This is a genomic window from Mycobacterium sp. MAC_080597_8934 (assembly GCF_000523975.1).
Classification (GTDB): Bacteria; Actinomycetota; Actinomycetes; order Mycobacteriales; family Mycobacteriaceae; genus Mycobacterium; species Mycobacterium avium.
Window position 1 is genome coordinate 1 of sequence record NZ_JAOS01000013.1, and the last position, 56,276, is coordinate 56,276.

58 protein-coding genes, 1 tRNA gene and 1 other RNA gene (1 of these 60 running past the window's edge) are annotated in these 56,276 nt (G+C 69.3%); 31 read left to right on the forward strand and 29 right to left on the reverse strand.

Annotated features, from left to right (window positions below; genetic code table 11):
• From NF20_RS26075 to NF20_RS06520, 8 genes are all read left to right on the forward strand, one after another.
• Positions 1 to 1,785: KAP family P-loop NTPase fold protein (locus NF20_RS26075; RefSeq protein WP_155947433.1), on the forward strand; the 1,785-nt coding region annotated here is incomplete at its 5' end.
• Positions 1,786 to 1,978: 193 nt separating this feature from the next.
• Entirely contained in the window at positions 1,979 to 2,194 is a 216-nt protein-coding gene (locus NF20_RS28040) for a hypothetical protein (protein WP_224142653.1), read from the forward strand.
• 89 nt (positions 2,195 to 2,283) lie between these two features.
• Positions 2,284 to 2,631: a hypothetical protein gene (locus NF20_RS28045; protein ID WP_019732359.1), complete on the forward strand. Its 348-nt coding sequence runs from the start codon at positions 2,284 to 2,286 to the stop codon at positions 2,629 to 2,631.
• Positions 2,632 to 2,633: 2 nt separating this feature from the next.
• Entirely contained in the window at positions 2,634 to 3,929 is a 1,296-nt protein-coding gene (locus tag NF20_RS26080; protein WP_075362276.1) for a 7-cyano-7-deazaguanine synthase, read from the forward strand.
• Positions 3,926 to 4,690 carry a TatD family hydrolase gene (locus tag NF20_RS26085; protein ID WP_033713270.1) on the forward strand — a complete coding sequence of 255 codons (765 nt, stop codon included), beginning with the start codon at positions 3,926 to 3,928 and terminating at the stop codon, positions 4,688 to 4,690. Before NF20_RS26080 ends, NF20_RS26085 begins: the two co-directional genes overlap by 4 nt.
• 294 nt (positions 4,691 to 4,984) lie before the next feature.
• Complete coding sequence (locus NF20_RS06510) at positions 4,985 to 5,506, forward strand: carboxymuconolactone decarboxylase family protein (protein ID WP_023898829.1); 522 nt, start codon at positions 4,985 to 4,987, stop codon at positions 5,504 to 5,506.
• On the forward strand, positions 5,503 to 6,048 hold the full coding sequence (locus NF20_RS06515; RefSeq protein WP_023865715.1) for a carboxymuconolactone decarboxylase family protein: 546 nt from the start codon (positions 5,503 to 5,505) through the stop codon (positions 6,046 to 6,048). Before NF20_RS06510 ends, NF20_RS06515 begins: the two co-directional genes overlap by 4 nt.
• 120 nt (positions 6,049 to 6,168) lie before the next feature.
• The gene (locus NF20_RS06520) at positions 6,169 to 6,699 is read left to right on the forward strand and encodes a TetR/AcrR family transcriptional regulator (RefSeq protein WP_019734505.1); all 531 of its coding nucleotides are present in this window, start codon (positions 6,169 to 6,171) and stop codon (positions 6,697 to 6,699) included.
• On the opposite strand, the gene NF20_RS06525 is transcribed toward NF20_RS06520, so the two are convergent.
• Complete coding sequence (locus NF20_RS06525) at positions 6,688 to 7,857, reverse strand: acyl-CoA dehydrogenase (RefSeq protein ID WP_033713364.1); 1,170 nt, start codon at positions 7,855 to 7,857, stop codon at positions 6,688 to 6,690. The two genes, NF20_RS06520 and NF20_RS06525, sit on opposite strands and share 12 nt — an antisense overlap.
• Before the next feature lie 58 nt (positions 7,858 to 7,915).
• Between NF20_RS06525 and NF20_RS06530 the strand changes: the two genes are divergently transcribed.
• Positions 7,916 to 8,692, forward strand: coding sequence for an Rv3717 family N-acetylmuramoyl-L-alanine amidase (locus tag NF20_RS06530; RefSeq protein WP_033713273.1), 777 nt, complete (start codon positions 7,916 to 7,918; stop codon positions 8,690 to 8,692).
• 12 nt (positions 8,693 to 8,704) lie between these two features.
• On the opposite strand, the gene NF20_RS06535 is transcribed toward NF20_RS06530, so the two are convergent.
• Positions 8,705 to 9,463, reverse strand: coding sequence for a cutinase family protein (locus NF20_RS06535; RefSeq protein ID WP_003872393.1), 759 nt, complete (start codon positions 9,461 to 9,463; stop codon positions 8,705 to 8,707).
• 236 nt (positions 9,464 to 9,699) lie between these two features.
• On the opposite strand from NF20_RS06535, the gene NF20_RS06540 reads away from it, so the two are divergent.
• Positions 9,700 to 9,942: a hypothetical protein gene (locus tag NF20_RS06540; protein ID WP_003878208.1), complete on the forward strand. Its 243-nt coding sequence runs from the start codon at positions 9,700 to 9,702 to the stop codon at positions 9,940 to 9,942.
• A 264-nt stretch (positions 9,943 to 10,206) separates the two neighbouring features.
• Positions 10,207 to 11,694, forward strand: a complete 1,488-nt coding sequence (locus NF20_RS06545; RefSeq protein WP_033713275.1) for a flavin-containing monooxygenase — start codon at positions 10,207 to 10,209, stop codon at positions 11,692 to 11,694.
• Here the strand turns inward: NF20_RS06545 and NF20_RS06550 are convergent.
• The 4 genes from NF20_RS06550 to NF20_RS06565 form a co-directional block, all read right to left on the reverse strand.
• On the reverse strand, positions 11,691 to 12,167 hold the full coding sequence (locus NF20_RS06550) for a hypothetical protein (RefSeq protein WP_033713277.1): 477 nt from the start codon (positions 12,165 to 12,167) through the stop codon (positions 11,691 to 11,693). The genes NF20_RS06545 and NF20_RS06550 overlap by 4 nt on opposite strands.
• A 35-nt stretch (positions 12,168 to 12,202) precedes the next feature.
• Entirely contained in the window at positions 12,203 to 12,745 is a 543-nt protein-coding gene (locus NF20_RS06555) for an ester cyclase (RefSeq protein WP_033713365.1), read from the reverse strand.
• A 148-nt stretch (positions 12,746 to 12,893) separates the two neighbouring features.
• Positions 12,894 to 14,201: a cytochrome P450 gene (locus NF20_RS06560; protein ID WP_033713278.1), complete on the reverse strand. Its 1,308-nt coding sequence runs from the start codon at positions 14,199 to 14,201 to the stop codon at positions 12,894 to 12,896.
• Between the two features lie 31 nt (positions 14,202 to 14,232).
• Positions 14,233 to 14,580 (reverse strand): MmpS family transport accessory protein, encoded by a 348-nt coding sequence (locus NF20_RS06565; RefSeq protein ID WP_019733162.1) that lies wholly within the window; start codon positions 14,578 to 14,580, stop codon positions 14,233 to 14,235.
• Positions 14,581 to 14,668: 88 nt separating this feature from the next.
• On the opposite strand from NF20_RS06565, the gene NF20_RS06570 reads away from it, so the two are divergent.
• Entirely contained in the window at positions 14,669 to 15,754 is a 1,086-nt protein-coding gene (locus NF20_RS06570; protein ID WP_003872386.1) for a dihydrodipicolinate reductase, read from the forward strand.
• A 109-nt stretch (positions 15,755 to 15,863) separates the two neighbouring features.
• Positions 15,864 to 17,531 carry an Hsp70 family protein gene (locus tag NF20_RS06575; RefSeq protein ID WP_033713280.1) on the forward strand — a complete coding sequence of 556 codons (1,668 nt, stop codon included), beginning with the start codon at positions 15,864 to 15,866 and terminating at the stop codon, positions 17,529 to 17,531.
• A 12-nt stretch (positions 17,532 to 17,543) separates the two neighbouring features.
• Here the strand turns inward: NF20_RS06575 and NF20_RS06580 are convergent, their stop codons facing one another.
• From NF20_RS06580 to NF20_RS06595, 4 genes are all read right to left on the reverse strand, one after another.
• Positions 17,544 to 17,891 carry a hypothetical protein gene (locus tag NF20_RS06580; RefSeq protein WP_003872384.1) on the reverse strand — a complete coding sequence of 116 codons (348 nt, stop codon included), beginning with the start codon at positions 17,889 to 17,891 and terminating at the stop codon, positions 17,544 to 17,546.
• Positions 17,892 to 17,966: 75 nt separating this feature from the next.
• Entirely contained in the window at positions 17,967 to 19,034 is a 1,068-nt protein-coding gene (locus NF20_RS06585; protein ID WP_023861462.1) for an SAM dependent carboxyl methyltransferase, read from the reverse strand.
• Between the two features lie 91 nt (positions 19,035 to 19,125).
• Positions 19,126 to 19,749 (reverse strand): MBL fold metallo-hydrolase, encoded by a 624-nt coding sequence (locus NF20_RS06590; RefSeq protein WP_033713281.1) that lies wholly within the window; start codon positions 19,747 to 19,749, stop codon positions 19,126 to 19,128.
• A complete protein-coding gene (locus NF20_RS06595) occupies positions 19,749 to 20,834 on the reverse strand; it encodes an S-(hydroxymethyl)mycothiol dehydrogenase (RefSeq protein WP_033713366.1) in 1,086 nt (361 codons plus the stop codon). Before NF20_RS06595 ends, NF20_RS06590 begins: the two co-directional genes overlap by 1 nt.
• A gap of 78 nt (positions 20,835 to 20,912) precedes the next feature.
• Here NF20_RS06595 and NF20_RS06600 point away from each other — a divergent pair, with 78 nt between their 5' ends.
• From NF20_RS06600 to NF20_RS06610, 3 genes are all read left to right on the forward strand, one after another.
• Entirely contained in the window at positions 20,913 to 21,977 is a 1,065-nt protein-coding gene (locus NF20_RS06600) for a class I SAM-dependent methyltransferase (protein WP_033713282.1), read from the forward strand.
• On the forward strand, positions 21,977 to 22,795 hold the full coding sequence (locus tag NF20_RS06605) for a serine hydrolase domain-containing protein (RefSeq protein ID WP_033713283.1): 819 nt from the start codon (positions 21,977 to 21,979) through the stop codon (positions 22,793 to 22,795). The genes NF20_RS06600 and NF20_RS06605 overlap by 1 nt, the downstream gene beginning before the upstream one ends.
• 151 nt (positions 22,796 to 22,946) lie before the next feature.
• A complete protein-coding gene (locus NF20_RS06610) occupies positions 22,947 to 23,459 on the forward strand; it encodes a DUF3145 domain-containing protein (protein WP_003872378.1) in 513 nt (170 codons plus the stop codon).
• On the opposite strand, the gene NF20_RS06615 is transcribed toward NF20_RS06610, so the two are convergent.
• Together NF20_RS06615 and NF20_RS06620 are read right to left on the reverse strand one after the other, a co-directional pair.
• Complete coding sequence (locus tag NF20_RS06615; protein WP_033713285.1) at positions 23,456 to 24,388, reverse strand: diacylglycerol kinase; 933 nt, start codon at positions 24,386 to 24,388, stop codon at positions 23,456 to 23,458. The genes NF20_RS06610 and NF20_RS06615 overlap by 4 nt on opposite strands.
• On the reverse strand, positions 24,385 to 25,965 hold the full coding sequence (locus tag NF20_RS06620; RefSeq protein WP_095764059.1) for an FAD-binding oxidoreductase: 1,581 nt from the start codon (positions 25,963 to 25,965) through the stop codon (positions 24,385 to 24,387). Before NF20_RS06620 ends, NF20_RS06615 begins: the two co-directional genes overlap by 4 nt.
• A gap of 47 nt (positions 25,966 to 26,012) precedes the next feature.
• On the opposite strand from NF20_RS06620, the gene NF20_RS06625 reads away from it, so the two are divergent.
• The 3 genes from NF20_RS06625 (at position 26,013) to NF20_RS06635 (ending at position 29,746) form a co-directional block, all read left to right on the forward strand.
• Positions 26,013 to 26,594, forward strand: coding sequence for a TetR/AcrR family transcriptional regulator (locus NF20_RS06625; protein ID WP_033713288.1), 582 nt, complete (start codon positions 26,013 to 26,015; stop codon positions 26,592 to 26,594).
• Positions 26,591 to 28,132 carry a glycerol-3-phosphate dehydrogenase/oxidase gene (locus NF20_RS06630; RefSeq protein ID WP_033713289.1) on the forward strand — a complete coding sequence of 514 codons (1,542 nt, stop codon included), beginning with the start codon at positions 26,591 to 26,593 and terminating at the stop codon, positions 28,130 to 28,132. The genes NF20_RS06625 and NF20_RS06630 overlap by 4 nt, the downstream gene beginning before the upstream one ends.
• Positions 28,133 to 28,225: 93 nt before the next feature.
• The gene (locus tag NF20_RS06635) at positions 28,226 to 29,746 is read left to right on the forward strand and encodes an FAD-dependent monooxygenase (protein ID WP_033713291.1); all 1,521 of its coding nucleotides are present in this window, start codon (positions 28,226 to 28,228) and stop codon (positions 29,744 to 29,746) included.
• A 78-nt stretch (positions 29,747 to 29,824) separates the two neighbouring features.
• On the opposite strand, the gene NF20_RS06640 is transcribed toward NF20_RS06635, so the two are convergent.
• From NF20_RS06640 to aceE, 7 genes are all read right to left on the reverse strand, one after another.
• The gene (locus NF20_RS06640; RefSeq protein ID WP_033713292.1) at positions 29,825 to 31,246 is read right to left on the reverse strand and encodes an acyl-CoA carboxylase subunit beta; all 1,422 of its coding nucleotides are present in this window, start codon (positions 31,244 to 31,246) and stop codon (positions 29,825 to 29,827) included.
• A gap of 41 nt (positions 31,247 to 31,287) precedes the next feature.
• Entirely contained in the window at positions 31,288 to 32,547 is a 1,260-nt protein-coding gene (gene kasB, locus NF20_RS06645) for a 3-oxoacyl-ACP synthase KasB (protein WP_033713294.1), read from the reverse strand.
• Between the two features lie 81 nt (positions 32,548 to 32,628).
• On the reverse strand, positions 32,629 to 33,879 hold the full coding sequence (kasA, locus tag NF20_RS06650) for a 3-oxoacyl-ACP synthase KasA (RefSeq protein WP_011724652.1): 1,251 nt from the start codon (positions 33,877 to 33,879) through the stop codon (positions 32,629 to 32,631).
• Entirely contained in the window at positions 33,876 to 34,223 is a 348-nt protein-coding gene (gene acpM / locus NF20_RS06655; protein ID WP_003872368.1) for a meromycolate extension acyl carrier protein AcpM, read from the reverse strand. Before acpM ends, kasA begins: the two co-directional genes overlap by 4 nt.
• A gap of 76 nt (positions 34,224 to 34,299) precedes the next feature.
• On the reverse strand, positions 34,300 to 35,208 hold the full coding sequence (locus NF20_RS06660; RefSeq protein WP_033713297.1) for an ACP S-malonyltransferase: 909 nt from the start codon (positions 35,206 to 35,208) through the stop codon (positions 34,300 to 34,302).
• 140 nt (positions 35,209 to 35,348) lie between these two features.
• Positions 35,349 to 36,674, reverse strand: coding sequence for a PucR family transcriptional regulator (locus tag NF20_RS06665; RefSeq protein ID WP_003878191.1), 1,326 nt, complete (start codon positions 36,672 to 36,674; stop codon positions 35,349 to 35,351).
• 277 nt (positions 36,675 to 36,951) lie between these two features.
• On the reverse strand, positions 36,952 to 39,741 hold the full coding sequence (gene aceE / locus NF20_RS06670; RefSeq protein ID WP_023865736.1) for a pyruvate dehydrogenase (acetyl-transferring), homodimeric type: 2,790 nt from the start codon (positions 39,739 to 39,741) through the stop codon (positions 36,952 to 36,954).
• A gap of 172 nt (positions 39,742 to 39,913) precedes the next feature.
• Between aceE and NF20_RS06675 the strand changes: the two genes are divergently transcribed.
• The 4 genes from NF20_RS06675 to NF20_RS06690 all read left to right on the forward strand — a co-directional run bounded on the left by NF20_RS06675 (position 39,914) and on the right by NF20_RS06690 (position 41,600).
• Positions 39,914 to 40,501 (forward strand): hypothetical protein, encoded by a 588-nt coding sequence (locus NF20_RS06675; protein WP_033713300.1) that lies wholly within the window; start codon positions 39,914 to 39,916, stop codon positions 40,499 to 40,501.
• 96 nt (positions 40,502 to 40,597) lie between these two features.
• Complete coding sequence (locus NF20_RS06680; protein ID WP_003872363.1) at positions 40,598 to 41,020, forward strand: DUF3052 domain-containing protein; 423 nt, start codon at positions 40,598 to 40,600, stop codon at positions 41,018 to 41,020.
• The gene (locus NF20_RS06685) at positions 41,020 to 41,481 is read left to right on the forward strand and encodes a peroxiredoxin (RefSeq protein ID WP_009976451.1); all 462 of its coding nucleotides are present in this window, start codon (positions 41,020 to 41,022) and stop codon (positions 41,479 to 41,481) included. Before NF20_RS06680 ends, NF20_RS06685 begins: the two co-directional genes overlap by 1 nt.
• Positions 41,482 to 41,528: 47 nt before the next feature.
• Positions 41,529 to 41,600 (forward strand) — tRNA-Val (locus NF20_RS06690).
• On the opposite strand, the gene NF20_RS26090 is transcribed toward NF20_RS06690, so the two are convergent.
• A complete protein-coding gene (locus tag NF20_RS26090) occupies positions 41,560 to 42,360 on the reverse strand; it encodes an adenosylcobinamide amidohydrolase (protein WP_075362390.1) in 801 nt (266 codons plus the stop codon). The genes NF20_RS06690 and NF20_RS26090 overlap by 41 nt on opposite strands.
• Before the next feature lie 89 nt (positions 42,361 to 42,449).
• Between NF20_RS26090 and NF20_RS06700 the strand changes: the two genes are divergently transcribed.
• Entirely contained in the window at positions 42,450 to 43,568 is a 1,119-nt protein-coding gene (locus tag NF20_RS06700; protein WP_023861472.1) for an epoxide hydrolase family protein, read from the forward strand.
• A 6-nt stretch (positions 43,569 to 43,574) separates the two neighbouring features.
• Here NF20_RS06700 and NF20_RS06705 read toward each other — a convergent pair whose 3' ends face one another.
• Entirely contained in the window at positions 43,575 to 44,390 is an 816-nt protein-coding gene (locus tag NF20_RS06705) for an oxygenase MpaB family protein (RefSeq protein WP_023861473.1), read from the reverse strand.
• A gap of 52 nt (positions 44,391 to 44,442) precedes the next feature.
• On the opposite strand from NF20_RS06705, the gene NF20_RS06710 reads away from it, so the two are divergent.
• Positions 44,443 to 45,387, forward strand: a complete 945-nt coding sequence (locus NF20_RS06710; protein WP_023861474.1) for a cobalamin biosynthesis protein — start codon at positions 44,443 to 44,445, stop codon at positions 45,385 to 45,387.
• Here the strand turns inward: NF20_RS06710 and NF20_RS06715 are convergent.
• From NF20_RS06715 to NF20_RS06725, 3 genes are read right to left on the reverse strand one after another with little or no spacing between them, the layout of a single operon-like run.
• On the reverse strand, positions 45,369 to 46,199 hold the full coding sequence (locus NF20_RS06715) for an SURF1 family protein (protein ID WP_011724657.1): 831 nt from the start codon (positions 46,197 to 46,199) through the stop codon (positions 45,369 to 45,371). The genes NF20_RS06710 and NF20_RS06715 overlap by 19 nt on opposite strands.
• A complete protein-coding gene (locus NF20_RS06720) occupies positions 46,199 to 46,690 on the reverse strand; it encodes a low molecular weight protein-tyrosine-phosphatase (RefSeq protein WP_003878184.1) in 492 nt (163 codons plus the stop codon). The genes NF20_RS06715 and NF20_RS06720 overlap by 1 nt, the downstream gene beginning before the upstream one ends.
• Positions 46,683 to 47,351, reverse strand: a complete 669-nt coding sequence (locus NF20_RS06725; RefSeq protein WP_170924204.1) for an HAD-IA family hydrolase — start codon at positions 47,349 to 47,351, stop codon at positions 46,683 to 46,685. Before NF20_RS06725 ends, NF20_RS06720 begins: the two co-directional genes overlap by 8 nt.
• A gap of 90 nt (positions 47,352 to 47,441) precedes the next feature.
• On the opposite strand from NF20_RS06725, the gene cobC reads away from it, so the two are divergent.
• Genes cobC through NF20_RS06745 form a run of 4 tightly spaced genes read left to right on the forward strand, consistent with a single transcriptional unit; the run spans position 47,442 to position 51,485 of the window.
• The gene (cobC, locus tag NF20_RS06730) at positions 47,442 to 48,470 is read left to right on the forward strand and encodes an Rv2231c family pyridoxal phosphate-dependent protein CobC (RefSeq protein WP_031347883.1); all 1,029 of its coding nucleotides are present in this window, start codon (positions 47,442 to 47,444) and stop codon (positions 48,468 to 48,470) included.
• Entirely contained in the window at positions 48,467 to 49,603 is a 1,137-nt protein-coding gene (locus NF20_RS06735; protein WP_023861477.1) for a Nif3-like dinuclear metal center hexameric protein, read from the forward strand. The genes cobC and NF20_RS06735 overlap by 4 nt, the downstream gene beginning before the upstream one ends.
• Positions 49,600 to 50,337, forward strand: coding sequence for a zinc ribbon domain-containing protein (locus NF20_RS06740; protein ID WP_019734317.1), 738 nt, complete (start codon positions 49,600 to 49,602; stop codon positions 50,335 to 50,337). Before NF20_RS06735 ends, NF20_RS06740 begins: the two co-directional genes overlap by 4 nt.
• The gene (locus NF20_RS06745) at positions 50,334 to 51,485 is read left to right on the forward strand and encodes a bifunctional RNase H/acid phosphatase (RefSeq protein ID WP_011724658.1); all 1,152 of its coding nucleotides are present in this window, start codon (positions 50,334 to 50,336) and stop codon (positions 51,483 to 51,485) included. Before NF20_RS06740 ends, NF20_RS06745 begins: the two co-directional genes overlap by 4 nt.
• 25 nt (positions 51,486 to 51,510) lie before the next feature.
• On the opposite strand, the gene NF20_RS06750 is transcribed toward NF20_RS06745, so the two are convergent.
• Genes NF20_RS06750 through NF20_RS06760 form a run of 3 tightly spaced genes read right to left on the reverse strand, consistent with a single transcriptional unit; the run spans position 51,511 to position 53,514 of the window.
• Positions 51,511 to 51,720 (reverse strand): ferredoxin, encoded by a 210-nt coding sequence (locus tag NF20_RS06750; protein WP_019734319.1) that lies wholly within the window; start codon positions 51,718 to 51,720, stop codon positions 51,511 to 51,513.
• Between the two features lie 7 nt (positions 51,721 to 51,727).
• Positions 51,728 to 52,897 (reverse strand): cytochrome P450, encoded by a 1,170-nt coding sequence (locus NF20_RS06755; RefSeq protein ID WP_033713305.1) that lies wholly within the window; start codon positions 52,895 to 52,897, stop codon positions 51,728 to 51,730.
• A gap of 47 nt (positions 52,898 to 52,944) precedes the next feature.
• Complete coding sequence (locus NF20_RS06760) at positions 52,945 to 53,514, reverse strand: helix-turn-helix domain-containing protein (RefSeq protein ID WP_003872347.1); 570 nt, start codon at positions 53,512 to 53,514, stop codon at positions 52,945 to 52,947.
• Between the two features lie 46 nt (positions 53,515 to 53,560).
• Between NF20_RS06760 and NF20_RS06765 the strand changes: the two genes are divergently transcribed.
• Positions 53,561 to 54,211, forward strand: coding sequence for a class I SAM-dependent methyltransferase (locus tag NF20_RS06765; protein WP_023861478.1), 651 nt, complete (start codon positions 53,561 to 53,563; stop codon positions 54,209 to 54,211).
• Here the strand turns inward: NF20_RS06765 and NF20_RS06770 are convergent.
• Positions 54,196 to 54,906 (reverse strand): 2OG-Fe(II) oxygenase, encoded by a 711-nt coding sequence (locus tag NF20_RS06770; protein ID WP_024637506.1) that lies wholly within the window; start codon positions 54,904 to 54,906, stop codon positions 54,196 to 54,198. The two genes, NF20_RS06765 and NF20_RS06770, sit on opposite strands and share 16 nt — an antisense overlap.
• Before the next feature lie 85 nt (positions 54,907 to 54,991).
• On the opposite strand from NF20_RS06770, the gene rnpB reads away from it, so the two are divergent.
• Positions 54,992 to 55,385: RNase P RNA component class A (gene rnpB, locus NF20_RS25660), an RNA gene on the forward strand.
• A 28-nt stretch (positions 55,386 to 55,413) separates the two neighbouring features.
• Here the strand turns inward: rnpB and NF20_RS06775 are convergent.
• A protein-coding gene (locus NF20_RS06775) for a CYTH and CHAD domain-containing protein (RefSeq protein WP_033713306.1) crosses the window boundary here: on the reverse strand, positions 55,414 to 56,276 show its 3' portion. It continues 778 nt past the right edge of the window; only the last 863 of its 1,641 coding nucleotides appear in the window; its start codon lies beyond the right edge, outside the window; it ends in the stop codon at positions 55,414 to 55,416.

The following is a 56,276-nucleotide window of genomic DNA, read 5'->3' on the forward strand; positions in this document are numbered from 1 at the left end:
GCGCTTGGTGTTTCCGGTCCGTGGGGCAGCGGCAAGAGTACGGTGCTCCGGCTCATCGATAGCGACCTGCAACAGCGCAGCACTACCCAAGAGAACGAGCAGATTCTCGTCGTCCAGAGCGATCCGTGGCGCTACGACCCCTCAGTCGGGGCCAAGGCGACGCTCATAAGCGAGGTGCTGACCGCTCTACAGGAGGAACTGAAGCGTAGAGGTGGAGCGTCGGAGGAGGCACAGAATCTCCTCAAGAAGCTCGCCAAACGCGTCAACTGGGTCAAAGCACTGAAAGTTGCAGCGAGATCGTCAATCACGCTGCAGTTGCCGACCATCGATGACCTGAGCGGCCTTATCAACGAAGAGCCCGCCGATGGCGAGGAGGTTGAAAGCAAGACACTGGACGAGTTCAGAACCGAATTCGCCGACCTTCTCAGTGACGACGCACTTGCCCACGTCAAGCGCGTAGTCGTATTGGTCGACGATCTCGACCGCTGCCTACCGGAAACGGTTGTCGAGACGCTGGAAACCATGCGCCTATTCCTGTCCGTTCGCAAGATGTCGTTCGTCATAGCCGCAGACGAGGACCGGGTGGCCGACGCTTTACGTGATCGCTATCCGAAGGCCGAGCCGAGCGACCCGGAAGAAGAGCCGGCGCGGCTGTACCTGCACAAGATCGTCCAGACGACCCTGAAGCTCCCGGCGCTGAGTCGGTTCGACACCGAGGCGTATCTGCTGCTGTTGCAGCTGCAGAACCGCCCACAGACTGAGCTGAATCCCGAGACTTTCGCCGACATCCTGGCCGGCTGCACCGAACTGCGGACCAAGGCGGGCTCGCTTGATGACCTAACAGTCCCGGCTGGCCTTGACATCACCGGTGAGCGGCAGTTCGCGGCTCGCCTGACACCGATGCTCTACGAGAAGCTGCGTGGTAGCCCGCGTCGGGTCAAGCGCTTCCTCAACGACCTTAACGTCCGAGCGTCAATTGCCCGCCGCCGTGGCATCGAGCTCGACATCGCCGTGGTGGCGAAACTCATGGTGTTGGAACTGCTTTTGCCGGACGAGTTCAATAAGGTCCTGGACTGGCTGGCCCGCGGCGAGCTGCGCGACAAGCTGGCCGAGCTTGAGCGTCTGGCTGGGCGGGTGGATAGCGGGCCCTCGACCGAGGAGGAAGCTGTTGCGGCTGAGTCGAAAGACGATGGTGAAGCATCAAAGGCAAGCAAGAAGACAGCGGCCAGCAAGAAACCCCAGGAAGCATCCAAGGAGAAGGCCGAGGAGTTCTCGGACAACTTCGTTCGCTGGGCGAAGCTGCCACCGCCACTGGCCAAAATCGACCTCAGTCCTTACCTCCACCTCGCGGCATCGTTTGGCAGTACACCTCTTATCGACGTTGGCTTGCCGGAACGGCTGCGTGATATTGCGACTAACCTCCTCTCTTCCTCGCGCATCGAGCAGAAGGCAGTGACCGATGACGACCTGCGGGCGCTCGGCGTCACCGATGCTGTCACCCTGGTCGAGCATCTGGGTCGGATAGCCCGCGACCGACCGACTGAGATGAGCCGTGCGGTCGGGGGAATCCTGCGCATCACCAACGTCGTGCCTGCCACAGTGAACGACGCCGAGAGGGCGTTGAAGGCCTTGCCCGTTGCGGACATTCGCCCGCCCGTCATCCTGCTGTTTAGTGGCAAGCCTGCAACCCAGTTCGCTGCGGTGCTAAGTGACTGGTCGAACCGCACGTCCGATCAGCCGCTCAAGAACGCCATAGCTGGATTGGCGACACAGGGAGCTAGGTAGATGGGCACTAGCGGTGCCTACGGCGGCGCGGGGGGTAAAGCGGGTCGTGATGTGGCGGCTGGCGCCGACGCATGGATCGATAGCCTCACCGGCGGGGATGCTAGTGGGGGCGCCGGTGTCGTTAGTGATGGAAGTACTACTAGTGGCGGTAATAGCAGCGAGGTAATCGAGCTACCTCCCCAGTTGGTGTCTGGTGCCTTGGCGCAGCTGCGTCCACGAGTCCCTAGCGGTGGCGGGGGTGGTGGCGGTGGGATGTCTGGCGCCGGCGGCCGTGTGCGGGAATCGGGCGCAAGTGGTGGCGGTCGCCGAAGTGGTGGACTTCGACGTTCGACAACCCGTGCTGCCGGTGCAGCCGGACGAGCTGGTGCAGCGGCATACGCTTACGCCACCGGCGATCGAGCCGGCCTAGCCGCGCTCGGACTCGACTTCGACAGTCTGCGGACGCTCGGCGACCCGATCGCGGTAACGACCCGCATTGTTGAGGCCGCCTGCGGACCGTTGGGCAACGGCACTCTAGAAGATCACGAAGAGCGTTACGTCGCTGCCAGTGTCGCCGAGTGGGTGCTCGAACAAGCCGAGAGCGGCAGCCCGCCCGCGCCTGAGGAGATTGCCCGGCACTCGATTGCTGCCGTCGTGGCTGAGGTTCTCGCCACAGAAATCACCGAAGCGCTAAACCAGCGGCCGGAAGAAGTCGCCGCCGTGGCCGAGGAGGAGTTGTTCGAGGCGGCCGAAGTACTGGCCAGCAAGGTCGATCTATCCGTGAATGGCGTCACCGAAGCCGAACTGTCGAAGGCTATCGAGGAAGGCATTGACACGCTGAAGCAGATTTACGGAGTGAGCAGCTAGCCATGCCTGACTTCACACTCCGCTTGTCTGTACCCGAGGCGCCCAAGCCAGCCGAATTGCGGGAGAACTTCTACTGGACGGCAGAAGGGCCATCGTCGTTCGAGGCGCCGTACGGACCCCGCCTGGGCAAGCTCGGACCAGTTCGCCCGGAGAACGTCGACTTCGTTCGCCTGGCACTGCTCGTGTTTGCAGCCGACCGGACGACCCTTCGGTCGGGCGGTGGCTCGAACTGGTCACAGCGCGAATTTCGACTGCGAGTTCCTGTGGGGAAGCCGGAGCCGTGGCTCGCTGCCAAGGCCGAGCTTGAGCGTCTGCTGGATTTTCTGACAGGCGACGCATGGACGTTGGAGTTCTACCGTGCCCGGCCGCCGAAGGAGCCGGTGGCTAAGCAGCTGCCATTGGTCGCTCCCAAGCGAGTTGTTCTCCTGAGCGGCGGTGCGGACTCCGCCGTTGGAGCGTTGCTGTCGAGGTCTCAGTTGGCCGGTGATGAAGGACACCTCTTGTTGTCACATGTCGGCGCCAAGAACCTTGCGCCGATACAGCGTGATGTGGCCACGACAGCCGAGAAGTTGATACCGGGCCCAGCGCAAGTGCACGTGCAGATTGGTTTGCGCCGCAGCAGTAAACAGATCGACGGCTCGCCGTTTGCGAACGAGCCGTCCAGCCGCTCGCGATCGTTGCTACTTCTGAGCCTCGGCCTGGCGGCAGCATCCGTAGACGGAGTGCCGCTGTGGATTCCCGAGAACGGCTTCGCATCACTCAACCCTCCACTCGACCCCAACCGTCGCGGCAGCCTATCGACACGCACAACGCACCCGGCGTTTCTGGACGGCCTGGCACAAATCTTGTCCGGTGTTGGGGCACATGGAGAAATTCAGAACCCATTCACCGCGATGACCAAAGGTGAGATGTTTACCAAGGCAGCCGAACTGGTCGGCGGCGATAAGTCGGCAGTGTGTCTGAGCGCGACGCACTCGTGCGGTCTGACCGGTCAGCGAGCGTTTGGGCTGCCGGTAACCAAACAATGTGGCGTTTGCTTCGGATGCGTCGTGCGACGAGCTTCATTCAAGGCTGCGGGGCTCCAAGACACCACTGACTACATCGATCCCAACACCAGCACTCGGGTCAAGGACTGGCTGATAAGGAATTCGGTTGAGCGCTCCATGAAAGGCTTCTTGCGACGCAGCGTGCGCACCCGTGACCTCGCGACCATGAGCCTGCCACCGAACTACCCGATTTCGGCCGCAGCCGAGTTGTGTCGGCGGGCATGTATTGAGCTGGAGAATTACTTCGCATGAGGACGCTGCCGGCGCTCGACCTACACGCCCACATCGAGCCAGCCATTGCGGCGCATGAGCTCACCGCACTCGGTGCCGCCGTCTTCGCAGTTACCCGGTCGCTAGGCGAGGCGGAGGCGGCGCTGCGCCGTAACGATCCGACGACAGTTTGGGGTGTCGGATGCCACCCGGGATTGCTTAGTGCGCAACGGGATTTCTCGCCTAATCAGTTTGCTGGTCTGCTGGATGCTACCGCGTTCGCGGGGGAAGTAGGACTCGACGGGAAGTCACGGGTTCCGATGACAACGCAGCTTATGACGTTCTGGTCGGTCCTTGAGGCCCTGCGCGACAAGCCTCGTATCGCTACCATCCACAGTTATTTAGCGACGAGCAAGGTGTTGGATCTGCTTGCCGCGGCCGGGCTGGCGGGCATTGTCTTGCACTGGTGGCTGGGCTCGCCGACAGAGACAGCTCGTGCAGTCGAGCTCGGGTGCTACTTCTCGATCAACGCGGCGATGCTGAGGCGTGACGACATTCTCAGATCGATCCCCATCGACCGGGTGTTTACTGAGACTGACCATCCGTTTGGAGATCGAACATCCCGTTCGATACGTCAGCCAGGTGCGGTCAGTGATGTCGAGATGGCTCTGGCGACTATGCACGGTCTGTCGAAAGAGATGATTCGTATCCAGCTTTGGAGAAATTTGCGCACAGCGGTGTCCGAGCTGGGGGTGGGCGCAATGTTGCCGAAGGAACTCCGCAGCCATTTGGCAGCCGTCTAAACGACACGGGCGCCTAAGCTGGCCGACCACGTCAGCTGATTTCGATAGACATCAGATCGGTTAAGCGAACATCCAATGGAAGCACATGAGTTAGCACTTTTCGCAACGCTCTACATCTTTCGACGCAGGGCGCTTCAGCATCTACCGCCGTCCCAAGGTGCCAGCAGTGCCGCCGCCGAGGTCTGCAACAGCCCCGAGCCCAGGCTCGCGCGTTGCGGCACGCACCATCACGGCGCGGGACTCCCGCAGGCTGGCAACTTAAGGTCGAGGAGCCCACCGCGAAAGGACCACCCCGTGACGCGAATGCCCCTCGCGAACGCCGACGAGCAACCCGACCACATCCGCCAACTCTTGGAGCGCCCCGACACTCTCAACGTCCTACGCCTGATCGCCAACGCGCCCAACATCTTCGAATCCTGGTCGCAGATGGCCAGCCAACTCTTCGAAACCGAAACCTTCACCCCGCGGCTGCGCGAAGTGATCATCCTGCGCGTCGCGCATCTGCAGGATTCGCCCTACGAGCTCGCCCAACACGTCGTCTTCGGCCGCGCGGCCGGCCTGACCGATCACGAGATCGACGCCCTGCAAGACAAGGCGGACCTCGACGCGGCAGGGTTCACCGACGACGAACGCACCGTCATCGACACCGTCACCGAGCTGTGCACCACCCACCGCCTGGACGACGCCTCCTTCGCCAAAGCGCACACACTGCTCGGCGACGAGGCCCTCACCGAGATGCTGATGATCGTCGCGACCTACTACGGCCTGGCATTAGTCCTTAACGCAACGGACCTCGACATCGACGCAGCGACATGACCCGCATCCCGTACCGCCGGCCCGAAGAGATGCCCGCCAGAGCCCGCGAATTGACCGCGCGCCGCGGCAATCTCAACGTCTACCGCGCCCTGGCCAACGCCGAAAAGGTCTTCACCAGCTGGATGGTCGCCGGCGATGCCGCGCTGAGCAGCCCGGTGCTGCCCCGACGGCTGCGCGAACTCATCGTCCTGCGCACCGCATCGGCGATGGACTGCCCCTACGAGCTCGGCCAACACCGGGACGTGGCACGAACCGTCGGCATCGACCCCGACACCATCGACGCCGTCATCTCCGAAACCGGCTGGCAGACTGACGATCTCACCCCCACCGAGCTGGCGGTGCTGCACCTGACCACCGAGCTGGTCACCACCCGCCGGGTCGCCGCGCCACTCTTCGATCGCGTCCACCGCGCCCTCGGCACCGAGGCCACCGTGGAGGCACTGATGGTGATCAACCGCTACGCGGGACTGGCGTTGATGCTCAATGCGCTCGAGGTGGACCTCGACGAGACCGCCCGGCTGCCCATACCGCCGACGAGCTGAGCCCAACAAGGCGGCACCGAGATCGCCAATCTCCTCAGGGGAGAGGGCGCCTCCCGTAATCTGCATGATGTGGCACCCAAGCCCAAGTCAACCCGTCTGTCAGTCGAGGACTGGCTCGAGGTGGGCTACACCGTGCTCGCCGAAGAGGGCGTGCGGGCGCTGAAGGTCGAACGCCTCTGCCAGCAGGCGGGTGTCACCCGCGGCAGCTTCTACTGGCACTTCGAGGACATCGACAACTACCGGGCCGCCCTGGTCGAATCGTGGAATAAGTTCCTCGAACGCGACCGCCAGGCGCTCTCAGAGCTCGACTCGCTGCCACCCCGGGAGCGCCTCTCAGCCATGATGGGCACCCTGGTCAGCCCGCAGTACTGGATGCTGGAGCGGGCGATGCGCGAATGGGCGCGCCTGGACCCGGTCGCCGCCGAGAACATCCGGGCCGCCGACCGGCACCTGCTGCGCACCGTCACCAAGGCCTACCGCGACTACGGCTTTTCCCCGGAGGACGCCAAGCTGCGCGCGGAGCTGACCTTCGCCGCGGGCATCGGACTGCTGCACCTCACCGGCTCGGCCGAGCAGGCTCAATCGCTGGCCCAACGCGAACGATTCCTCGACCTGATGCTGACCGAGGCGGGCGTGGCCTCAGATCATTGAGATCGGGGAGATCTTCGCCCCAATCGCCAACGCCCCGGCCAACTCTCGGCTCGTGTCGTAGTCGAACACCACATGCCCCGCGGCGATGTCCACGTCGCGCTTGGCGCGCTGCATCGGGCTGGACAGGAAATGAGCGCTCGCGCCGGACGCCTCCATCACGTCGGCGATGATCGCCCGGCTTTCGTGCACCGTGCGCGCGGCCGCCAGCCGGGCCTCGGCCCGCACCGAGCGGCTCACCCGGTCGCCGTCGGCGACGATCGCCTCGATCCGGTCGGCGGTCTGTGCGACCAACGCCCGCAGCGCGTCCAGCCGCACCCGGGCCTCGCCCAGCCTGATCTGCGCGGCGGGCTGATCCTTTTGCGCCACTGCGCTATACGCCAGCACCCGCTCGCCGAGCCGGTCGGCGAACAGCTGCACCACCCGCTCCGCCGCCCCCAGCACGGGCATCGCCGCCGTCAGCGCCAGCGCGGGCACCATCGGCCAGCGATAGGTGGCGGCGGCGTGCTCGCGCGCGCCGGGCGCGGTCCCGCCGTAGATGTCGGCCACCGCCACCAGCCGATGCTCGGGAACGAAGACGTCGGTGATCACCACGTCATGCGAACCCGTGCCGCGCATGCCGGCGGTGTGCCAGGTGTCGACGACCTCGACCTGCCCGGCGGGCACCACGACCAACGCCGGATCGATGCGGTCGGTGCGCTCGATCAACGCGCCGACGATCAGCCAATCGGCGTCCATCGCCCCCGTCGCCCAGGACCACCTGCCGGTCAGCCGCACACCAACGTCGGCCGGTGTGCCGCGGCCGGTGGGCGCCAGGGGAGCCGGCGCCAGCACCGGCCCGGACGCGAAGACCTCCCGCTGCGCCCGCGGATCGAACAACGACAGCATCCAGTTGTGCAGCGCATAGAAACCCAGCGTCCAAGCGCTCGACGCGCAGCCGTGCGCCATTCGCCGAATCGGTTGCAGCAGTTCGGGAAACGAGGCTTCCAGGCCACCGAACCGGGCCGGCAACAGCAGGCGGAACAGCTCGGTCTGCCGGAACTCGTCGACCGTCGCCGCCGGCAGCCGGCGCAGCCGCTCGGCCTCCTCGGCGCGCTCGCCCAACCGCGCCACGAATTCGTCGGTGATGCCATGCAGGGCGTGATGTTCGACCACGGACATGCGCACGACCATAACATACTTTTTAGTATGTAGAGCCCGCGGTTGTTACCATCGCGCGGTGAGTGATCGCCGAGGGCCGCGGTCCGTGGCCCGCCGCGACGTCCTGCGCCTCGCCGGCGCCATGCCGGTGATCCTGGCCGCCGGTGCGGTACTGCCCGGCCCGCGCGCGGCGGCCGGTGTGGCCGGCATGTCGGTCTTCCTCGACCCGGGACACAACGCCGTCAACGACGCGTCGATCAATCGGCCGGTGCCCAACGGTCGCGGCGGCAGCAAGCCGTGCCAAACCTCGGGGGCGGCGGCCGACGACGGCTATCCCGAGCACGCGTTCACCTGGGCGGTGGTCGGCCTGATCAACGCGTCGCTGAACCAGATGGGCGTGCACACCCAGCTGTCCCGGGCCGACGACAGCGGCGTCGGTCCGTGCATCGACCAGCGCGCCGACGCGGCCAACGCGATGCGACCGGACGCGATCGTGAGCATCCACGCCGACGGCGGGCCCGCGTCCGGCAGCGGATTCCACGTCAACTACTCCAGCCCGCCGCTGAACGACGTCCAGGCCGGCCCCGCCGTGCAGCTCGCCCATGCGATGCGAGATGCCTTGGCGCAGGCTGGTTTTCAGCCCGCCACCTACATCGGCTCGGACGGCCTGTACGGCCGCGACGACCTGGCCGGGCTGAACCTGGCTCAGTACCCGGCGGTGCTGGTCGAACTCGGCAACATGAAAAACGCCGGTGACGCCGCGCGAATGGAAAGCCCCGATGGCCGGGCGGCATACGCCGCCGCGGTCACCACGGGAATCGTCGCCTTCCTGAACGCGAAAGCCGCGTCGGGCTAGCCGAGCGGCTGCTCAGCTGCCGAAGCCGCCGCCGCTCGGCGCCGCCACCGTCGCCGGCCCGCCCAGGCCGAGGTGGCTGGAGGCGAACGCGACGCCCTTGTCGATCATTTCGTTGTCGTTGGCGTAGGTGTTGTGCGCGGCGAAGTTCATCCCGTCCGAGCACACCGGATCCTCGGTGGCGCACACCTTCAGCGTCTTGTCCTGGTAGGCCGGGCCGATGACCACCGGCGGCTCGTTCAGGAAATTCATCGCGCGCACGTTGGGCATGCCGAACAGCACCACCGAGGAGACGTGGTTGGCGACCTCGGGATCCAGCGGCTTGGGCACGGTGTTGGGGTCGACGCCGTCGGGCACCGAGGCCGAGGTGACGAAGCCCATCACGGCCGCGCCCTGCGAGTAGCCGCCGAGCACCATCTTGGTGTTGGGGCAGTCGTGCGCCATCGAATTCACATGTGCGCCCGCATCTCTGATGCCCTCGATGCCGGTGTCCCACTGGTCACTCGCGGGGTAGTTGACCGGGTAGACGTCGAAGGACCGCCCGCCCACCCGCTGGTGCAGGGCGTCGACGAACGCTTGCCCGGTGGGGCCGACGCCGGGGGCTTCACCGGTGCCCCGCGCGAACACCACCTGGATGTCCGGACATTGGGCCGCGGCGGTGGGGATGACCGAACCGGACACCGCCGAGGCGGCCACACCCGAGGCCGCCATGACCAGTGCTGAACCGAGAGAACGAACGATGTGACGTGCGAACATGCCGTCGAAAATGCCCATGCAAGCCCCTCCCAAACCTGTCAAGTTTCCGACCGTTTAATGAAATTTTCCTGTATGCCCGGGCGCGGCGACGAACGGTGGACAGGGGCGGCGTCGCCTCCATCGGACCGACGCCGCAATTGCGCAGTCGCGTCGTTGTACCAAGACAGTCTAAGCGTCGTTTGGGGTATCCACGGGCGGGTAGCCGGAGACCGCGAGCACATAATCCACTACTCACGGTCTGACGAGGTGACGACATGGCAACGGGTGAAACGGGTTTCGACGACGTGACCTACGACCTGATCTCCGTCCAGTACCACTCGCTGAAGGCGGGCCACGACTACGGCCAGTACGTGCGCGACGCGAAGAACGCCGGCATGGAGGAGATCGCCTCCTTCTTCAGCGAGGTGATGGCCCAGGACTCCGAGCGGGCGCGGCGCTGCCACGAGTTCCTCGGCCAACTGCAGGGGACGCCCGCCGCCGGCCCGGCCACAAGATAAGAATCACCGCGAGCCGCCGCGCCCGCCTGCCGAGCTAATACCCGAACCGGGTCAGCCCGAGCGGGGCCCGGACCGGCGTTTGCGCTGACAAGGACGGGGTAATCGCGCGCAATGACCCCTCACCGCATTACCGCGCGGGTGTCAGCATGGTCACATACTGGCAAAGCTCGGATGCGCCTGTCGGCGAGGCCTATTAGAGTTGCGTATCTTAGGGAAAGCTTAGGTATTCGTTAAGTATGGGTTAGGTAGCTACGGAGCAAGGCTGTGGTCACAGACCGTTTCGACGCGATCATCGTGGGTGCGGGTTTCGGCGGCATCGGCGCCGCCATCCAGCTCAAGCGCCTGGGCTTTGACAACATCGTCATCCTCGACCGCGAGGACGACCTGGGCGGAACCTGGCACGTCAACCACTACCCGGGCATCGCCGTCGACATCCCGTCCACCACCTACTCGTACTGGTTCGAGCCCAACCCCGGCTGGTCACGGCTGTTCGCCCCGGGCGGCGAGGTGAAGCAGTACGCCGCCGACGTCGCCGACAAATACGACGTGCGCCGGCACATGCGGTTCAACACCACCGTCGAGGGCGCGCAGTGGGACGAGGACGCCGAGGTGTGGCGGGTCGCGCTGGCCGGCGGCGAGAGCCTGACCACCCGCTTCCTGATCACCGCGACCGGCTTCCTGTCGCAGCCGCACACGCCCGACATCCCGGGCATCGGCAGCTTCGGGGGAAAGGTCGTGCACACCACGGCGTGGGACCACGACTACCGCTACCAGGGCCGGCGCATCGCGGTCATCGGCACCGGGGCGTCCGCCGTGCAGGTCGTCCCGGAGCTGGCCAAGGAGGCCGGGGAGCTGACCGTCTACCAGCGCACCGCCACCCACGTGCTGCCCAAGGTGGATTTCGAGTTCGACCCCGCGGTGCGGCGCCTGTTCGCGCGGGTGCCGGCGGCGCAGCGCGCGCTGCGCTGGGTGACCGACGTGCTGCTCGAGATCATCATGATCGTCGGCGCGTTGCACTTCAAGGAATCCCGCGGCCGGGGCAACATCTCCGCCTCAGATCTGGCCAAGATCAACCGATTTCGGTGGATCCGGGACAAGGAACTGCGCGCCAAGCTGACGCCGGACTACGACTGCGGCTGCAAGCGGCCCACCTTCTCCAACAGCTTCTACCGCGTCCTCACCCAGCCGAACGTGCACCTGCAGACCAACCCGATCGAACGGATCGAGCCGGACGGCATCGTCACCGCCGACGGACGCAAGACCGTCATCGACACCCTGGTGCTGGCAACGGGTTTCGACCTGTGGGAGGCCAACTTCCCTGCCATCGAGGTGATCGGCCGCAAGGGCCGCAACCTGGGCAAGTGGTGGCGCGAGACCCGGTTCCAGGCCTACCAGGGCGTGTCCATGCCGTACTTCCCCAATTACCTGAGCCTGGCCAGCCCGTTCGCCTTCTCCGGCTTGTCCTTCTTCCACACCATCGAATACCAGATGCGGCACATGGACCGGCTGCTCGGCGAGGTCAAGCGCCGCGGCGCGACCACCTTCGAGGTCACCGAGGAGGCCAACGACCGGTTCATGGAGCGGATGACCAAACTGCTGGACAACTCGGTGTTCTATGCCGGCAACTGCGCCACATCGCGGTCGTACTACTTCAGTCCCAGCGGCGAGGCCTCGCTGCTGCGGCCCACGTCGACGCTGAACTCGATCCGCGAAGCCAGCAGCTTCCCGCTCAGCGACTACGTCATCGCCTAGCCCGCCCGGCGGTGCGCCGACCCGGTCAGCGGCTGCCCGTCGGACGACTGCAGCAGGCAGATCACCGTGCTCGGGGTGGGGTTGGCGCCGGTGCGATCCTGATTCGAATCGATCAGATAGGTGATCGAAAACCGACCGCCGTCGCCACCGGTGTAGCCGGGCAGCCCGGCCGCGCAATCCCGATTCGCCACGCTGGCGATGGCGGCGTCCACGGCCATCGGCGCCCGCAGATACACCTCGGCCAAATGCGCTGTGGCGCAGTCGACCACGGTGACGTCGACCCGGCTGCCGTCGGCCGGCGGCAGGTCGGCCACGCACTGACCGGGCTGCAGGTCGATCCACTTCTCGGTGTGCGAGCCCGGCGGTGGCGGGGCGGCGGTGACGGTGGGGGTGGCGAGGCTGGCGTTGGCCCAGCAGCCCACCGCCGCGACCGCGGCCAGGCCGCACCGGGTGCGCAGCCGCCGAACCCGCATCGGAAGCCTCCCTGGATCCCTTGCCTGGATGGAGTTTACGGCGCGCCGGTCAGCGCCGGATCCGGTTTTTCCGACGACATCGCCAAGAACCCCCGCACGCAGCGCGCAGCCAGCAGCCAGTTGCCCGGCCTCTTCATGTCCAGCCCACCCAGCAGCTGTTTGATCATGGTCAGCGTGTCGAAGTAAATGCGTTCGCAGACAAGGGTTTCGGTGTCGTCGAACAGGAAGTAGGCGGTCATGCGGACGCGGAACCGGCTGCCGGTTGGCGGCACCTTGCCCAGGTAACCGCGATGCGTGCCCATCAGCCAGAATTCGACGATCACCGCGTCGGCGCTGTGCCGCAGCGCGATGATCTCGTGGTCCTGGTCGGGGAACGCGGTCCGCGTGTAGGCGTAGTAGTCGCGCACCGCCGCTTCGCCGTCGTGCACGATCAGTTGCGGGATCAGCTCGTAACGCGGATGCGGGAAGGTCGACAACACGTCGCCCCAGGCGTGGCGGACCTCGTCGTGGAAGTGGTCGAGCACCAGCTTCTGGCGGGCGACCAGCATGTCGGGAGCGGGAAACGCGGGGATGGTCACCGGCTCAGCGTAATCCGGCGGCCCGGCCCGGCGGGTGGTGTTCGCGCCGCGAATCCGATAGCGGATGTGGTAGTGGATCTGGCACGCACACATGCCTTGGGAGACAGGCGAACTCGGGGCTAGCGCGGCGGAGTCCGGGCCACCGGGCCTAGCGCGGGGGAGTCCAGGCGACCGGCAGGCGCTTGATGCCGTGGATGAATTGCGACAGCAGCCGCGCGGGCTCGTCGGTGGCGACGATGTCGGGGATCTCGTGGCGCAACTCGTCGAACACCACCCGGATCTCGCGGCGCGCCAGGTTGGCGCCCAGGCAGAAGTGCGCGCCCCCGCCGCCGAAACCCAGGTGCGGGTTGGGAGTGCGCGACACGTCGAACAGCCAGGGATTGTCGAACGTCGACTCGTCCCGGTTGGCCGAGTTGTACCAGAGCGCGACCTTGTCGCCGGCCTTCATCTTGGTGCCGCGCAGCTTGACGTCGCGGGTCAGGGTGCGCCGCATGTACACCACCGGCGAGGCCCACCGCACGACCTCCTCCACCGCGGTCGGCGTCAACCGGTCGAAGTCCGAGAACCACTTGTCGCGCTCGTCGGGGTAGCGGGACAGGGCCAGCACCCCGTGGCTGATCGCGTTGCGCGTCGTCTCGTTGCCGGCCACCACCAGCAGGATGAAGAACGACGCGATCTCCGACGACGTCAACCGTTCCCCGTCCACCTCGGCCTCCACCAGGCTGGTGGTCAGGTCGTCGTGATGGTTGACCCGCCGATCCTCGGCCAGCGCGGTGGCGTAGGCGCCGATGTCCATCGACACCTGAAGGAACTCCTCGAAATCGGTGGCCAGGTCCGGGTCGCCGAACCCGAGAATCACGTTGGTCCAATGGAATACCCGCTGATGGTCCTCCTCGGGGATGCCCATCATGTCGCAGATGACCTGCAGCGGCAGCGGCCCGGCCAGCTCGCTGACCAGCTCGGCCTCCCCGTTGGGGTGATTGGCGACCAGCGACGACACCAGCCGGCGGGCCCGCTCGCGCACCGACGCCTCGATGCGCGCCACCACCTTCGGGGTGAACGCGCGGCTGACGATCGAGCGCAGCCGCTGGTGGCGCGGATCGTCGAGCACGATCATCGAGCCGAAATACTCTGCCAGCTCCGGTGTTTGGTCGTTGATGGTGATGTTCGGGACGGAGCTGAAGATCTCCGGATGCCGGCTGGCGAAGTGGACGTCCTCGTGCTTGGTCAGCGCCCAATAACCGTTGCCCGCCACGAACCCGTCCATCTCGATCGCGGGCCAGAACGAGATCGGCGCCTCGCGGCGCAACGTGGCGAAGGCGCCGTCGCGGAAGTCGTCGTCGTATCCCCAAAAGTCAAGCGACTCAAGGTGAATGTCGGCCAGCGGGATGCGGGGCGGCGGCGTCCCGTTGTTCCGTGTGGCCAAGCCCTTTTTCGGTCTCGTCTTGAGGCTCACCGGGACCTCCTCTGTGCTCGGGACTGCTCGGTCAGTGGGTGCACACGGTCCGGGCGGGCGTGCCGACCGAAGCCGTCGCCGCGCTCACCACGTTGCCGTCGACCAGGATCTTGCAGGAGATGGGACCCGGTCCCTGCGCGCTGACGGTGAACACCTCCCCGCCGAACCCGGTGAACTGCGTCGACCAGGGCAGCGGCGCGTTCACCTGATGCAGCTGACCGGTGTCGGTTTGGTAGTAGATGAATTCGGCGACCGCGGGCCCGTTGACCTCGTAGCGGACCTGCGGCATCTGGGGCAGCGCGTGGGCCACACCGCAGGCGTTCGCGAAACCGAAACCGACGGCCACCAACAGCGACGACCCGGCGAGGTGCTTGCTCATAAATGCATCGTGTCACCACGGGCGACGGTAGGGAAGCTTATGGTGAAGCCCGACGCGGGGATTGGTGAACCGAAAGGTGGCGGCAAGGATGTCCGAACACGGCTCGAAGCGTGTGGTCGTTTGGGGTACGGGTTTCGTCGGCAAGATGGTGATCGCCGAGATCGTCAAGCATCCGCTGTTCGAGTTGGTGGGGGTGGGCGTCAGCAACCCGGCCAAGGTCGGCCGCGACGTCGCCGACATCTGCGGGCTGCCCGAGCCGACGGGCGTCATCGCCACCGACGACGTGGACGCCCTGATCGCGCTGAAACCCGACGCGCTGGTGCACTACGGCCCGACGGCCATGCACGCCAAGGAGAACATCGCGCTGATCACCCGGTTCCTGCGGGCCGGCATCGACGTGTGCTCGACCGCGATGACGCCGTGGGTGTGGCCGACCATGCACCTCAACCCGCCCAACTGGATCGCGCCCATCACCGAGGCCTGCGAGCTGGGGGAGTCGTCCTGCTTCACCACCGGCATCGACCCCGGCTTCGCCAACGACCTGTTCCCGATGACCCTGATGGGCCTGTGCTCGGAGGTGCGCCGCGTCCGGGCCTCCGAGCTGCTCGACTACACCAACTACGAGGGCGACTACGAGGTCGAGATGGGCATCGGCCGCGAGCCCGAATACAGCCCGATGCTGGAAAACCGCGACGTGCTGATCTTCGCCTGGGGCGCCACCGTCCCGATGATCGCGCACGCGGCCGGCATCATGCTCGACGAGATCACCACCACCTGGGACAAGTGGGTGACACCCACCGAACGCACCACCGCCAAGGGCGTCATCAAACCCGGGCACGTCGCCGCCGTCCGGTTCACCATCAACGGCGTCTACCGGGGCGAGACCCGCATCCAGCTCGAGCACGTCAACCGGATCGGGCTGGACGCCGCCCCGGACTGGCCGTCCGGCCACGACAACGACGTCTACCGGGTGGACATCGAGGGCACCCCGAGCATCTTCCAGGAGACCGCGTTCCGCTTCACCGACGGCTCCGGGCGGGACGCCGCCGCGGCCGGATGCCTGGCCACCGGGCTGCGGGCGCTGAACGCCGTGCCGGCGGTCAACGAGCTGCGGCCCGGCTGGGTCACTCCGCTCGACCTGCCGCTCATCCCCGGCGCCGGCACCATCCGCTGAGGCGCGCACAGCGTGCGCATAGCCGAAGCTGACCCGAGATACAGGTTCGGACGGCACAATGACGGCTAGCCGAATGCGAGTCGGTGCGCTGCGAACACGGGGATCACACATGGCCAACGGAGCTGGGACCGCACTGGGCTTGTCGATCGGCGCCACCAACCTGGCGGCCGTCACCTCCGATCACGCCGTCACCCGCAAGCCCGTCCTGACGCGGTATCCGGACCGGCCCGCCGAGGTCGGCGTGCCCGCCGAGAATCCCCGGCTGCAGGGGCCCGGCGTGGTGATCACCGGCTTCGTCAACCGGGTCGGCGACCCGCGGCCCGTCGTCGCGTCCGACGGCTCGGTGCACCGCAGCGAGATACTGCTGGCCGACGCGCTGCGGGCGCTGGCCTACGCCGCCACCGGCGGGCGCGCCCTGCCCGACGACATCGCCGTCACCTACCCGGCGCACTGGGAGTCGGCGGCGGTGGAGGCCCTGGGCGCCGCGCTCGGCGAGATCCCCGAATGGTCGCGACGCGCCCGGCCCATCGTGCTGATCCCCGACGCCGCCGCGGCCCTGCTGGCGGTGCGGACCAGCCCGGGCCTGCCGGCGCGCGGAACCGTGGCCGTCTGCGATTTCGGCGGCAGCGGCACCAGCATCACGCTGATGGACGCCGACGGCGACTACCGGGCGCTGGCCCCGACCGTGCGGCACCGGGATTTCTCCGGTGACGTGATCGACCAGGCGCTGCTGGGCGTCGTGGTCGCCAATATGCCGACCACCGGCGCATTCCCCACCGGCACCGCGGCCATCGGCTCGCTGAGCCGGCTGCGCGGCGGGTGCCGGGTGGCCAAGGAGCAGCTGTCCGCCAACACCACGACCACCCTGACCGACGGACTGACCGGGGTGCGCGGCGAAATCCGGCTCACCCGAGCCGAACTCGACGACGCGATCGCCCCCGCGCTGGGTGGCTTCGTCACCGTGCTTCGGGAAACGTTGTCGCGCAACGGGATCCGTGATCTCGCCGCGGTGGTGTCGACGGGCGGCGGGGCGAATCTGCCCGCCGTCACCACCACGCTGGCGCGGCTTTTCCGCGTTCCGGTCGCCACCACGCCGCACCCGCAGCTCACCGCGGCGGTCGGGGCCGCGTTGCGGGTGGCGCACGCGGATGCCGGCGCGACGTTCACCGCACCGGCCGCACCCGCCACCGCCACGGCCCGCGCGGCGGCCCGGCCGGAGCCGCGCGCGGACGCGACCGCGACCGCCGCGGTGCCGCCGGCGAATCCCGCACCGATCGCGGTGCAGGCCTGGTCGGACACCGGGACCGACGCCGCGGCCCCGCCGTCCCGGCGCAAGCGGCTGTTCACCCGGTCGCGGCTGTTCCCCGCGGCGGCGGTCGTCATCGCCGCCGCGGCGCTGCTGCTGGTGGGCACCGCGCTGATGATCGGACTGACCGCGCAGAACAAATCGGACAAATCGGTGACCACCCCGGCGCCCACTCTGAGCACCACCCCGGCGCCGCCCCCACCCAGCGTCACCGCCGAGCCCGCGCCGCCACCCGCGGACATCCCGGTGCCGTCGACGTCGGACACCAATCCGCCCGCCGAGACCGAGACGCCGATGACCACCACGCCGCGGGCCACCCCGCAGGCGGCTCCGCCCGCGCATCCGCTGCCCCCGCGCAGGGTCGCGGCCCCGGCGATCCCGCCCATTCCCGGGCTCAACGAACCCATCCCCGGGCTGGACCGGGTCAACCAGATCATTCAGGAAATCGAAGGCAACCTGGGCGTCGGGTAGTTCCCTTTCGGCTCAGCCCTTTTCGCCCTTGTTCGGAGCGGCGGCGGCTTCCCGGAGCACCTCGTTGAGGGCCTTGTCCTTCTCGATCTGATCCCGCAAGGCCTGCTCGTCGCGGCCCTCGTCGGCGTGATCGGTGCCCTCGGCGACTTCGTGCTTGGGATTGCCGTCCTCGTCCAGCCACTCGTTGACCGCCGTCCCGGACACGCTGCCGCCGGTGCCGGGCAGCACAATGGTGGCCTTGTCCTCGTAGGCCTCCATCATCTCGGCGGCCTTCTTCTTGTCGTCCTCGTCGGGTTCCGGCTTCTCGGTCAACCGCTGATCATCGTCTCGGCCAGAGGCTTGATCGTCTCGCGCGCTCATGCATCTACCCCCTCGCAGTCGCAGATTCGACGATTCCGTGGGGTTACCCGCTGCGCTGTTGTGCCGAAACTCTCATCACTGCGCCGCCTCGCGCTTGACCAGCACCACCAACGCTTGCGGGATCCGCATCGGCTCGGGCGCGCTTGACAGGCGCTGGGCGATCGCGCTCTGCAACTGCTCGACGAACCGCGGGGCCCGCGGGTCGCGGATCCCGTCGTCGAGTCCGGCCACCAGCGCGGGGAACAGCGCGGACCGCGCGAAGGCCGCCCACTGCGCGCCGAACGCCTCGGCGTCGTGGTCGGCCTGGAAGCGAGCCCAGAACCGGTCCGCGGCGTTGAAGATCTCCAGCTGCTCGACCATCAACCCCTCGAACCGACCCTTCGGTGCGAACGGTGCGCGGAAATCCTTCTCGTTGCGGGCGAAGGTGGGAATCGTCATGCGCTGCAACTCATCCGGGCGCAGTAGGCCGTCGCGCCGCTGATCCTCGAGCGCCTCGACGATGGCGTCGAGCAGCGCGGCGAAACCCGCCGAGCAGCGCCCGTCCTCCTCGTCGGCGGCCAGGGTCAACGCCACCAGCCGGCCCTCGGGGGCCAGCTCGCGGCCGCGGAAGGCGACGAAGTTGTGCCAGTCCAGCGCGGCCTGGTCGGCGTAGGCCGCCAGCACCGCGTCGTCCCTGCTGCACGACACGTGCACATGATCGGGCACCGCACCCGGGGTGCGGCTGAGCCACTGCGTGGCCCACGACGTCCAGCCCAGGTTGACCGTCCGCGACGGCACGATCTGGTTGTAGAACGACCGGCCGATCGCCGAGGTGAACGTCGCCGCATCCGCGTGCAGGTAGCTCTCCGGGTCGTCGGCCACCGTGTCGAACAGCGCCGAGAAGTCATTGCCCGGTAAATCGGTGTGCGCCACCAGGATTGCGTGATCGGGCCGGGTGCGCCGGCGCAGCACCGAAACGGCCGCCGACAACGGCTTGAGCGAATTGTGGCCGTTGGCGGCGCCGTAGTCGGCGACGACGATCGGCTGCGGGGCCTTGGGCAGCGCCACCTGCTCGGCGGCCCGCTCGAACTGCGCGATCGCCTTCGCCAAACCGGCGGCGCGCAGCCGCGAGGCCTCGGTGTAGGTGGGTTCCGGCCGGACCACGATGCTTGATTGGAGGCCCGATTCGGGCGTCCCAGGTTCAGGCATGGATCAACGATAGTGGTTGAGTTGCCGTCAGTTCGGCTTGCCGGGATCAGTGGCCGCGCGCCACCCACTCCTCGTAGTGCACGATCTCGTCGCCGATGGTGGTGCTGTCGCCGTGGCCGGTGTGCACGACGGTTTCGCCGGGCAGGGTGCCGAGCCGGCCGGAGATCGACTGCAGGATGGTCGGGAAGTCCGAATAGGAGCGTCCCGTCGCGCCGGGACCGCCGGAGAACAGCGTGTCGCCGCTGAACACCACGCCGAGTTCCGGCGCATACCAGCACACCGAGCCGGGGGAGTGGCCGGGCGTGTGCAGCGCCAGCAGCTCGGTGCCGGCCACATCGATGGTGTCGCCGTCGGCGATGGTGCGGAAGTCCTTGTCCGGGTGGGTCATTCGCCACAGCACGTCGTCGCCCGGGTGCAGCAGCACCGGGGCGTCCAGCGCGGCGCCCAGCTCGGGGGCCACCGTGACGTGGTCGTTATGGCCGTGCGTGCACACCACCGCCACCACGTTGCGGTTGCCGACGGCCGCCACGATCGGCTCGGCGGTGTGCGCGGCGTCGAACACCACCACGTCGGAGTCGTCGCCGACGATCCAGATGTTGTTGTCGACTTCCCAACTGCCGCCGTCGAGTTTGAAGGTGCCGTGGGTGACGATTTTGTCGATGCCGGCCATCACAGCATCACCACCGAGCGCAGCACCTTGCCGCCGTGCATGTTGTGGAAGGCGGCTTCGACGTCGCCGAGCCCGATGCGCTCGGAGACGAACTTTTCGAGGGGAAGCCGGCCCTGCAGATACAGCTCGATCAGCGTGGGGAAGTCGCGTTCGGGCAGGCAGTCGCCGTACCACGACGACTTCAACGACCCGCCGTGGCTGAAGAAGTCCACCAGCGGCATCTCCAGCGTCATGTCGGGAGTCGGAACACCCACCAGCACAACGGTTCCCGCCAGGTCGCGGGCGTAGAAGGCCTGCTTCCAGGTTTCCGGGCGGCCCACCGCGTCGATCACCACGTTGGCGCCGAACCCGTCGGTGAGGTCCTGAATCGCGGCCACCACGTCGGCCTGGCGGGCGTTGACGGTGTGGGTGGCGCCGAAGCCGCGGGCCCAGTCCAGTTTGGTGTCGTCGGTGTCGACGGCGATGATGCGCCGGGCGCCCACCAGCGCCGCGCCCGCGATCGCGGCATCGCCCACGCCGCCGCAGCCGATCACCGCGACGGTGTCATCGCGGGTGACGGCACCGGTGTTGATCGCCGCCCCCAGCCCGGCCATCACCCCGCAACCCAGCAGCCCGGCGACGGCGGGATCGGCGGCGGGGTCGACCTTGGTGCACTGGCCGGCGGCCACCAGCGTCTTGTCGGCGAACGCCCCGATGCCCAGCGCCGGTGTCAGCTCGGTGCCGTCGGTCAGCGTCATCTTCTGGGTGGCATTGAAGGTGTCGAAGCACAGGTGCGGGCGGCCGCGCTTGCAAGCCCGGCACTGCCCGCACACCGCGCGCCAGTTCAGCACCACGAAGTCGCCCGGCTGCACCGCGGTCACGTCGGGGCCGACGGCCTCGACCCGGCCGGCGGCCTCGTGGCCGAGCAGAAACGGGTACTCGTCGTTGATGCCGCCCTCGCGGTAGGTCAGGTCGGTGTGGCACACCCCGCAGGCGACGACGTCGATCAGCGCCTCACCCGGCCCGGGATCGGGAACGACGATGTCGACCAACTCAACGGGTTCGCCCTTCTTGCGTGAAATCACGCCGCGCACTGTCTGACTCATGGGCTCCAACCTACTGTCGTCCGCCATACATCTCGCGGCGGGCCGTCCACCCATCGACCCGGTGTAGCGTCCCTGGGCGTGACGGCTTTGGAGACGACCGACGAATTCACCGACCGGATCACCGCGGCCATCGACGGCGCCAGCCTGGCGCTGCTGCTGAGCATCGGACATCAGACCGGTCTGCTGGACACGATGGCCGGACTCCCGCCGGCCACCAGCGATCGGATCGCCGAGGCCGCCGGGCTCAACGAACGCTACGTCCGGGAGTGGCTGGCCGGCATGACCACCGGACGCGTCGTCGACTACCACCCCGCCACCGCCGAGTACTCGCTGCCCGCGCACCGCGCCAAGGTGCTGACCCGCGCGGCCGGGCCGGACAACCTGGCCCTGGTCGCCCTGTTCTTCCCGCTGCTGGCCGAGGTCGAGCAGAAGATCATCGGCTGCTTCCGCACCGGCGGCGGCCTGCCCTACACCGAGTTCCCGCGCTTCCACGCGTTGATGGCCGAGCAGAGCGGCGTGGTGTTCGACACCGCGCTGGTCGACGTGGTGCTGCCGTTGGTCGACGGGCTGGTGCCGCGGCTGCGGCGCGGAGCCGACGTCGCCGATTTCGGCTGCGGCAGCGGGCACGCGATCAACGTGATGGCACAAGCGTTTCCGGCCAGCCGATTCACCGGCATCGACTTCTCCGAGCACGCCATCGCCGCCGGGATCGCCGAAGCCGCCGAACGCGGCCTGGCGAACGCGTCCTTCGAAAGTCACAATCTCGCCGATCTCGACAGGGCCGATGCCTACGACCTCATCACGGTGTTCGACGCCATCCACGACCAGGCGCAGCCCGCCCGGGTGCTGGCCAACATCCACCGCGCGCTGCGGCCCGGCGGCGTGCTGCTGATGGCCGACATCAAGGCGTCGAGCCGGCTCGAGGACAACATCGGCGTCCCGATGAGCACCTACCTGTACACCACCTCGCTGATGCACTGCATGACGGTGTCGCTGGCCGCCGACGGCGCCGGGCTGGGCACCGCGTGGGGCACGCAGCTGGCCGTCGCGATGCTGGGCGAGGCCGGCTTCGCCGACGTGCGGGTGGCCGAGATCGAGTCCGACCCGATCAACAACTACTACTACATCGCCCGCAAGAGCTGATGGCGGCGCTCGACGCTCTGGACGAATGGCCCGTCGGGGCCGTCGCCGCCGCGGTGATCGGACCCACCGGCGTGCTGGCCGGCCACGGCGACGCCGAGCGGGTGTTCGCGCTGGCCTCGGTGACCAAGCCGCTGGCGGCGCGCGCCGTGCACGTCGCCGTCGAAGAGGGCGCCGTCGAGCTGGACGCGGCCGCCGGTCCGCCCGGCGCCACCATCCGCCACCTGCTGGCGCACACCTCGGGGCTCTCGATGCACTCCGATCAGGTGCTGGCCCCACCCGGCACCCGCCGCATCTACTCCAACCAGGGCTTCACCGTGCTGGGCCAAACCCTGGAAGAAGAGACCGGCATCGAATTCGCCCGCTACCTGCACGAGGCGGTGTGCCAACCCCTGGGCATGACCGCCACCCGGCTGGACGGGGGCGCGGTGGCGGCCGGATTCGGGGCGACGTCGACCGTGGCGGACCTGGCGGCATTCGCCGGCGACCTGCTGCGGCCGACGACGGTCTCAGCGCGGTTGCACGCCGAGGCGACGACGGTGCAGTTCCCCGGGCTGGACGGCGTGCTGCCCGGCTACGGGGTGCAGCGGCCCAACGATTGGGGGCTCGGTTTCGAGCTGCGCGACGGCAAGGCGCCGCACTGGACCGGCGCGGCCAACTCGGCGCGAACGTACGGTCATTTCGGCCAGGCGGGCGGCTTCATCTGGGCCGACCCCGACATCGAGCGGGCGCTGGTGGTGCTCACCGACCGCGATTTCGGGGAGTGGGCGCTGGACCGGTGGCCGGCGATTTCGGACGCCGTGATATCCGAATACAGCTAAATCGGATCGCACACTAGCGCAACATGGGTATCACAGGGCACAATAGACACGCGCGACACAGCAAAAATCGAAGATTTGCGCAAGCTGCCCTGCTTGCCGGGTCCACAGGTCGTTGGGGAAGACGTCCCTCGTGGAACCGAAGGAGCAGGAAATGCGAGCGTCGAACCAATTCGCCGACGTGACGACTGGCGTGGTGTACGTGCACGCCTCGCCGGCGGCGGTGTGCCCGCATGTCGAGTGGGCGTTGTCGTCGACCCTGGGGGCCAAGGCCAACCTGACCTGGACGCCCCAGCCGGCGATGCCCGGACAGCTGCGCGCGGTCACCAACTGGGTCGGTCCGGTGGGCACCGGCGCCAAGCTGGCCAACGCGTTGCGCTCCTGGTCCGTGCTGCGGTTCGAGGTCACCGAGGACCCCAGCCCCGGAGTCGACGGCCACCGCTTCAGCCACACCCCGCAACTGGGTCTGTGGAGCGGGGCCATGAGCGCCAACGGCGACATCATGGTCGGGGAGATGCGGCTGCGCGCGATGATGGCCCAGGGCGCCGACACGCTGGCCGCCGAGCTGGATTCCGTGCTGGGGACGGCCTGGGACGAGGCGCTCGAGGCATTCCGCGACGGCGGCGACGCCGGCGAGGTGACCTGGCTGAGCCGGGGCGTGGGTTAGGGCCCGGCCCGCAGGATCCGCAGCGCGCCCGGAACGGCGGAGATCTCCGCCGGCAGCGGGCAGGCGAAGTCGCCGTCGGCGTAGACGTTGATCCCCGGACACTCGACGTGGATGGATTTGGCCCGCGCCGTGCTCACCTGCTCGAGTTCGACGTGCGTGCCCTTCATCACGGTGGGGAACAGGCGGACCAGCTTGGCGCGCGATGCCTCGTGCACCATGGTGATGTCGAGCAGGCCGTCGGCGTGGTCGGCGGCCGGGCAGATCCGCATTCCGCCGCCGTAGCTGCGGGTGTTGCCGAAGGCGGCCAGCGTGATGTCGGCGTCGATCTCGCGGGCGCCGTCGAGCACCAGGCGAAAAGGTAAGAGCCGCAACTGGGACAGCTCGGCGAGCATGGCCACGTAATAGCGCAGCCGGCCGTGCGGCCAGCGCATCCGGTTGGCGCGATCGGTGACCAGCGAGTCGAAGCCGGTGGCCGCCACGGTGCCGAACCATTTGTCGAATCCGTTGTCGGCCCGAATCCGGCCCAGGTCAACGGTTTCGGCCCAGCCGTCGACGATGATGTCGGCGGCCGACTCGGGATCCTTGGTGGGGATCCCGAATTCACGGGCGTGGTCGTTGCCGGTGCCGGCCGGGACGATGCCGGCGGGAATGTCGGTGCCCGCCAACACTTGTAGCGCGTTGGAGAACACCCCGTCGCCCCCGGTCACGATGACCGCGTCGGCGCCCTTGTCCAGTGCCGCGCCGACCAGGTGCCGGGCGTCTTGCGGGTCGTCGCCGATGATTTCGACGACCTCCACCCCGCGCCGGTGCAGCCGGGCGATCGCCCGCTGCGCGGCGGCCACCGCGGCGCCGTGCCCGGAGGCCGGGTTGGTCAGCGCGATCACCTTGCCGATCTCGTACCGGCGTAGCCGTGCAGCCGGGGACGTCACGGAATCAGCTTGCCGGGGTTGAGGATTCCGGCCGGGTCCAGGGTGTCCTTGACCGCGCGTAACACCTGCACTCCCAACTCGCCGATCTCCTCGCGCATCCACGGCCGGTGGTCGGTGCCGACGGCGTGGTGGTGGGTGATGGTCCCGCCGGTGGCCATGATCGCATCCGAGGCGGCCTTCTTGGCGGTTTTCCACTGCTCGATCGGATCGCCGCGTTGCCCGGCGACCACGGTGAAGTACAACGACGCGCCCGTGGGGTAGACGTGCGAAATGTGGCACATCACCAGCGCCGGGGTGCCGGTCTGCGCCAGCGCGGTGGTGAGTGCTTGCGTGACAGCGGCTTTCAGCGCCGAGATGTTGGACCAGTCGGTGGCCGTCTCGAGTGTTTCGCACAGCGCCCCGGCCGCCAGCAGTGAGTCGCGCAGGTAGGGCGCACCGAACCGGCCGCGCTCCCAGGCCCGGGCCGGGCCGTCCCCCAGCGACGTTCCGCCCTGGGCCGCCAGCAGCGCGCTGGTTTCGGCGTGCCGGCTGTCGACATGTTGTTTGGTGCCCTCGAACATGGTGATGCACAGGCAGCCGCCGGTGATCCGGGACTCGCCGATCGCCTCCGTGGTGGCCAGGTTGACCCCGGTCTCGGCCTCGTCGGAGAGGCGAATCACGGTGGGGCCGGTGCCATTCTGGGTGACCGCGCGCAGGGCGGCCGCTCCGGTTTCGAAGTCGGGGAACGACCATGCCTCGTAGCGAACGGCCTGCGGAATGCGGTGCACCCGCAGCCGCACCCGGGTGATGACGCCCAGGGTGCCCTCCGAGCCGATCAGCAGCTGACGCAGGTCCGGGCCGGCGGCCGACTCCGGTCCGCGCCCCAGGTCCATGGTGCCCACCGGGGTGACCACCCGCAGCCCGCGCACCATGTCGTTGAACCGGCCGTAGCCCGCCGAGTCCTGCCCGGAGGACCGGGTTGCGGCGAAGCCACCGACGGTGGCGTATTCGAAACTCTGCGGAAAATGGCCAAGCGAAAAGCCATGTGCACCAAGCAGTTTCTCAGCATCCGGGCCGGTGACCCCGGCCCCGAGAACCGCCAGGCCGGACACCGGGTCCAACGAGATCAGCTGATCGAAACGGCGCAGATCCACCGCGACGGCGGCGCCGAACCCGGCGCGCTCGGGGGCGAGTCCGCCGACCACGCTGGTGCCCCCGCCGAACGGTACGACCGCGATCCGATGCTGGGAGCAGTAGCGCAGAATCGCGGCGACGGACTCGTCGTCGCCGGGCAGCAACACGGCGTCGGGCGCATCCTGCGGGCCCGGGCTGTTGCGGCTGAGCAGGTCGATGGTGGACTTGCCGCCCGCGTGCAGCAACCGATCGGAATCGGCGGTGCGGCAGTACTCGGGGCCGACGATGGCGGTCAGCGCCTCCCGGTCCGCCGGCGATAGCGTGGACGGACGCAACCGCACCTGCTCGGGTCGCGGCTCGGCCGCGCGGGACCCCTCGATCCCCACGGCCTGCTGCAGCAATGACCGGATGCCCTCGGAGAGCGGTTTGGCCGCGGCGGGATCCCCCCAGGCGTTCCATTTCATCGGCGGCAGCAGCCGCTCCGGATGCGTCATGCGTTACAGTATTACAGATGCTGTCAATCCGTAACGATAAGCCGGACGCCGCGCTGGACACCGGCGAGCGCATCATGGCGGCCGCGGCCAGCTGTGTGGTCGACTTCGGCGTGGACCGGGTGACCCTGGCCGAGATCGCCCGGCGGGCCGGCGTCAGCCGGCCGACGGTGTACCGGCGCTGGCCGGACACCCGGTCGATCGTCGCGGCGCTGTTGACCCGGCATGTCACCGACGTGATGCGGGCCGCGCCGTTGCTCGGCGACGACCGGGAATCGCTGGTGCGACAGATCGTTACGGTGGCCGACCTGTTGCGCCAGGACCGACTGGTGATGTCCGTGTTGCACTCGGAGCTGGCGCCGATCTACATCACCGAGCGGCTCGGCACCAGCCAGCACATGTTGATCGACGCCCTCGCCGCCCGGCTGCGGGTGGCCCAGCGTAATGGCAGCGTCCGGCCCGGCGACCCGGTGCAGATGGCCACCATGGTGTTGCTGATCGCCCAGTCGACCATCCAGTCGGCGCAAATCGTCGAACAGCTGCTCGACGCCGAGGCGCTGGCCACCGAACTCGCCTACTCGCTGAACGGATACCTGTCGTGATCCCCGACCCCAGCGCGCTCAACGCCGCCCGCCGGACCGCCGACTTGGCCGCGCTCGCCGAGGGTGAGCCGCTGGACGTGCTGGTGATCGGCGGCGGCATCACCGGGGCCGGGATCGCGTTGGACGCCGCCGCGCGCGGGCTGCGGGTGGCGCTGGTGGAAAAGCGCGATCTGGCGTTCGGCACCAGCCGCTGGAGCTCCAAACTCGTGCACGGCGGGCTGCGCTATCTGGCCAGCGGCAAGGTCGGCATCGCCCGGCGCAGCGCCCTCGAACGCGGAATCCTGATGACCCGCAACGCCCCTCATCTGGTGCACGCGATGCCGCAACTGGTGCCGTTGCTGCCGTCAATGAGCCGGGCCACGCGGGCGCTGGTGCGCGGCGGCTTCCTGGCCGGCGACGCGCTGCGCTTCCTCGCCGGCACGCCGGCCTCGACACTGCCCCGCTCGCAACGGATCTCGGCGCAGCGCGTCGTGCAGCTGGCGCCGACCGTGTGCCGCGACGGCCTGGACGGGGGATTGCTGGCCTACGACGGTCAACTGATCGATGACGCCCGGCTGGTCACCGCGGTGGCGCGCACCGCCGCTCAGCACGGCGCGCGGATCCTCACCTACGTCGCGGCGTCGCGGGCCACGGGTACGTCGGTGCGGTTGACCGACGTGCGTGGCGGCGGCTCGTTCGACGTGTCGGCCGGCGCGGTGATCAACGCGGCCGGCGTGTGGGCGGGCGAGATCGACGGCTCGTTGCGGTTGCGGCCCAGCCGCGGCACGCATCTGGTCTTCGACGCTGCCGCCTTCGGCAATCCGACTGCGGCGCTGACGATTCCGATTCCCGGCGAGCTCAACAGATTCGTCTTCGCGATGCCCGAACAGCTGGGCCGGGTCTACCTCGGGCTGACCGACGAGGCCGCGCCCGGTCCCATCCCGGACGTGCCGGAGCCGTCCGTCGAGGAGATCACGTTCCTGCTCGACACGGTGAACACCGCGCTGGGCACGGCGCTGGCCGCCACCGACGTGATCGGCGCCTACGCGGGGCTACGGCCGCTGATCGACACGGGTGAGGGCCGCACCGCCGACGTCTCCCGCGAACACGCCGTCGTCGAATCCGCGTCCGGGGTGATCAGCGTGATCGGCGGCAAACTGACCGAATACCGTTACATGGCACAGGATGTGCTCGATCGTGCCGTGCGGGTGCGGCGGCTGCGCGCCGCGAAATGCCGGACCCGCAACCTGCCGCTGATCGGGGCGCCGGCCAACCCCGGGATCACCGGAGCGCCGCACGTCGCACTGCCGGAGTCACTGGTGTCGCGGTACGGCGCCGAGGCGGCCAAGGTCGTCGCGACCGCCGGTTGCGAGCGGCCGACCGAACCGGTCGCCGACGGAATCGACGTCATTCGAGCCGAGTTCGAATACGCGATCACCCACGAGGGCGCGCTGGAGGTCTCCGACATCGTCGATCGGCGGACCCGGATCGGCCTGGTGCCGCGCGACCGCGAGCGGGTGGTGGCCGTGGCCGAGGAGTTTCTCGCCCGCTTCGGGTAGGGCGGCTGGGTCACCCCCCACGCCTCGGGTATTGATAGTTCCTATCGAATGATAGACACTGTCAGTTCTGGGCGGGAGTGGAAAGGGGACGAGATGACCACGCGAGTGCCTGTGCTCATCGTCGGGGCCGGCGTCGGCGGCCTGTCCATGTCGGCGCTGCTGACCCAACACGGTGTCCGGTCGCTGCTGGTGGAGAAGCGGCGCGAGGTCTTCCTGTACCCGAAGGCCCGCAACCTGAGCTTTCGCAGCTTGGAGATCCTGCGCGGGATGGGTCTGGGCGACGAGGTGCATGCGGTCGCCGAGCACGTCTCGACCGTAGTGGCCAAGCCGGCGCTCAACAGCCCCGAGGAGCGACCGGCGCTCGACGTCGAGGGGATCTTCGCCGGTCTGGAGCGGTTCAGCCCCGAACCGGCGGCGCAGTACTGCCCGCAGAGCCGGCTCGAGCCGATCCTGCTCGCCGCGACCCGGCGCGGCGGCAGCGAGGTGCGCTACCGGACCGAGCTGTCCTCGATCGACATGGACGAGGCCGGCGTCACCGCGGTGGTTCGCGACGCCGAGTCGGGGACGCCCGAGACGATCCGCGCCGACTATCTGATCGGCGCCGACGGGGTGCACAGCCCTCTCCGTAACCTGTTGGGAATCACCACGTCTGGATACGGCGCGCTGCCCATCTACGTCGTCTTCGTCTACTTCCGGGCGCCCTGGCGAAAGTTCATCCCGCACTTGCACGACGGCGACGGTGTGCAGGTCAAGAACGCCGACGTGGACGGCATCTTCCTGGTCGCCGAGGGTGACCTCGGCATGTTCATCACCACCTACTTTCCCGACGAGGGCGAGACGGCCGAGCAGTTCACGCCGCAGCGCTGCCGCGAGCTGCTCACCAAGGCGATCGGCGAGCCGCTCGACATCGACGTCATCGAGGTCGCGGCATGGCAGCCCTACGAGCAGGTCGCCGACCGATTCGATTGCGGGCGAGCGTTTTTGGTGGGCGATTCGGCGCACACCATGCCGCCGTTCAAGGCCGGGGGAGCCAACACCGCGATCCAGAGCGCGCACAACCTGGCCTGGAAACTCGCCGCCGTGCTGCGAGGCGCGGCCGGACCGGCGCTGCTGGACACCTACCACGCCGAGCGGCACCCCGTCGGCGTCTTCGCCGCGCGCCAGTCGCTCACCGGGCCGTCGATGGCCCTGCTGAGACCGGGTGGGAAGCGGCCGCAACTGCCGGCCGACGAAGAGGCCCCGATCTTCGCCCTGATGATCGGATACCGCTACGGCGCGAACGGCATCGAGCTGGTGGACGAGTTGCGCGCCCAGCCGGGCACCCGGGTGCCACACGTCTGGGTGCGCGACGGTGTCTCGACCCTCGACCTGGTGGGCCCGGAGTTCACCGTGCTCACCGGCGACGAACGCTGGTGTGCCGCAGCGGCTTCGGTGTCGCTACCGGCGCACCGGGTCTACAACGACCAGTGGGCGGCGATCACCGGGCTGGCGCCGGACGGGGCACTGCTGATCCGGCCCGACGATTTCGTCGGGTGGCGCGCCGACGAGCTGCCCACCGACCCGCAAACCGCTCTCCGCCAAGCGCTTTCGCTGTGCCTGGGCCGGGCACGTTAGGGCGCGAGCAGACGCAAAAGCCCCCGATGCGCGGCGTGTCGCGGGGCTTTTGCGTCTGCTCGCGCGGGAAAAGTGGGGTTACAGCGGGATGTTCTTGTGGCGGCCGCGGCGCGCCGGCGCCTGGGCCAGCGCCTCGGTGAGCTTGCTGCGGGTGTGCGCCGGGTCGATCTTCTCGTCGACCACGCCGATCTCGATCGCACTGTCCACACCGCCGGCGATCTTCTCGTGCTCGGCGGCCAGCTGGTCGTGCAGCGCCTCGCGCTCGTGCTCCGGGGCGGCGGCCAGCTTCTTCTTGTGCAGGATGCCGACGGCGGCCTTGGCTCCCATCACCGCGACCTCGGCGTCCGGCCAGGCGAACACCTTGGTCGCGTTCAGCGAACGGGAGTTCATCGCAATGTAGGCCCCGCCGTAGGTCTTTCGGGTCACCAGGGTGACCCGCGCAACGGTGGCCTCGCCGAAGGCGTGCAGCAGCTTGGCGCCGCGACGCACCACACCGCCCCACTCCTGGTCGACACCGGGCAGATAGCCCGGCACGTCGACGATCACCACCAGCGGAATGCCGAAGGCATCGCACAGCCGTACGAAACGCGCTGCCTTCTCGGCACTTTCGGAGTTCAGGCAACCGCCCAGCCGCAGCGGGTTGTTGGCCAGCACGCCGACCGTGCGACCGGACAGCCGGCCCAACCCGATCACCATCGACGGCGCCCAGTTCGCCTGGAACTCGTCGAACGGGGTCTCGTCGTCGAGGATCGCGGTCACGATGGGGCGGACGTCGTAGGCGCGGCGGGCCGACTCGGGCAGCAGCGCGTGGATGTCGGTGTCGCCGGCCTCGGCCTTGGTGCGGTCGAAATGGCCCTGCTGGCAGAACAATCCGACCAACCGGCGACCGCGCTCGTAGGCGTCGAGCTCGTCGTCGGCGACGATGTGGCACACCCCGGACTTCTTGTGGTGGGTCTCGGGGCCGCCGAGCGAGGCCATGTCGACGTCCTCGCCGGTGACGCTGCGCACCACGTCGGGTCCGGTGACGAACACCCGGCTCTCCGGCGCCATCACCACGACGTCGGTCAGCGCCGGCCCGTAGGCGGCGCCACCGGCCGCGAAGCCGACCACCACCGAGATCTGCGGGATGTAGCCGGACGCGCGGATCATCGCCTCGAACACCAGGCCCACGGCGTGCAACGCCTTCACGCCCTCGGCCAGCCGGGCACCGCCGGAGTGCCAGATGCCCACGATCGGGCTCTGCTCCTCGATGGCGGTGTCGTAGGCGTCGACGATGTGCGAGCAGCCCTCGATGCCCATGGCGCCGCCCATGACGGTGCCGTCGGTGCAGAACGCGATGGTGCGCACACCGTTCACGGTTCCCGCGGCGGCAAGCACGCCCGAGCGGTCACGTTCGTGCAGCAGCGCGACGCTGCCGTCGTCGAAGAAATTGCTCAGGCGCAACAGCGGGTCGCGGGGGTCGAGCGACTCGCCAACCGTCTCGGGGGCCGTGATAGTCATCGCAGGTCTCCTGTATTCCGGTGCTGCTCGGGACGGTGGGTTCAGTACCGTCCGAAGGCGATGGCGACGTTGTGGCCGCCGAAGCCGAACGAGTTGTTGATCGCGTACTGGTAGTTGCCCGGTCGCGGTTTGCCCGCCACCACGTCCAAATCGATTTCGGGGTCGAGGTTTTCCAGGTTCAGGGTGGGCGGGACGACCTGGTCGCGCAGCGCCAGCACGGTCAGGATGGACTCGACCGCGCCGACCGCGCCGACCGAGTGGCCGAGCGCGGCCTTGGGGGCGTAGACGGCGGCGTTGCCGCCGTGCGGGCCCAGCGCGTTGTTGATGGCCTTGCTCTCGGCCACGTCGCCCACCGTGGTTCCGGTGGCGTGCGCGTTGACGTGATCGATGTCGCCGGGCGTCAGGCCGGCCAGCTGGATGGCGCGGCTCATGGCGTGCCCGGCGCGTTCGCCGTTGGGGTCGGGGGCGACCATGTGGTAGCCGTCGGAGGTGATGCTGGCGCCCATGATGCGGGCCAGGATGTTGGCGCCGCGGGCCTTGGCGTGTTCCTCGGTTTCGATCACCATCAGCGCGCCGGCCTCGCCGAACACGAAGCCGGTGCGGTCCCGGTCGAACGGGCGGCAGGCGCCGACGGGGTCGTCGTTCTTGGTCGACATCACGATGCGCATCTGGGCGAACGCCGCGATGGGCACCGCCTCGATCTTCGTCTCGACGCCGCCGCAGATCGCGATGTCGGCCTCGCCGAAGACGATGTTGCGCCACGCCTGGGCGATGCCCTCGGAGCCCGACGCGCACGCCGAGACCGGGGTGATGACGCCCGCCTTGGCGTGGTGTTCCAGCCCGACCGCCGCGGCTGCGCCGTTGGGCATGTACTTCTGCACACCGAGCGGGGAGACCGCCTTCATGCCCCGCGCGCGCATGTCGTCGTAGCTGAAGACCATTTCCTCGGATGACCCCAGGCCGGTGCCGATGGAGACCATCAGCCGGTTGCTGTCCACCTCGGGCGAGCCGGCGTTCTCCCAGACCCGCCGGCCCAAGATGGTGGACATCCGTTGCAGGTAGCCCGTCCGGCGCAGCTCGACGCGGGTCAGCTGACTGTCGAACTCCTCCAACAGATGTCCGCCGATGCGCACCGGCAGGTCGAACTCCTCGACGAAGGGATCGTCGAGTGTGCGGATACCACTTTGACTGTCCAGCAACAGCTTCCAGGTGGTCTCGGCGTCAGTCGCCAGCGCGGTCGTCATGGCGATGCCGGTGACGACCACGTTCGGGAGCGTTTTCCCGGTAACCAGCTCTGTCATGGGTCTTGCGAAGATTCCTTCCCTAACTTGTCCGGCAACTTTGCGGGCCGTTGCGGCCCGCATCGTCGCCGGACGGCGTGCTCAGTAGCGCCCGAAGGCCAGTGCCACGTTGTGGCCACCGAAGCCGAACGAGTTGTTGATCGCGTATTGGTAGTCGCCGTAGCGGGGTTCGCCCGCCACGATGTCCAGATCGATTTCGGGGTCCGGGGTTTCATAGTTCAAGGTGGGCGGAATGACGCCGTCGCGCAGGGTCAGCACCGTGAGCACCGATTCCAGCGCGCCGACCGCGCCGATCGAGTGTCCCAGCGCGGACTTCGGCGCATACACCGCCGCCTCCTGACATCCGGCCACCCGGATGGCGTTGGCCTCGGCGGTGTCACCGATCGGCGTCGCGGTGCCGTGCGCGTTGACGTGGTCGACGTCCTTGGGGGACAGGCCCGCCAACTCCAGCGACCGCGTCATGGCCCGGCCCGCCCGCACACCGTCGGCCGCCGGGGCCACCATGTGGAACGCGTCGGACGTGATGCCGGCACCCATCAACCGGGCCAGCGGCTTGGCGCCGCGGGCCTTGGCGTGCTCCTCGGTCTCGATCAGCATCAGCGCACCGGCCTCGCCGAACACGAACCCGTCGCGGTCCTTGTCGAACGGCCGCGACGCCCGCTCGGGCTCGTCGTTGCGCGTCGACATGGCCCGCATCATCGAGAAGGCCGCGATCGGCAGCGCCTCGATAGGGCCCTCGACACCACCGCACACGGCAACATCGGCGTCGCCCATGACGATCTGGCGCCACGCGTGGGCGATCGCCTCCGAGCCCGACGAACAGGCTGACACCGGGGTGATCACCCCGGCGCGGGCGCCGAGCTGCAGACCCACCACGGCGGCGGCGCCGTTGGGCATGATCATCTGCACGGCCAGCGGCGACACCTTGCGGGGGCCGCCCTCGTTCATCAGGTCGTAGCTCTCCACGATCCGCTCGGCACCACCGAGGCCGGTGCCCACCACGACCGAGAACCGGTCGGGGTCGAGCTCCGGGTTGCCGGCGGTCTCCCACAGCTGGGTGCTGAGCAGCTTGGCCAGCCGCTGGACGTAGGACATGCGGCGCAGGTCGAGCCTGCTCATCCGCTCGTCGATGGGCTCCTTGAGGTGTCCACCGATCCGGACCGGCAGGTCCCACTTGGTGATGTAGTCGTCTTCGAGGACGTGGATGCCGCTTTCGCCGGCGAGTAGACCCTTCCACGTGCTCTCGACGTCCGGCGCGATCGACGTCGTCGCCGTGACGGCGGTTACCACAACGCTGGGGTAACCGCCGTTAGCAGTGGAAGGCTTACTCACTTGCTGTCCGCTTCCAGCCTTGCCTTGACGTTGGCGACCGCCTCGGGGTTCTCGGTCTCCAGCTTGGCGCGCAACGCCTCGGCAGCCTCGGGGTTCTCTTCCTCGAGCTTCTGGATGTAGGCCACGACGTCACCGACGGTGCGCAGACCGGCGAGGTCCTCGTCGGGAATCTTGACGCCGTACTTGTCCTCGGTCTGCACGGCGATCTCGACCATCGACAGCGAGTCGATGTCCAGGTCGTCGACGAAGGACTTCTCCGGGGTGACCTCGGAGGGCTCGATACCGGTCACCTCTTCGATGATCTCGGCGATACCGGCGATGATTTCTTCCTGGCTGACAGCCACAGCATTTCCCTTCGTAATGTGTTGTGAATCAGTCGAACTGACGTGTGTTATGCGGTTGTACTGGTCGAGCTGGCTTTTAAAGCTCAGCCAAAGCGTCCAGGTCTGCGGGTGACTTCACGGCTCGTGCCGAAACCCCCCGAAGTTCTCGTTTGGCGATGCCGGTGAGAGTGCCCGCGGGCGGGAACTCCACGGCCGCTGCGACTTCCAGCTCACGCAGCGTGGCGGTGCACAGGTCCCAGCGGACCGGCTGGGTCAGCTGGGCGACCAGCGCCTCCATCGCCGCGGCCGCCGAGGCGACCGGCTTGCCGTCGCGGTTGGACAGCAGCGTGGCGGTGGGCTCGGCCGTCTGGACGGCGGCCGCCGCGGCGGCGTAGCCGTCGAGCGCCGAGGCCATGTACTTGGTGTGGAACGCTCCGGCCACCCCGAGGGCGCGCACCCGGGCCTTCGCCGGGGGATCCTCGGCCAGCTTCTCCAGCGCGGCCAGCGACCCGGCGGCCACGATCTGGCCGGCGGCGTTGCGGTTGGCGGGGAACAGGTCGAGCTGCTCGAGCCGGGCGAGGACCTCGGCCTCGTCGCCGCCGAGCACCGCGGACATGCCGGTCGGCTCGACCGCGCACGCCTTGGCCATCTCGGCGCCGCGGGTGGCGGCCAGCGCGACGGCGTCGTCAGCGGCCATCACGCCGGCGATCGCGTAGGCGGCGATCTCCCCGACGGAGTGGCCCGCCACGACCAGGTCGGCGTCGGCGAGCAGGCCGCGCCGGGTCAGCACCTGGTGGGCGAGCAGCGTGGCGGCGACGACCAGCGGCTGGGTGACCGCGGTGTCGGTGATCTCTTCGGTCGATGCGGTGGTGCCCAGGCGAACCAGGTCGAGGCCGCTGGCCTTGGACCACAGCGCCAACTGGTCGGCGGCGCCGTCGAGCTCCAGCCACGGCGAGAGCATCCCCTCGGTCTGCGAACCCTGTCCGGGCGCAAGCAATGCAATCACGTGTTTAAGAGAACACTGTGGAAACGGTTTTGGCGGGTGTAACAGATTATGAACCTCGTCTTAGGTTTTTGTGTACACCCTACAAAATAGCTCGGTAAGCTACTGGTTTGATATCGTGCCGCGATCTGTTGCCCGGGTCACTATCCGCCCGATTGCCCCCGCGCAGCACCATTGACCGGCAGCGGAACGGCGGGCATGGCGGCGCCGGCGGCGCTGGGCGGGTGCGTCGGGTAGTTGAGCTGCCCGACCGTCGCGGCCACTCGCAGCACATATGCGTCCCGCGGCTGCATGGGATCGCGGCCGGTGAAGTCGGTGATCCGCTTGAGTCGGTAGCGCACGGTGTTTGGATGAACGAACAACTTTCTGGCACAAGCCTCAATCGCGCCACCAGAATCTAAGAAAGCGTCCAGGGTTTCGATGAGGGTGGGGCCGGCGTCGGCCAACGGGCCCATCACGTCGGTGTGCAGCGCCACGATCGCCGACGCATCGCCCATCAGGGCGCGTTCCGGCAGCAGCTCGCGGGCCAGCACCGGCCGTGGCGCTCCGCGCCAGCCGCCGACCGCGTTCATCCCGGATATCGCCTCGCTGGCGCTGTGGTAGGCCGCCGTCAGCATCGGTGCGGTGGGCCCGACGACGACAGGTCCGTCGGAGAACGCCTCCAGCAGATCGCCCAGGAATTTGTCGGTCGGTGACAATTGGCCGGAAACGATAGCGACCAGCCAGGTGCCGTGCACGTCGGTCAGTGCCGCCCGGCCGTGCTGCGCGGCGATGTCGCGGACGTGCTGGCTGGCGCGTTCGCTGTCGCCGGGGCCGGTCGAGCCGTCGCGGCCGGGCGCCGGCGTCCCGACCACGACCGTCGCCGGGGCGGTGGTGTCCCAGTTCAGCGCCGCGGCGCGGGACAGCAGCTCCGGGCCGGTGTCGCCCCGGACCACCGCGTCGACCACGCTGGCTTCCATCCGGCTGTCCCAGGTGCCGCGCGCCTCGGCGGCGTCGGCGTAGGCGGTGGCGGCGGTGAAGGCCAGGTCGCGGCTGTATTTGAGGACGCCGACGGTCAGGGCGGTCAGCTGCTCTTCGGAGCGGGCCAGCAGCGGCACCACCTCCTCGAAGAACTCCATGGTGACCCGGACCATCTCCACGCTGTGCCGCAGCGCGATGCGGCGGGCTAGGTCCTGGGGCACCAGCTCGAAGGCCTGCGCGGTGTGCCGGACGTTGCTCTTGGGGTCCTGCATCCATTCGGCGAAGTTGACCACGGCCGTCTGCACTACCAGCGACACGCTGGCTCGCTGGGAGGCTTCCAGGTCGGCGAAGAACGGCAACCGGTCCTGCATCACCGACACCGCCTCGGTGGCCAGCCGGCCCGAATACTGCTTCAGCCGGCGCAACACCGATTCCGGGACGGTATCCAGCGTCTCCAGCGGCGACCGGGGATGCTTCGCGAACGGGCCGGCGAACGGGTTGTCATTCACCCCTAAAACCTACGCCATCTTTTGGAGACTTCCCCCAAAGGGGCCGGGGTGTCGGGCTGTTAGGCGCGGGGCTGGCGCTCGGGTGGTGGGGAGCCGCGGCGGCTGCGTGGGGCTTTGCCGGCCGAGCGTGAAATTAGCTTCACGCTCGGCCTCGACCGTGAAGCTAACTTCACGCTCGGCGGAGGCGCGGTGGGCGTGGGCGCGGCGGGGTGGTGGGCGACGGGCGTGGGCGACAGGCGGGGGCGCGGGAGCGTGGGCGCCCCGCCCCCGGGCGCCGTTAGGCCACGCCGGGGTCGGACGTCTGCTCGGGGGCGGCCAGCACGTCGTCGATGCGGTACTGGCGTGCGGCGGCGACCGGCACCGACGGGTCGATCTCGCCGTCGCGCGCCAGCGCCTCGAGCACCGCGACCACCTGCGACTCCGCGTCGGTGTTGAAGTAGCGCCGCGCCGCGGGCCGGGTGTCGGAGAAGCCGAACCCGTCGGTGCCCAGCGTCACGTAGGTGCCCGGCACCCACGGCCGGATCTGCTCGGGAACCGCCCGCATCCAGTCCGACACGGCGACCACCGGCCCGCTGGCATCCGACAGCGCCTGCGTGACGTAGGGGACGCCGGCGGGCCGGTCCGGGTGCCGCAGCCTGGCCCGGTCGATCGCCACGCCGTCGCGGTTCAACTCGCCCCAGCTGGTCACCGACCACACGTCGGCGGCCACGTCCCACTCGTCGGCCAGCATCTTCGCCGCGTTCAGCGCCGACGGCATGGCCACTCCGGAAGCCAGGATCTGCGCCTTGTTGGCGCGCTGTTCGGTGGCCACGTGGTAGCGGTAGAGGCCGCGCAGCAGACCCTCCGGATCGAAGTTCTCCGGCTCCGGCGGCTGCACGTACGGCTCGTTGTAGACCGTGATGTAGAAGTACACGTCCTCGGGGTTCTCGCCGAACATCCGCGCCAGCCCGCTCTCCACGATGTAGGCGATCTCGTAGGCGAACGCCGGGTCGTAGGCGACCACGGCCGGGTTGGTGGCGGCCAGCAGCAGCGAGTGGCCGTCGGCGTGTTGCAGGCCCTCGCCGGTCAGGGTGGTGCGCCCGGCCGTCGCGCCCAGCAGGAAGCCGCGCGTCATCTGGTCGGCGGCGGCCCACAGCCCGTCACCGGTGCGCTGGAAGCCGAACATCGAATAGAAGATGTAGATCGGGATCATCGGCTCGTTGTGCGTCGCATACGACGTCCCGGCCGCGATGAACGATCCCACTGACCCGGCCTCGTTGATGCCCTCGTGCAGGATCTGCCCGACTTCGCTTTCCTTGTACGCCAACATCAATTCGGCGTCCACGGCGGTGTACAGCTGGCCGTTGCGGTTGTAGATCTTCAGCGACGGGAACCAGGAGTCCATGCCGAAGGTGCGCGCCTCGTCGGGAATGATCGGCACGATCCGCGGGCCGATCTCCTTGTCCCGCAACACTTCTTTGAAGGTGCGCACCGTCGCCATGGTGGTGGCGACCTCCTGTGTACCCGACCCCTTCTTCAGCGCGGCGTAGATGTCGCGGCCGGGAAGCCGCAATGCCTTTGCCTTGGTGCGGCGTTCGGGCAGAAAGCCGCCCAGGGTGCGGCGCCGGTCGAGCATGTAGCGGATCTCCGGGGCGTCCGAGCCGGGGTGGTAGTAGGGCGGCAGGTAGGGGTTCTCGTCCAGCTGGGCGTCGCTGATCGGAATGCGCATCGCGTCCCGGAAGTGCTTGAGGTCTTCCAGCGCAAGCTTTTTCATCTGATGCGTGGCGTTGCGGCCCTGGAAGTGCGCACCCAGCGAGTAGCCCTTGATGGTCTTGGCCAAGATCACCGTGGGCTGGCCCTTGTGGTCGACGGCGGCCCGGTAGGCGGCATACACCTTGCGGTAGTCGTGGCCGCCGCGCTTGAGGTTCCAGATCTCGGCGTCGGTCATGTTCTCCACCAGCGCCTTGGTGCGCGGGTCGCGGCCGAAGAAATGGTCGCGCACGTAGGCGCCGTCGTTGGCCTTGTAGGTCTGGTAATCCCCGTCGGGCGTGGTGTTCATCAGGTTCACCAGCGCGCCGTCCCGGTCGGCGTGCAGCAGGGCGTCCCACTCGCGGCCCCAGACCACCTTGATGACGTTCCAGCCGGCGCCGCGGAAGAACGACTCCAGTTCCTGAATGATCTTGCCGTTGCCGCGCACCGGGCCGTCGAGGCGCTGCAGGTTGCAGTTGATCACGAACGTCAGGTTGTCCAGCGCCTCGTTGGCGGCCACCTGGATCAGACCGCGGCTTTCCGGCTCGTCCATCTCGCCGTCGCCCAAGAAGCACCACACGTGCTGATCGGAGGTGTCCTTGATGCCGCGGTCGTGCAGGTAGTGGTTGAACCGCGCCTGATAAATGGCGTTCAGCGGGCCCAGGCCCATCGACACCGTGGGGAATTCCCAGAAGTCGGGCATCAGCCGTGGGTGCGGGTAGGACGGCAGGCCGCCGCCGGCGTGGCTGTGCTCCTGGCGGAAGCCGTCGAGTTGGTCGGCGGTCAACCGGCCCTCCAGGAAGGCGCGCGCGTAGATCCCCGGGGAGGCGTGGCCCTGGATGAAGATCTGGTCGCCGCCGCCGGGATGCGACTTGCCGCGGAAGAAGTGGTTGAAGCCGACTTCGTACAGCGCCGCCGACGACGCGTAGGTCGAAATGTGGCCGCCCACACCGACTCCCGGCCGCTGCGCGCGGTGCACCATGATGGCGGCGTTCCACCGGATCCACGCCCGGTAGCGCCGTTCGACGTCCTCGTCGCCGGGGAACCACGGCTCGAGTTCGGTGGGAATGGTGTTGACGTAGTCGGTGGAGGTCAGCGACGGGATGGCGACCCGCTGCTCGCCGGCGCGTTCCAGCAGCCGCAGCATCAGATAGCGGGCCCGCGACGGCCCGGAGCGCTCCAGCAGTTCGTCGAAGGACTCCAGCCACTCCGACGTCTCTTCCGGATCGATGTCGGGGAGGTAGGACGCGACCCCCTCGCGGATCACCCGGACGCGGTCGGGTTCGGCCGGGCCGGTGGGGTTTGTGGCCAGATCGTGGCGCACGAATTCGGTTGTCAACCCACTACTCCTGTAATTGGCGGGATGTGTGCCGTGGGGTGGTTCGCACCCCGACCACCATCGTGCCGCACCGGTGTTCGACGCGGATAGTCGACGTCGGGTAGCCGACTCGGCGGGCAACGCCCCGGCGGGTCGGGGACAGCCGCACACCCCACCCGGTAACGTCAGGACCGTGCTCATCCGGTGGCGTGGCGTCCCGCAGATGCAGGTGGGGGCTTTCCCCCGACGTGGTGCGTTGGCGCTGGGCTGTGTGGCCGCCGCGCTGATCGGCATCGTGGGATGCACCTCCGTCACCAACGGAACCGCGACCCCCGACACCCGGGTGGCCCCGGCCTACCGGCAGTCCGTGTCCGCGTCGGTGTCCGCCTCGTCGGTGACCTCGAGCGTCCGCGAATCCCAGCGCCAGCAGTCGCTGACCACCAAGGCGGTGCGCACCGCCTGCGCCGCGCTGGTCACCACCAGCAAGAACGCGATCGACAAGACCAACGAATTCGTCCAGGCGTTCAATTCGGGCCGCGGCACCGGCCCCACCGAAGGCCCGGCCATCGATGCCCTCAACGACAGCGCCAGCACGGTGGCCAACAGCTTCAACGACGCGATGTCGCAGCAGATCAAGGACGCGTTCAATGCCTACATCGACGCCGCGCACGCGGTGGCCAACGCCATCGGCACGCACGCGTCGACGTCGGAATTCAACAAGCGCGTCGACCAGCTCAACGACACGAAGAAGAAGGCGATCCAACTCTGCCTGGCCACCTAGTGAGCCGGAAGTGTGAACGGGATCGCGGCTGTGCGACGATAATCGGCAATCACACGGTGTGCACGGCTGGCGCACATGGTTGAAGGAGGCTCCACGGTGGTCGCGGCGGATCACGCCCCGAGCTACGCTCGCAAACTGGGCATCCAACGGGACCAAGTTGTCCAGGAGTGGGGCTGGGACGAAGACACCGACGACGAGATCCGCGCCGCGGTGGAGGAAGCCTGCGGCAGCGACCTGCTCGATGAGGACACCGACGAGGTGGTCGACGTCGTGCTGCTGTGGTGGCGGGACGGGGACGGCGACCTGGTGGACACGCTGATGGACGCGATCAGCCCGCTGGCCGAGGACGGGGTGATCTGGGTGTTGACGCCCAAGACCGGCAAGCCGGGACACGTGCTGCCGGCCGAGATCGCCGAGGCCGCTCCCACCGCCGGGCTGATGCCCACCTCGTCGGTCAACCTGGGCGACTGGAGCGCCAGCCGGCTGGTGCAGCCCAAATCGCGCGCCGGGAAGCGTTGATGCTGTCGGTCGGCACCCCCGCCCCGGACTTCACCCTGCGCGACCAGAACCAGCAGCGCGTCACGCTGAGCTCCTTCCGCGGCTCCAAGAACGTGCTGCTGGTGTTCTTCCCGCTGGCGTTCACCGGGATCTGCCAGGGCGAGCTGGACCAGCTGCGCGACCATCTGCCCGAGTTCGAGAACGACGACAGTGCGGTGCTGGCCATCTCGGTGGGTCCACCACCCACACACCGGATTTGGGCGCTGGAGAGCGGTTTCACCTTCCCGGTGCTGTCCGATTTCTGGCCGCACGGCGCGGTCAGCCAGAGCTACGGCGTGTTCAACGACGAGGCCGGCTACTCCAACCGCGGGACGTTCGTCGTCGACCGGTCCGGGATCATTCGCTTCGCCGAGATGAAGCAGCCCGGCGAGTCCCGCGACCAGCGGCTGTGGACCGACGCGCTGGCGGCGCTGAAGGCCTGAAAGTTTGGGGTCCCGGCCGGCGGGCGTGTAGCCTGCGGCCTGCACAGGGGCGCGTAGCTCAGTGGTAGAGCTCTGGTTTTACACACCAGCGGTCGGCGGTTCGATACCGTCCGCGCCCACCCGATGACCGGCCCGCCGGCCGGCCGCGCGCGGTGCCGAGCCGGCCGCCGAAGCCGGCTCGAAATGCCTTGGCGGCGTAGGGCTCCCGACCGGTGGCCGGTGGGCGTGCCCCGACATCCAGGACCGGGCGCCGGCGAGCACGGCGGCGTGCACCGCCCGCGCGATGCGGGCGCCGAACGTCGAGCGCGGCCCGCCGAACGCCTCCGCCGCCCCGTCGGTCGGGCAGTGCACGACGACCGCGTCCGAGGCGGTTCCGGTGGCCCGAATCCCGGCCTCGTGCAAGGCCTGCGCCTTGGCCTCGGCGGCGGTGGCCACGGCGTTGACCAACGCCGCCTCCGACAGCCGCACCGGCGCCGCCACCACGATGTTGATCGTCCCCACCCGGTGCGGCGCCTCGCGGCGGAAGTGGTGGTCGGGCGCCGCCGCCCAGGCGGGGCTGGAGAGCCCGACGGTCGCCGTCACCTGCGCGCCGCCGTCGGCGCCGAGGTGGTGGCGGGTCACGTCGACGGCGGTGAGCAGCCCGCAGCCGGCGCCGGCGAGCCCGAGCGCGGCGCCGATCTCGCCCAGGTGGCGGTCGGGGTCTGTCCGGTCGTAATCGAGCGGGACCGTGGCGTTGACCAACCAGTCCCGCGCGCCGATGCCGCCGCCGAGCGGGCCCGACGAGATGCACAGGCGTGGCTCGGTGAACCGCCAGACCAGCACCGGCAGCGACCGGCCGTGTTCGACGCGCGCGGTCAACTGGGGATGCACGGGTCTCATCCTCGCGGGCGGGCGCCAGCGAGCATCACCAGGCCGCGATTTCGGGCCCCGGCAGTCGCGGTGGGCTCACGCTCGCGCACTATGAACGCGTGAAACCGTTCCGCATCGATGTCCCCGACGACGTTCTCGACGATCTGCGTGCGCGGCTGGCCCGCACCCGGTGGCCCGAGGCCGAATGCGTGGACGACTGGAGCCAGGGCATGCCGCTGGCCTACACCCGCGAACTGGCCGACTACTGGGCCAACGACTACGACTGGCGCGCGCGGGAAGCGGCGCTGAATCGGTTCGACCAGTTCGTCACCGAGATCGATGGCCTGGACATCCATTTCATCCATCAGCGCTCGCCGCACGCCGACGCGTTCCCGCTGCTGATCACCCACGGCTGGCCGGGCTCGATCGTGGAGTTCCACAAGGTGATCGAGCCGTTGACCAACCCGGCGTCGGGACGCGGCGAGGACGCCTTCCACGTCGTGTGCCCGTCCCTGCCGGGCTACGGCTTCTCCGGGAAACCCACCCGCGCGGGGTGGGGCGTGGAGCGGATCGCCCGGGCCTGGGAAACGCTGATGCTGCGGCTGGGCTATCAGCGCTACGGCGCGCAGGGCGGCGACTGGGGCGCGGCGGTGACCACCCAGATCGGCCGCAATCGCGGCCACTGCGTGGCCATCCACCTCAACATGCCGATCGGCAGGCCCGGCCAGGAGGCGCTGACCAACCCCACCGAGCAGGAGCGAGCGGCGTTGGCCGCGTTGGCGAATCACCGCAAGCGGGGCACCGGCTACTCCAAGCAGCAGTCCACCCGGCCGCAGACGCTGGGCTACGGCCTGGCCGATTCACCGGTGGGTCAGCTGGCCTGGATCGTCGAAAAGTTCTGGGACTGGGCCGATTGCAACGGGCATCCGGAGAACGCGTTGAGCCGTGACGAGCTGCTCGACAACGTGATGGTCTACTGGGTGACCAACACCGCCGCCTCCTCGGCCCGGCTGTACTGGGAGAGCTTCTCGGCGTGGGGCGGCGGGGACCGGGTCGAATTGCCCACCGGCGTCGCGGCTTTCCCCGGCGAACTGCTCAAGGCGCCGCGCTCCTGGTGCGAGCCGGCCTACAACATCACGCACTGGACGGACATGCCGCGCGGCGGGCATTTCGCCGCGTTCGAGCAGCCGGAGCTGTTCGTCGAGGATCTGCGCGTGTTCTTCGCGACGGTACGCTGAGGGCGGCTAGACCACCCGGCGGCCCCGGCGCGCCCGGGATCTCATGTCCCACAAGTAAATTCGATAGCCGAGGATCCACACCCCGTGCGGAATCAACCGGTCGGCCAGCCGCAACGAGAACAGCAGCCAGCCGAACCGGCGCTGCTGGGCTGGCGTCCAGTCCAGCTGCATCATCTCGCGGAACTCGGGGGCCAAGAACCCCGTCGTCGCGAACAGGTTGAACGGCCCGGCCAGCACCCGCAGCGGCCAGGGCAGGAAGGCCAGCGACGCCACCCCGTGCAGGTGCTCGCGCACCGGCGGGTCGATGCGCAGCTCGTCGAGCGAGCGTTTCCAGTACTCGTCGAAGGCGGCCCGGTCCGGCGGCCACATCCGCTCGGGCACCTGCAGCGTGGTGCCCAGCCGCGCGGCGTCGCGATAGACCGCGTCGGCCGAGGCCTCATCCAGCGGGCCGTGCAGGAACTCGTGTTGGTCGACGAAGTAGCGGTACAGGCACGCCGCCACCCACAGCTGCAGCTTGGGGTCAAAAGCGTTGTAGGACACCGGGCTTGACGGCCTGGACCGCACCTGCCGGTGGGCGACGTCCACCGCCGCGCAGATCAACGCCCGGTCGTAGTCGGTGCCGATGGTCGCGGCGGCCAGATAGGTGCCGGTGGTGCGGGCCCGCTTGAACGGATGCTTGTAGACGTTGCCGCTGTCCACCGGGCTTTCCAGCACGCCGTAGCCGACGCCGGGCAGGGACAGCTGCATGATGACGTTGGCGGCGGGCAGCAACGTCGCCGCCGGATTCAGCAGGTCGGCGACCCGCGTCGCGGGCCGCTTCATTGCGGGCCCCGCCTCGTCGATTCCATGAACCCCAGTATGAGACGCTGCGCAGGTGTTGGCGACGCACCCCCTCGGCGTGCTGATCGGTTACCTGGCCGACCGCGCGCTGGGCGACCCGCGCCGGGGTCATCCGGTGGCGCTGTTCGGCCGCGCCGCCGCCGGTCTGGAGAACCTCACCTACCGCGACGGCCGGGTCGCCGGCGCGCTGCACGTCGGGGTGTCGATCGGGGCGCTGGGCCTGCTGGGGCTGGCCGTGCACCGGGCCGCCGCGCGCGCCGGTCCGCGCTGGTCGATCGCGGCGACCGCCGCGGCCGGATGGGTCTGCTCGGGTGGATCCTCGCTGACCCGCACCGGGCTGGCCATGGCCGAGCTGCTGCAGCGCGGCGACGTCGACGCCGCCCGTCGGCTGCTGCCGTCGCTGTGCGGGCGCGACCCGGCGGCGCTGGACTCCGCCGGGCTGGCCCGGGCCGCGCTGGAATCGGTCGCGGAGAACACCTCCGACGCGCAGGTGGCGCCGCTGTTGTGGGCGGCGGCCGGTGGGGTGCCCGCGGTGCTGGCGTATCGCGGCATCAACACGCTGGACGCGATGATCGGTCACCGCTCGCCGCGCTATCTCCGATTCGGTTGGGCGGCAGCGAAATTGGACGACGTCGCCAACTACCCGGCGGCGCGGGTCACCGCGTCGCTGACGGTGCTGCTGGCGCCGGTGGTCGGCGGCTCCCCGTCGGGCGCGGCGCGGGCCTGGCGCCGCGACGCCGCCCGCCATCCCAGCCCCAACGCCGGCGTGGTGGAGGCGGCGTTCGCCGGGGCGCTGGGCGTGCGGCTGGGCGGGCCCACCCAGTACCGGCACCAGCTGCAGATCCGGCCGACGCTCGGCGCCGGCCGCGAGCCCACGGTGACCGATCTGCGTCGGGCGGTGCGGCTGTCGGCGGCGGTGCAGGCCGCCGCCGTGGCCCTGGCGGCCGGGCTGCTGGCCGCCTACCGGCGGCGTCCGTAGCGGTCGGCGAGCTTGTCCTGCACCGACTGCGGGGCTTCGGCTGCCGGTGCGGCCGGTTGCTTTTCCGCGCGGCGGGCCCGCAGCTCGGAGTAGGCGAAATAACCCACCCCGATCGGGGCCAGGATGCCGAACGCGATCCACTGGATGCCGTAGGACAGGAACGGGCCGGCGTCCAATTGCGGCACCCCGACCACCCCCAGCCCGCCGGGCTGACCGTCGACCAACTGCAGATAGGACCCGGCGAGCGGCACCTTGGTGAGCACCGCGATCTGCTCGGTGTCGATCGAATACACCTGCCGCACACCGTCTCCCACGAACGGGTCCTTGCCGGCGGCGGCGGGCTCGGAGTTGCGCAGCCGGGCGGTGATGGTCACCGTGTCGGCGGGCGGGCGGGGGATCGGCGGGACCCGCGACCCCTCCAACGGCCGCACGTAACCGCGGTCGACCAAGACGGTGGGCCCGCCGTCGACCACGAAGGGCGCCAGCACCTCGAACGCCGGTTTGGAGTCGATCACCCGCAGCCGGGCCAGCACCTGCACGTCGGCCAGATAGTGGCCGGTGGCGCTCACCTGCCGCCACTGCTCGGCCGGGGCGGCCGAGTTTTGTTGCGGCAGCAGGGTTTTCAGTGGGACGGGCGGGGTGGTCAGGGAGTGTTCGATCTGGTGGTTCTGCTGTGAGGTCCTGCTGTGCTTGCCCAGCTGCCAGGGCGCGAGCACGGTGAAGCACAGGTACGCGAACGCGACCACCACCAGTGCCAGCACGACCCAGCCCGGTCGCAGCAGAAACGACAAGCCGCGCAGCCACCGGGGCATCACGACGATCCGTTCTGCGCCAGCCGTTCGTCGACCCAGTCGTGCAGGCCGGGCAGCGCGGCCTCGATGACGGTGTAGACGCGTTCGAAGTCTTTGCTGTCGCCGTAGTAGGGGTCGTCGACGTCGGGGGTGTGCGCGCCGGTGCGCGGATCGAACGACCGCAGCATCCGGATGCGGTCCTCGTCGACGCCCAGGTGCCGCAGCATCCGGGCGTGGTTGCGGTCCAGGGCCACCACCAGATCGGCGGACAGATGCTCGGCGCCCACCTGCGCGGCGCGGTGCTCGGTCGGGTAGCCGTGGGCGCGCAGCACGCCGGCGGCCCGCTCGTCGGCGCACTCGCCGACATGCCAGTTGCCGGTGCCGGCGCTGCTCACCCGCACGGCATCGGCCAAGCCGCGGCGGCGCAGCTGGTCGGCGAACATCTTCTCGGCCATCACCGACCGGCAGATGTTGCCGGTGCACACGAACGTGACGTGCAGCGGTTCAGACACCCAGCGCCCTCCGCAACTCGTCGATGGTGGCGGCGCGGGTGACGCCGTCGGGGTGCGAGTCGGCGTGCCCGTAGCCCCAGCCGACCACCACGGTGTCGATGCCGTGCGCGGCCGCGCCGTGCACGTCGTGGCTGCGGTCACCGACCATCAGCACCCGCTCGGGCAGCGGTTCCAGCTGCGCCAGCGCGTGCGCGAGCACCTCGACCTTGGCCTTGCGGGAACCGTCCGGGCTGGCCCCGGCGATCACCTCGAAGTGATGGTCGAGCCCGAAATGGGCGAGGATGCGCCGCGCCGTCGGCTCCAGCTTGGAGGTGGCCACCGCCAGCCGCACCCCGGCGGCGCGCAGATCGGCCAGCAGCGCCTCGATCCCGTCGAACAGCGTGTTCATCGCCCAGCCGCGGGCGCCGTACTCGGCGCGGAACGCCGCGATCGCCGCCTCGGCGTCCTCGCCGAGTTGCATGGACCGGAACGTGTCGTCCATCGGCGGGCCGACGATCTGCGCGACGAGGTCGCCCGGAGGCACCGGCGCGCCGATGGACTCGAGCGCATGCAGGAAGCTGGCCACGATGCCCTGCGCGGAGTCGGTCAGCGTGCCGTCCAGATCGAAGATCACCAGCTGCGCCGCGGGGGCGGCGGGATCGGCTGACGTTGTGCCTGTCACCTCACCATTGTCCTCGATGGCCGCGGCGGTCCGGGACGGTGTTGCTCGGTGCTGCTCCGGGCCGCCGGGCCGGCCACTAATGTTTCACGGATGGCGAGTCTGAACCTGAGCCCGCCGGCGGCGCGCTACCACGGTGATCAGGCAGTCGCACCCGGGATGCTGGATTTCGCCGTCAACGTCCGGCACGGCCGGCCGCCGCAGTGGCTGCTGGATCGGTTGGCGGCGCGGCTGCCCGACCTGGCCCGCTACCCGGGCGACGACGACGTGCACTGGGCGCAGGACGCCGCCGCCGAACGGCACGGGCGCCGCCGCGACGAGGTGCTGCCGCTGGCCGGGGCCGCCGAGGCGTTCGCGCTGCTGAGCAACCTGCGCCCGAAGCGGGCGGCGGTCATCGCGCCGTCGTTCACCGAGCCGGCCGCGGCGCTGAGCGCGGCCGGGGTGCCGGTGCACCACGTCGTGCTGGAGCCGCCGTTCGGTCTGCACGGCGCGGCCGTCCCCGAGGAGGCCGACCTGGTGGTGGTGGGAAATCCCACCAATCCCACCGCGGTGCTGCACGGCCGCGAGCAGCTGCTGGCGCTGCGCCGGCCCGGACGGCTCCTGGTGGTCGACGAGGCGTTCGCCGACGCGATTCCCGGCGAGCCGCAATCGCTGGCCGGTGACGCGCTGCCCGACGTGCTGGTGCTGCGCAGCCTGACCAAGACGTGGGCGCTGGCCGGGCTGCGGGTGGGCTACGCGCTGGGCGCGCCGGAGGTGCTGGCGCGGCTGACCGCGCAGCGGGCGCACTGGCCGGTGGGCACGCTGCAGCTGACGGCGCTGGCGGCCTGCTGCGGCCGGCGGGCCGTCGCCGACGCGGCTGCCGGGGCGGAGCGGTTGAGCCGGCTGCGCGAGAAGATGGCGGCCGGGCTGGCGTCGGTGGGCGCCGATGTGCTCGACGGGCGGGCGCCGTTTGTGTTGTTCCGGATGCCGGATGCGGTCCGGGTCCGAAAGCTGTTGCACGACAAGGGGATCGCCGTCCGTCGCGGTGACACGTTCGTCGGCCTGGACGAGCGGTACCTGCGCGCCGCGGTGCGCCCGGAGTGGCCGCTGCTGGTGCAGGCGATCGCGGAGGCGCAGCGGTGAGCGTGAAACTCGCCGACGTCATCGCGGTGCTCGACGAGGCCTACCCGCCGGGGCTGGCCGAACCCTGGGATTCGGTGGGGCTGGTCTGCGGGGACCCCGACGAACCGGTGGAGTCGGTGACCGTGGCGGTGGACGCGACACCCGCGGTGGTCGACGAGGTCCCGGCCGGCGGGCTGCTTCTGGCCCACCACCCGCTGCTGCTGCGCGGGGTGGACACCGTCGCGGCCAGCACGCCCAAGGGTGCGCTGGTGCACCGGCTGATCCGCACCGGGCGGTCGCTGTTCACCGCGCACACCAACGCCGACTCGGCATCGCCCGGGGTCTCCGACGCGCTGGCCGATGCGCTCGGCCTGACCGTGGAGGCCGTGCTGGAACCGGCCCGGCCCGCCTCCAATCTGGACAAGTGGATCATCTACGTGCCCGGCGAGAACGCGGACGCGGTGCGGGAAGCCGTCTTCGCCGCCGGCGCAGGTCATATCGGCGACTATTCGCATTGCAGCTGGAGCGTCACCGGCATCGGGCAGTTCCTGCCGCACGAGGGCGCCTCGCCCGCGGTGGGCAGTGTCGGCAGGGTGGAACGGGTGGCCGAGGAACGGGTCGAGGTGGTGGCCCCCGCACGGGCCCGGGCCGCAGTGCTGGCGGCGATGCGCGCCGCCCATCCCTACGAGGAGCCCGCGTTCGATATCTTCGCGTTGCTGCCCCCGCCCGGCGACGCCGGGCTGGGCCGCATCGCGCGGCTGGAGCACCCGGAGCCGTTGCGGCGCTTCGTGTCTCGGGTCGACGCGGCGCTGCCGGCGACGTCCTGGGGAGTGCGGGCGGCGGGCGACCCGGAGCTGGCGGTGTCGCGGGTCGCGGTGTGCGGCGGCGCCGGCGATTCGCTGCTGGCCGCCGCGGCCGGCGCCGGGGTGCAGGCCTACCTCACCGCCGACCTGCGCCACCACCCGGCCGACGAGCATCGCCGGGCCTCCGAGGTGGCCCTGATCGACGTGGCACACTGGGCGAGCGAATTCCCGTGGTGCGCCCAGGCCGCCGACCTGCTGCGGTCCCGGTTCGGTGGACGGCTCGACGTGCGGGTGAGCTCGATTCGCACCGACCCGTGGAATGTCGAGCACGACGGGGGTGAGGGACGATGAAAGCCGATGTGGCACAGCAGCGTTCACTACTGGAGCTGGCGAACGTGGATGCCGAGCTGTCCCGGCTGGCGCACCGGGCCGAGCATCTGCCCGAGCAGCAGGCCTGCGAGCGGATGCAGCAGGAATACGACGCCGCCGGTGACCGGCTGGGGGCGGTGCGAATCGCCTTGGAAGACATCGATGCTCACGTGCGGCGGCTGGAAGCCGAGGTCGACGCGGTGCGCCAGCGCGAAGACCGCGACCGCTCGCTGCTGCAGTCCGGAGCGATCGACGCCAAGCAGCTGGCCGACCTTCAGCACGAGCTGGAGACCCTGCAGCGTCGCCAGACCAGCCTGGAGGATTCGCTGCTGGAGGTGATGGAGCGGCGCGAGGAGCTGCAGGCCCAGCTGGACGGCGAGCAGCAGACGCTCAAGGAGCTGGAGGCCGAGATGGCCACCGCGCGGCGCGATCTGGACGCCGCGCGCGGCGAGATCAGCGAGTCCCGTGCGCTGCATTCGTCGCGGCGCGACGCGCTGAGCGCCGAACTGGACCCCGAGCTGTTCGCCCTCTACGAACGGCAACGCGCCCGGGGCGGGCCGGGCGCCGGGCAGCTGCTGGGACGGCGGTGCGGCGCCTGCCGGCTGGAAATCGACCGCGGGGAGCTGTCCCGGATCTCGGCGGCGGCCGAGGACGACGTGGTGCGGTGCCCGGAATGCGGGGCAATACTGCTGCGGGTCAAGGGGTCCGGTCAGTGAAGGTCGTCATCGAAGCCGACGGCGGATCGCGCGGCAACCCCGGCCCCGCCGGGTACGGCGCCGTGGTGTGGACACCGGACCGCGGCACCGTGCTGGCCGAGAACAAGCAGGCCATCGGCCGGGCCACCAACAACGTCGCCGAATACCGCGGCCTGATAGCCGGTTTGGACGACGCGCTGAAGCTGGGCGCCACCGAGGCCGAGGTCTACCTGGATTCCAAGCTGTTGGTGGAGCAGATGTCGGGGCGGTGGAAGGTCAAACACCCCGACCTGATCGAACTGCACGCCCAGGCCCGAGGCCTGGCGGCGCGGTTCGACAGGATCAGCTACTCGTGGATTCCCCGCGAGCGCAACTCGCACGCCGACCGGCTGGCCAACGAGGCGATGGACGCGGCCGCCGCGGCCACCGGCACGGCGGAAAAGCCCGAGCCGGCGGAAAAGCCCGGGCGGGCCGAACAATCCGATCCGACCGCCGTCGACGCCGGGAAAACCGCCGCGGCGCCGTCACCGGCGGCGCCCGGGTGGACCGGCGCGCGCGGCACCCCGACCCGGCTGCTGTTGCTGCGACACGGGCAGACCGAATTGTCGGTGCAGCGCCGCTATTCCGGGCGCGGCAACCCCGCACTCACCGAGACGGGACGGCGGCAGGCCGACGCGGCGGCACGCTATCTGGCCGCGCGCGGCGGGATTTCGGCGGTGTTCGCCTCCCCGCTGCAACGGGCCTACGACACCGCGGCGGTCGCCGCCAAGGCGCTGGGCCTGGACGTGACCGTCGACGACGACCTGATCGAAACCGATTTCGGGGCCTGGGAGGGGTTGACGTTCGGCGAGGCCGCCGAGCGCGACCCCGGACTGCACCGGCGCTGGCTGCGTGACACCAGCACCGCTCCGCCCGGCGGGGAGAGCTTCGACTCGGTGGCCGAGCGGGTGTCGCGGGTTCGCCAGAAGATCATCGCCGCACAGCAGGGCAGCACCGTGCTGGTGGTGTCGCACGTGACGCCGATCAAGATGCTGCTGCGGGAGGCGCTGGACGCCGGGCCGGGCATCCTGTACCGGTTGCATCTCGACCTCGCCTCGCTGAGCATCGCCGAGTTCTATTCCGACGGAGCCGCTTCGGTGCGGCTGGTCAACCAGACCGGATACCTGTAGGACGCCGGGAAGCCCGCCGGCTGGGTTAGCCGTCGCCGGCGGGCGGGTGCACGGTGATGGCCTGCTCCGGGCAGTTCTGCTCGCCGACGCCGGCCTGCGCCTCGAGCTCACCGGAGACCCGCCCGGCCCGCACCACGCAGTGGCCGAACTCGTCGGCGTCGAAGACGTCGGGCGCCAGGGTGTAACAGCGTCCGTGACCGGTGCAGCGCTCGGCGTCGACGACGACGCGCCTCATCGCGCCCTCATCGCACTGGGAAGACCAGCGGCAGCGACTCCACCGACCTCAGCGCGGCGGTGTAGGTCAGCTGCGTGCCCGGTTTGATCTCGTAATCCGGTATGCGCCTATGGAATTCGCGAAGCGCCACGCGCAACTCCATGCGGGCCAGATGAGAGCCGAGGCAGCGATGCGGGCCGCCGCCGAAGGCCCGGTGCCGGTTGGGGCTGCGGGTGAAGTCGACGATCTCGGGGTCGGGGAACTCGGCAGGGTCGGTGTTGGCCGCGCCGAGCAGCGGGCTGACCCGTTCGCCCTTGCTGATCGGGCAGCCGCCGACCTCGACGTCTTGCGTTGCGACGCGAGCGACACCGGGAACCGGTGTCTCCCAACGCAATAGCTCCTCGACGGCGCCGGGCAGCACGTCGGGCCGCTCGACAAGCTGACGACGGTGCTGGGGGTGGCGCGCCAGGTAGACGAAAAAGCAGTCCAGCGAGTCGGTGACGGTGTCCAGGCCGGCGATCAGGAACAGGAAGCAGATGTCGAGCAGCTCCTCGCGGGACAGCGGCTGCCCGCCCACGTCGGCGGCGATCATCGCGGACAGCACGTCGTCACGCGGGACCGCGATGTGCTCGTCGATGGCCTTGTCGAAGTACTCGTAGATCTGTTGGGCCACACCGGCGGAGCTCTCGTGGCGGCGGTCGAACCCCGAGTCTCCCGCCGGGCGGATCACCCCGTCCTTCCACAGCAGAAATCGGTCAAGGTCCTCCAACGGCAGACCCAGCAGCTGCAGGAACACCGTGCACGGCAGGGGAACCGCGAACTCGGCGTGAAAGTCGCATTCGCCCCGCGCGGCGAACCGGTCGATCATCTCGTTGACCAGCTCGGTGACGAGCGGTTCGCGGCGGGCCATCTCGCGCGGGGTGAACAGCGGGTCGAGGATGCGGCGGTACTTGGCATGCTCGGGCGGGTCGATCTGCAGCGGGATCAGCGGCCGCACGTTGCCCAGGTCGACCGCGTCCATGTTCGACGAAAACAGTTCGGTGTGCTTGAGCGCCATCTCGATGTCGGCGAGGCGGCTGAGCACCACCGCCTGCGGGGACCGGAACACCGGGTTGGACTCGAGCAGCGCCTTGTACATCGGTTGCGGCTCCGCGACTCCGGTGACGGTCTGGTCGACGAAACCTCCGGCTTCGGTCATGGGGTCAGCCTGGCACCATCGTCGGCGCCAGGCAATGGCGTGGCCGGCTAACTGTGCAGGTGCAGCCGCTCGCCGTGCGGTCCGAAGATGACGATGGCCTCCACCGGCCCGTCGACCACGCCGAACCAGTGCGGAGTCCACGTCGAGAACTCGACCGCCTCGCCGGGATCGATGGTGAAGTCCCGGTCGCCCAGGATCAGCCGCATCCGGCCGGCCAGCACGTACATCCAGTCCTGTCCCTCGTGCACGGGCAGCTCGGCGGGCGGGGTGCGCCGCCGGGCGCTGACCCGGATCTTGAAGGCGTGCAGGCCGCCGGCGGGGCCCTGGCGGGTCAGCGGCCAGTAGGTGACGCCGTGGTGGGTGTGCGCCGACCCCCGCACCCGCGGGTCGGGCGCCTGCGCGGGCTGCAACAGCTCGTCGGTGCTGACCGAGAGCGCCCGGGCCAGCCGCGGCAGGTGATCCAGCGCCAGCCGGCGCTTCCCGGACTCCAGGCGGCTCAGCGTCGACACGTCGATCCCCGCCCGCGCACCCACCTCCTGCAACGTCAGGCCGCGCTGCACGCGCAGCTCCCGCAGCCGCCGGCGCACCTGGACGTCGATGTCGGTGTTTGCCTGCATGGCAAACAAGCTTGGCAAAACTTGGGCCGCTGGGCAAGCTCGCGGTATGGACACTTCGTGCGAACCCGGTGAGGCCGGGCGGTTTTGGGAAGAACGCTATCGCGGCGCCGAGCGGGTGTGGAGCGGGCGGGTCAATCCGCGGCTGGCCGAACTGGCCGCCGACTTGCCGGCGGGGCGGGCGCTGGATCTGGGCTGCGGGGAGGGTGCCGACGCGCTGTGGCTGGCGCAGCGCGGCTGCACGGTACTGGCGGTGGACATCTCGGCCACCGCGCTACGCCGCGCCGCCGAGGCAGCAGCGGCGCGGAAATTATTGGCGCGGATCGACTTTCAGCGCCACGACCTCAACGAGAGCTTCCCGGAAGGGATGTTCGACTTGATCTCCGCCCAGTATTTCCACTCGCCGGTGCACCTCGACCGGGACGCCGTGCTGCGCCGGGCGGCCACCCGGGTGAAGCCCGGCGGTGTGCTGTTGATCGTCGACCACGGCGCGGCGCCACCGTGGGCGCAACACGACGGTCACCACTTTCCGGGTGTCGAGGAGGTGCTCGGGTCGCTGCGGCTGGATCCGGACGGGTGGACCCGGCTGCGGGCCGAGGCCGCGGGGCGCGAAATGACCGGTCCGAACGGAGAAGTCGGGACGTTGATGGACAACATCATGATGTTGCGGCGGACCGAACAGGCCTACGCGGCGTCGTGAAAGATCAAGCCCATCGCGTAGCGCTGGCCGGAACGCACCACCGAGACCCCGTGACGTACCGGCGCCGCGGACCAGCCGCGGGCCGAGCGCACCGGACGTTCCCGGGTGGTGAAGACATAGCCATGGCCCTGAGGTAATTGCGTTGCGGTGCCGCGGGATTGGGCGCGCGGCCGCTGCTCGACAAGCAGGAATTCGCCGCCGGTGTAGTCGGTCTGCGGATCGCTCAGGTTGATCACCACCTGAAGCGGAAACACCAAGTCCCCGTAGAGATCCTGATGCAGCGCATTCCAGTCGCCGGCACCGTATTTGAGCATCAGGGCGGTGGACCGTTGCTGGCCGGCCGCGTGGCAGGCCGCCAGCCAGTCGTCGAGGCGGTCCGGCCACACGGGGTCACGGCCGAGTTTGCCCCACCAGTCCCGGGCGATCGGCAGCAACCGGGGATAGAGGGCCTGTTTGAGTTGTTCGATCGGCTCGGGATAGGGCGCGCGGAAGTAGCGGTACTGCCCGGCGCCGTAGCGTTTGGGGGCCATGTCGATGGTCGACCGGAACAGGCCGTCGTCGGCGTAGAGTTCGCGCAGCCGTGCGGCTTCCCGGGGCGTGACCAGCCGCGGCAGCAGCGCCCCGCCGAATTCGCCGACCGCGGCGGCGATGGCGTCCCAATCGCCGGAGTCGACGCGCCTGTGCCATCGGTCCATCAGGTCCACGATAGGGCCCGCCCGCCCGCGGCGAGGGCGTTGCTGGCACCGGCCGGGCGCAGCGGGTACCGTGGATCGTCGCGGACGAGTTGGCCGGGCGGCCGCGGCTCGTATCCCGAGTCGAGGAAAGTCCGGACTTCACAGAGCAGGGTGATTGCTAACGGCAATCCGAGGTGACTCGCGGGAAAGTGCCACAGAAAACAGACCGCCACCCTCGCGGTGGTAAGGGTGAAACGGTGCGGTAAGAGCGCACCAGCACCCCGGGTGACCGGGGTGGCTCGGCAAACCCCACCCGAAGCAAGGCCAAGAAGGCCGTGCCGCCGGCACGGCCGCGCAGGCGTCCGAGGGTTGCTCGCCCGAGCCTGCGGGTAGGCCGCTCGAGGCACCCGGTGACGGTGTGTCCAGATGGATGGTCGCCGCCGCGCCGCCGGTTTTCCGGCGGCGCGGAACAGAATCCGGCTTACAGGCCAACTCGTCCGCCCCGGCTTCGTTGCGGGCGGTTGCGGGCTAATCCGCCTTGTGCACCGCCTTGCCGAGTTTGCGCAGCGTGTCGTCGAGTTCGTCACGGCAGCGTTGCGCCAGATCGGCCTCGCGCTGATAGAGCAGCCCGTAGGTGAAGGTGTCCTCGCCGGCGGCGTGCGCGGCCTGCGCCTCCTGGCTCAGGTGTTCGCGGCTGACCACGCTGTCTTGGTGATCGCCCAGCAGTGACTGCACGGCCTTGGCCCGCTCGGCCACCCGCGCCGCTCCGGTCGCCGTCGCGGTGTATCGAAGTCGCTTGGCGCGCTTACGGATTCGATGTATCGCCTCGTCGCGTAGGTGCCGGTCGCCGGGGTGCTCGCGGTCCACCCGGGCGGCGGCCTTGGCGGCCTTGCGGACCTTGCGGTAGGCGGTGTCGATGGTCACCGGCGCCTGTTCCTCGGTCCCGGGGAGGCCGGGGCGCCGGGCCGCGATCGCGTCCAGGGAGTCGAGCAGCCGGAAGTAGCGCTGCGACCGCATGGCGATCAACGACCGGCGCAGCCCGACCTGGTAGCGGCGTCGGGCGCCCCCGACCAGACGTTCGCGCACCGGCCCGCGCACCAATTCCGGTGGGAGCGCGCCCAAGTCGCGCTCGTAGCGCTCGGCAAGCACCTCGGCGTCGCGGGCCACCCCCAAAATGCCGGCCAGCTCCCGCAATTCGTCGAGCACCCACCCGTCGTCGCCCAACCCGAACGAATCCTGGTAGTCGCGCAGCAGGCTGCGCAGCTTGCGGGTGGTGACCCGCATCTGGTGGACGGAGTCGAAGGCGTCGGCGCGCACGGCGCGATCCCACACCAGCAGCTCGCGAACCTGCTCGGCGATCGCGCGCTGCAGCGGATGCTCGGGCGGCCGCG

Coding starts and splice junctions, on each gene's coding strand:
- NF20_RS26080 (WP_075362276.1), top strand. CDS start 2,634: ATGCCTGACTTCACACTCCGCTTGTCTGTACCCGAGGCGCCCAAGCCA.
- NF20_RS26085 (WP_033713270.1), top strand. CDS start 3,926: ATGAGGACGCTGCCGGCGCTCGACCTACACGCCCACATCGAGCCAGCC.
- NF20_RS06515 (WP_023865715.1), top strand. CDS start 5,503: ATGACCCGCATCCCGTACCGCCGGCCCGAAGAGATGCCCGCCAGAGCC.
- NF20_RS06525 (WP_033713364.1), bottom strand. CDS start 7,857: ATGTCCGTGGTCGAACATCACGCCCTGCATGGCATCACCGACGAATTC.
- NF20_RS06535 (WP_003872393.1), bottom strand. CDS start 9,463: ATGGGCATTTTCGACGGCATGTTCGCACGTCACATCGTTCGTTCTCTC.
- NF20_RS06540 (WP_003878208.1), top strand. CDS start 9,700: ATGGCAACGGGTGAAACGGGTTTCGACGACGTGACCTACGACCTGATC.
- NF20_RS06550 (WP_033713277.1), bottom strand. CDS start 12,167: ATGCGGGTTCGGCGGCTGCGCACCCGGTGCGGCCTGGCCGCGGTCGCG.
- NF20_RS06565 (WP_019733162.1), bottom strand. CDS start 14,580: ATGAGCAAGCACCTCGCCGGGTCGTCGCTGTTGGTGGCCGTCGGTTTC.
- NF20_RS06570 (WP_003872386.1), top strand. CDS start 14,669: ATGTCCGAACACGGCTCGAAGCGTGTGGTCGTTTGGGGTACGGGTTTC.
- NF20_RS06575 (WP_033713280.1), top strand. CDS start 15,864: ATGGCCAACGGAGCTGGGACCGCACTGGGCTTGTCGATCGGCGCCACC.
- NF20_RS06580 (WP_003872384.1), bottom strand. CDS start 17,891: ATGAGCGCGCGAGACGATCAAGCCTCTGGCCGAGACGATGATCAGCGG.
- NF20_RS06590 (WP_033713281.1), bottom strand. CDS start 19,749: ATGGCCGGCATCGACAAAATCGTCACCCACGGCACCTTCAAACTCGAC.
- NF20_RS06595 (WP_033713366.1), bottom strand. CDS start 20,834: ATGAGTCAGACAGTGCGCGGCGTGATTTCACGCAAGAAGGGCGAACCC.
- NF20_RS06605 (WP_033713283.1), top strand. CDS start 21,977: ATGGCGGCGCTCGACGCTCTGGACGAATGGCCCGTCGGGGCCGTCGCC.
- NF20_RS06610 (WP_003872378.1), top strand. CDS start 22,947: ATGCGAGCGTCGAACCAATTCGCCGACGTGACGACTGGCGTGGTGTAC.
- NF20_RS06620 (WP_095764059.1), bottom strand. CDS start 25,965: ATGAAATGGAACGCCTGGGGGGATCCCGCCGCGGCCAAACCGCTCTCC.
- NF20_RS06625 (WP_033713288.1), top strand. CDS start 26,013: ATGCTGTCAATCCGTAACGATAAGCCGGACGCCGCGCTGGACACCGGC.
- NF20_RS06635 (WP_033713291.1), top strand. CDS start 28,226: ATGACCACGCGAGTGCCTGTGCTCATCGTCGGGGCCGGCGTCGGCGGC.
- NF20_RS06640 (WP_033713292.1), bottom strand. CDS start 31,246: ATGACTATCACGGCCCCCGAGACGGTTGGCGAGTCGCTCGACCCCCGC.
- kasB (WP_033713294.1), bottom strand. CDS start 32,547: ATGACAGAGCTGGTTACCGGGAAAACGCTCCCGAACGTGGTCGTCACC.
- NF20_RS06685 (WP_009976451.1), top strand. CDS start 41,020: ATGCTGTCGGTCGGCACCCCCGCCCCGGACTTCACCCTGCGCGACCAG.
- NF20_RS26090 (WP_075362390.1), bottom strand. CDS start 42,360: ATGAGACCCGTGCATCCCCAGTTGACCGCGCGCGTCGAACACGGCCGG.
- NF20_RS06705 (WP_023861473.1), bottom strand. CDS start 44,390: ATGAAGCGGCCCGCGACGCGGGTCGCCGACCTGCTGAATCCGGCGGCG.
- NF20_RS06715 (WP_011724657.1), bottom strand. CDS start 46,199: ATGCCCCGGTGGCTGCGCGGCTTGTCGTTTCTGCTGCGACCGGGCTGG.
- cobC (WP_031347883.1), top strand. CDS start 47,442: ATGGCGAGTCTGAACCTGAGCCCGCCGGCGGCGCGCTACCACGGTGAT.
- NF20_RS06740 (WP_019734317.1), top strand. CDS start 49,600: ATGAAAGCCGATGTGGCACAGCAGCGTTCACTACTGGAGCTGGCGAAC.
- NF20_RS06750 (WP_019734319.1), bottom strand. CDS start 51,720: ATGAGGCGCGTCGTCGTCGACGCCGAGCGCTGCACCGGTCACGGACGC.
- NF20_RS06755 (WP_033713305.1), bottom strand. CDS start 52,897: ATGACCGAAGCCGGAGGTTTCGTCGACCAGACCGTCACCGGAGTCGCG.
- NF20_RS06760 (WP_003872347.1), bottom strand. CDS start 53,514: ATGCAGGCAAACACCGACATCGACGTCCAGGTGCGCCGGCGGCTGCGG.
- NF20_RS06765 (WP_023861478.1), top strand. CDS start 53,561: ATGGACACTTCGTGCGAACCCGGTGAGGCCGGGCGGTTTTGGGAAGAA.
- NF20_RS06770 (WP_024637506.1), bottom strand. CDS start 54,906: ATGGACCGATGGCACAGGCGCGTCGACTCCGGCGATTGGGACGCCATC.